The organism is Chelativorans sp. ZYF759 (assembly GCF_012911015.1).
Taxonomy (GTDB): domain Bacteria; phylum Pseudomonadota; class Alphaproteobacteria; order Rhizobiales; family Rhizobiaceae; genus ZYF759.
Genome location: NZ_WVVV01000001.1, coordinates 736,595 through 791,425 on the forward strand (window position 1 = coordinate 736,595; position 54,831 = coordinate 791,425).

Sequence of the window (54,831 nt, forward strand, 5' to 3'; positions counted from 1 at the left end):
GCCCAGCACGAGGATCGTCTTGACCTTGAGGCTGTAGACGGCGAATTCGAGAGCGGCCGAGGTCGCATGATACTGGCCGTCCGGCTCGTAGGGCGGGACGAGGTTGGCGACATTGCGCACGACAAAGAGCTCGCCGGGCGGTGAATCGAAAATGGTTTCGGGCGCTGCCCGCGAATCGCAGCAGGCAATCACCATCGTCTCGGGCCTCTGCCCATCGCGTGCGAGTTCGCGATACCGTTCGCGCTCGCTGGCCAGGCGGCCAACGGTGAAGTTGCGGTAGCCCGCGATCAGATGGTCCGGAAAAGTCGCCATGGCCTGCCCATAAAGCCATGCGACTGTCGTGGCAATCCGCACTTACGCCCAGATGGCGATCGGGATGCCGTGCGCATCGGCATGCGGCGGATCGGGGAAAGGAATCGCGAGGCCTTGCGCATGGCGCGCCGCTATCAAGAGCATCGCGGCTGCGTCCAGGAGGTCATCCTCACCCACGCCCTTCGGCGGCAGGCCCTCGAGAAGGTCGCGAGGGATGCCCTGGCTCTCAAGAAGCGTCTTGCGCTCCTCCATTCCGGCCGGATTCACCTTGCCCTTGATCTTCTTGGGCAGGGACATCGCGCGTTCGCCATTGAGGCGCCAGAAGGCGAGTTCGGGGTGGGCTTCGATGACGCGGGCGTGCAGCTCCGGCCGGTCGATGAGCAGCCGGTCGATCTCGCGTATCTTGGGAAACAGGCAGAAGGCCTGGATCGAAACGGATTTCGCAGGTTCGGATGTCTGTCGGGCGACGGTGCTGGCGCGGGCATGGGCATCGCGCAGCTCGTTTGCATTTTCGAAGAGGCCGCGCTCCGCGTAGACAGCGGCGCGGGAGGGGATCTGGAACACGCTGGACTGGCGCTGGCCGAGAAGCGGACGGATCAGGCTTTCCGGCCCACGGCCGCCTCTGCCGATGCGTTCCGGAAGCCCGATCGGCATGTCGACGGCAATGACGGCATCGTCCGGCAGGGCGTCGACCAGTTGCTCGAAATGAGCGAAGATACGTGCCACCGTCTCTGCGCCGTCCCTCAGGACCGCGATCCAGCCCGTCTTGCAGCCGTCGGCGCCGGCAATCACCCTTTGTCGCCTACCAACGCAACCTCATGGGTCGTTACCCGTGCATCCGGCTCGGCCAGCAAGGCGGCGTCGGTGGCGAGCGCCAGTTCGTCTGCGCCGCGCCTCACCGCCGCGCGCAGAACGGAATAGACGCCCCGGGTGGCACGCTCGACCGCATCGTGGGCCGTCCCGCCCTGGAGCATGCCCGCAAGGATGAGCGCGGCGGTAAGATCGCCCGGCCCATTGGGCGGACGGACCAGTCGCTCGTGCTCGAACAGTGTCGCGCGGCCTTCTTCCACCAGCAGATTGCCGATGCGGTCATCGCGCGTGCCCGGTGTCGAGGTCACGACCACGGTCGGCGGCGGAAGTGCTGCGGCCGCCTGCAGTGCGGCCTCCTGGCTCGAGGTGTCCATGCCTGTCAGCCAGCCCAGTTCGAAGAGGTTGGGCGTGGCGATGTCGGCCAGCGGCAGGAGACGGTCGCGGATCGCGGCCGCCGTGGCTTCGGGGACATAGAGGCCGCCGGCGTCGCCAATGACGGGATCGCAAAGATAGAGCGCAGCGGGGTTCGTGGCGTGTACGGCCTTAACGAGGCGCGCGGCGGCCGCCGCCTGGGAAGGGTGGCCAAGATAGCCGGTCATGACCGCGCCGACCTCGCCGAGCCAGGGCGCGCGCGCCAGATCTTCCAGCAGCGCCTCGAACTGATGCGGCTCCGGGACGATGCGCGTGGCCGGTCCGTGGCCCGGATGCCAGGGCAGGAAGATGGTCGGGACCGCCCACACGGGATGTCCCAGCGTTTCCAGCGCAAAAACGATGGCGCGGTTTCCCACCCCGCCACGCGCGACATGGCTCGAGATGGCGACCACCGCCTTGCGGCGTGGCGGCAGGTTGTCGTTCGTCGTCAAAGGGCTGGTACCACAAAGAAGACCAGCCAGACGACCAGTCCGAGAAAGAACACCACGCCGAGGGCGCGGCCGATCCGGCTGCCCCAGACTTCGACCCAGTCGTCCTCGGGGGCGTCTCGCGCGGCCATGTGGTCGCTGACGCGGCGCCTGGCCTTCTGCACCATGGTTGCCTCGGTCTCGGCGCCGACGCGGTTGATGATGCGACGCGATTCGGCCTCGTCGTGATGCGGTTTTCTGGTCATTCTCATCCTTCCCCGCGACCACAATAGCTTTTCGGCGACTGTCGCGACAGGGGTCGCTTGGCCTGCCGGCTGTGCGAAACCCCGGCTCCATGCACGCCGACTCTTGCCGGGGCTGCCGTTCGGCGGATAGAGTTAACAAATCATGAAGACGCTGTCCGTAGACATACGCAAGGCTGAACCGCGAGATGCGGATGGCATCGCCACCGTCCATCATCAGGCTTGGGCCGGCGCCTATTCAGGCATCATCCCGCACAAATCGCTGATAGGCATGCTTAACCGACGCGGGACCAAATGGTGGGCGAACGCGATCGGCAAGGCGGCTTCGATTCTCGTTGTGGAGATCGGTGGCGACATCGTCGGATACGCCACTCTCGGCCGCAACCGTTCGCGCGACCTCGACCAGGGCGGCGAAATCTACGAACTTTACCTCAAGCCCGAATATCAGGGCGTCGGAATCGGCACCAGGCTGTTCAAGGCGGCGCGCGACAAGCTTTCCGCCCATGGGCTGGACGGGCTCGTTGTCTGGGCGCTCGAGGAAAACACCGGCGCCATGGCGTTTTATGCCGGAGCGGGCGGGCGCGACGTGGCCGAGGGTGTCGAGATATTCGAGCAGAAGGCCCTCAAGAAGGTAGCCTTCGTCTGGCACTGATCGGCTTGGGAGCCGTCCCTTGTGTTTGCATCTCATGCCGCGACGGGCTATCGCCTGCCGGAGATTTTCAACTGCGAGGGTAAGCGCCAAATGCGCATAGACGCGATTTCGATCGGCAACAATCCGCCAGAGGACGTCAACGTCATCATCGAGGTGCCTGTCGGCGGCCAGCCGATCAAGTACGAGATGGACAAGGAGGCGGGTACGCTCGTCGTCGATCGCTTCCTCTACACACCGATGACCTATCCCGGGAATTACGGCTTCGTGCCGCATACGCTCTCGGAGGACGGAGACCCGATCGATGTGCTGGTGTGCAACACGCGCCCGCTCGTCCCCGGTTGCGTCATCAATGTACGGCCGGTCGGCGTGCTCGTGATGGAAGACAATTCGGGCCAGGACGAGAAGATCGTCGCCGTTCCTTCGCCGCACCTGACCCAGCGATATGACACGGTCAAGGACATCAGCGATCTGCCCGCGATCACCCTGAAGCAGATCGAGCATTTCTTCGAGCACTACAAGGATCTGGAGCCCGGCAAATGGGTCAAGATCGGCGATTGGCAGGATGCCTCGGCAGCACGCGCGATGATCACCGCTGCCATCGAGCGGGCCAAGAAGAAAAGTTGAGCTGTTTCACTGACCGAGCGTGAAGTCCGGCAAGGGCACTGAGCCGGACAGGACGGTCGGCTGATCGGCACCGCAGGCAAAATCGCGAGCCTGCTCGTCGGCGAGGCGGCGTGCCTGCTCGTTGGCATCCGCATTGCCCGAGGCCACCACGAAACCGGTCACGCAGCCCTGGCGCTGGTCCAGTTGCGCCACCTTGCGCACGACCAGCACCTCGGTATCGTCGCCCGGGAACTCCGGATCGGACACGAACCAGCGGTGGATGGACGCGAACGGCACGGCCGTTTCGCCGCGCTGGTGCAGGCGCCACTCGATGGTGGGTCCGGCAAAGTTGAAGCCGACGAAACTCATGAAATCGGGAACCCGCTCGAACGCCGGCGGAAAGCCGTAGAAAACCGATTCCCGCAGGTCCGAATAGAAGACCAGCACCGGATAGCCCTTGTAGCCCGGGCAGACGAGGTCGGCCCAATCGCCTTCTCCATCATCGGCGGACCGCACGACCACACAGTCGGTCTCGGTGTCGATCTGAGTGTATTCGCTGGTGATGCCGGAGGCGAAAGCCGGCAAGGTAAGGCCGACAAAAGCGGCCAGCGCGATCGTGAGGCGCAAGCGATCTCTCCTTCCCGTTTCCGGAATGAAGGATAATACCGCGGGCAGGCGCGCGCACGCATTTTGTATTGGCGTATGGCTGGCCATCTGTCAGCGTGCAGCCCGGCTGTTTGCGGGGGCTCTCGTCGTGGTGGGAAGAAAGATGCAGGTGCGCGAACGCATGATGCCCGCGCTGGTCATCGTGGCATCCGCCCTTCTGCTCCATTCGCCAGATCAGGCATTCGCACATGCGGGCGACCGCGCCCACATCATGATCCTGCCCACGGGCTACTATCTCCTGGGCGGTGCCATTGCGGTGGCGCTGAGCTTCGTCGTGCTCGCGCTTGTTCCACCCGGCCCGCTGGAGCGTCGGATAGGGCGGCGTGCGGGCGAATTCTGGCTGCCGGCCTGGCCAAGAGTCCCCGGTTCTCTCTTTTGCCTGATGCTGGTTCTGTTCCTGATCTATGTGGGGATGGCCGGAAGCCGGGACCCCCTGTCAAATCCGCTGCCGCTGATGGTCTGGACCGTCTTCTGGATCGGGCTGACCTTGCTGCAGGGCGTATTCGGAAATTTCTGGTGGTGGATCAATCCGCTCTACGCGCCGTGGCGGGTGGTGGCCGCGCTGCGGGGGTCGCCGGCTCCCATGATCGTTCTGCCGCAGCGTCTTGGCTACTGGCCGGCGATCGTCCTGTTTGCATGTTTCGCCTGGTTCGAACTGATCTATCCCGCCCCAGACGATCCCGAGCGGCTTGCCCTGGTGCTGGCGGTCTATCTCGCGGCCAACATCGTTGCCACCGTGATCTTCGGCTATGAGGAATGGACCCGGCGCGGCGAATGCCTGAGCGTGTTTTTGGGCATGATCGCGCGGATGGGTGTGATCGAGGCCGCCGAGCCCGAGGCCGGAAGGCGGCGCGTGCGGCTGTGCTGGCCCGGAGCGAAAATCGCCGCCGCGGCACCGCTGCCCCTGTCCGGCGCCGCATTCCTGCTGCTGGCGCTTTCCACCGTGTCCTTCGACGGTCTTCTGCTGACCTTCTTCTGGCTGTCGACCATCGGCATCAATCCGCTCGAGTTCCCGGGACGCACGGACGTGATGGTGCCCAACACGGTCGGGCTCGTCGCGAGTTTTGCTTTGCTGTCCGGCGCGTTTTTCGCCAGCGTCTGGATTGGCGAAAGACTCGCGGGACCAAAAGTGCCGTTCGCAGAGGCAGCGGGGCGCCTGGTCTGGTCGATCATCCCGATCTCCCTCGTCTACCATTTCGCGCATTATCTCAGCGCGCTCCTGGTCGAGGGACAATATGCGCTGGCTGCGCTTTCGGACCCCCTCATGAAAGGCTGGGACCTGTTCGGCACCGCAGGGATGCATGTGCAGGCCGGAATCGTGCTGGGCGCACAGGCCACCTGGGTGTTCTGGAACATCCAGGCGGGTGCCATCATCCTGGGTCATCTCGTGGCGATCGCGATGGCGCATGTGATCGCGTTTCAGATCCACGGCGATGCGCGCAAGGCTGCGTTGAGCCAGATCGGGCTCGCCTTGCTGATGGTCTTCTACACCGTCTTCGGCCTTTGGCTGCTCTCCTCTCCCGCGGCCTAACGACAGGCTGCCCTGACGCTGGGTCATCAACTTCTTGCCAGTGCGTCAGATTGGTGATTTAGTTTGTACACAAGCGATTTTCCCGGAGGGGATGGAGGTCCGCGAGGGGAAGAACGAAGAGCGGCACCGCCGATCCAAAAGGGGAACCGAGATGACCAGCAGCACGTCTTCAGGACCGAAGAAATCGTCGATTTCGCGCCGTTCCGCGCTCATTGGAATGGGTGCCACCGCTGCGGGACTCGCGGCTGGCCCGGGCTTCGTCAGATACGCCCAGGCGCAATCTTCCGAACCCATCAAGATCGGTTTCCAGTGCCACCGCACGGGTATCGGCGCCGCCTATGGACGCTGGTACGAGCGCACCACCATGGCCGCTGCGAACCTGATCAACGAGCGCGGTGGCATCAACGGCCGTCCGTTGGAGATCATCACCGAGGATGACGGCACCGACCCGCGTCGCGGCGCCGAGACGGTCGAGAAATTCGTCAACCAGCACAATGTCGATGTCGTCTACGGGACGCTGTTCAGCCACGTGGTGATCGGTTCGGCGCCGACGGCAGCCGAGCTCAAGGTTCCCTATTACGTCGTGTCGGAAGGTTATCACGTTCCTTCGGGCCGCATGAACCGCTGGTGCTTCCAGCCGGGCATTACCGATGTGCGCTCGCAGATGTCGGCGGTGGCGCCCTGGGTGGCCAACAATGTCGGCAAGAAGATCACCATGATCTATCCCGACTATGCGTTCGGGCATGACCACCGCGACTATTTCCCGCCCGTATTCGAGGCGGCGGGCGGCGAGGTGATCGCGCAGATCCCGATTCCGCCGACCGAAACGTCCTTCACGCGCTACTTCCCGCAGATCCCGGCGGAAACCGACGTGATCTACCATGTGATGATCGGGCCCGCGATCCTGACCTTCGTGCGCGAGCTTGGTGAGTTCTTCGGCGGAACGGGGCCAGAACTTTTCGGCTTCATCGATTCGCTGGAAGCCATCGACGTCAACAGCCCCGGACTGGAATTCCTCGAGGGCAGCCACTTCTGGGAGGGCATGCCGCGCTATCTGCAGGAAGATACCCCGGATTACGAGCGCTTCTACCGCGATTCCGTCGGTATCGACGAGAGCGGTGCCTCGGTGAACGATTCCAATGACGTGTCGACGGCGGCGCACATGTTCGGCTGCTGGGAAACCTTGTTCGTCATCAAGGAAGCCATGGAGGCGGCAGGCTATTCCGGGCCCGACGACCGCGCCGCGCTGGTCGAGGCAACCGAGGCGCTGGAGCGTTTCGACGCCGGCGAGGAGCATCCCCAGGGCGACAAGATTTTCGTGCCGGAGATCCACCAATCCTTCGGCCAGCAGAACATCTCGGTCCTGCGCGACGGGCGTCTCGATGTCATCCATCGCACCGCGATTGAAGATTCCATGTACGAGCCGGAAGCCGACTATCGGACTCAGGAACTCTGATACTGCGAACGCATCTGCGGGCCTCGCGGCCGCCATATGGGCGGCTGCCGGTCTGGCGCGTTTCCCCGTCGATGTCCTTCATCAATCAACACTCGGCCCGGTGCTGAATGTCTTTTCCCTTCCTGCTCCTGGCCACCCTTGAAGGACTGGTGACCGCCGCCACGCTGGCCTTGATGGCCATCGGGCTTTCGCTGGTTTTCGGCGTGATGCGGGTCGTGAACGTCGCGCATGGCGAGTTCTTCATGCTTGGTGCGATCCTTGCCTGGGCGGTGACCACGGCTGTCGGCGGCCACCCGGCGATCGGCTTCCTGGCAGCGCTGATCGTGGCGCCGCTGCTGGTGGGGGCCGCCGCGCTGGCATCCGAGCGGCTGGTGTTGCGCAAGCTGCACTACGAGCCGGAGGCGACCATCGTGGCGACGATCGGCCTTCTCTACATCATCCAGCAGGTGGCGCTGACCTTCTATGGCCCGGACGCGAGGCCCGTGGTAGCGCCCTTCACCTACCGGGTGGCGCTGCCCTGGTTCGGCTATTCGGGCTACAAGCTGGCGGTGATCGGCTTTTCGATCATTCTCCTGATCGGCACCTGGCTGGTACTGACGCGCACCCGCGCGGGCCTCATCATGCGCGCCACGCAATATGATCGCGAAACGGCGCAGGCCTTCGGGATCCCGGTCGACAGAGTCTATGCCTGGGTGTTCGCGCTGGGTGCGATGCTGGCGGCGGTGGCGGCGGTTCTCATCGTGCCGATCCAGCAGGCGCACTATTTGATGGGCCATGACCCGCTGCTTCTGTCCTTCATCGTGGTCATCATCGGCGGGCTCGGATCGCTGCGCGGCACGCTGGTGGCGGCCCTGCTCATCGGCCTCAGCGACGGAATCCTGTCGGTGTTCTATTCGCCCACGCTTGCCAAGATCGTCGCGACCTCGCTCGTGGCGCTGGTGCTGGTCTTCCGGCCCCAGGGCCTCTTCGGGAAGACAGCACGATGAGGGGGGCCATATCGGTGCGGATCGTCCTGCTGCATGTGGCGGTGGTGGCTGTCCTGTTCCTTCTGCAGTTCGTGCTGCCGACCTACCATCATGGCGTGATGGCCCGCGTCATGGTGCTGGCCGTCTTCGCCATGGGCTACAATCTGCTGTTCGGCTACACGGGCCTGTTGAGCCTCGGACATGCGATGTTCTTTTGCGCGGGGCTCTATGGCGCGGGGCTGACCGTCTACCATCTCGACTGGGCGGTGGCACCGGCCTTTCTGGCGGGGCTGGCGAGCGGTCTGGCGCTATCGGTCGGGGTGGGCGTGCTGGTGCTCAGGACAACCGGGCCGGCCTTCCTGATCGTCACCTTGATGTTCGGCCAGATCTTCTACCTGCTCACCCTGTATTTCGCCGAATATACGCGCGGCGATGACGGCATCGTCCTGTCACAGGCGATGCGCAGGCTGCAATTCGGCGACACGGTTATCGACCTGACGAACCCCGCCAACCGCTACATGGCGGCGTGGATCCTGTTTTCGGTCGTGCTGTTCATCACGCTGGCGCTGGTGCGTGCGCCCTTCGGCCGCGTGCTGATCGCCATCCGTGAAAACGAAGAGCGGACCCGGATGCTGGGCTACGACACCTTCGTCAGCAAACTGGCGGCGATGGTCGCCTCGGGCGTCATCTGCGCCGCGGCGGGCGCGGCCTACGCGCTTCTCTTCGGCTATGCCGGCGCCTCATTCGCGGAGGTGCATTTCTCCATCCTGCCGCTTTTGTGGGTGCTCGTCGGCGGGGCGGCGACGGTGCTCGGCCCGATCCTCGGCACGCTTCTGATGTTCTATCTGGTCGACTACTCCAACGACATTCTCAACGCCTATTTCCAGGGCTGGAACCTGAGCTATCTCGGCGTGGTGGGCGTGGCGCTGGTGCTTCTCATCCTGTTCTTTCCGAAAGGGCTGCTGGGCTCGGTGCGGGAAAGGTGGGTCAAATGGCTGCCGTGACCCCACTTCTGGTGACGCGCGGCCTGTCGCGCCAGTTCGGCGGGCTGAAGGCCGTCGACGCGGTGGATTTCGAGCTCCAGCAGGGAGAAATCCGCGCCATCATCGGCCCCAACGGGGCGGGCAAGACAACCTTTGTCAGCCTTGTGTGCGGGCGGGTGCTGCCCTCTTCCGGTCGGGTGGAGTTCGATGGCGCCGACATCAGCCGCCTGCCGCCCCACCGGCGCACCCGGCTGGGCATCGCCTACACCTTCCAGATCACCAGCGTGTTCCTCAACCTTTCGGCCTATGACAATGTCGCGCTGGCGGCCCAGCGGCGGCATGGCGCGTCGGGTTCGGCGGGCCTCGACGCGGATGTGCGCGCCGCGCTGGCCCGGGTCGGGCTTTCGGATAGAAGCGAGGAGCTTGCCCGCAACCTCTCCTACGGCCATCAGAGGCTGCTCGAGATCGCCATGGGGCTGGCGCTGAAACCGCGGCTGTTGATCCTCGATGAGCCGACGCAGGGGCTGTCGGACGGGGAGATCGCCAATTTCGTGGCGCTGGTGCGCGAGATCGCGGCGGAGGCGACCGTGCTTCTGATCGAGCACAACATGCATGTCGTGATGGAACTGGCGCAGAAGATCACCGTGATGAATTTCGGGCGCATCCTGGCGGAGGGCACGCCGGCCGACATTCGCGCCAACACGGCCGTCCAGGACGCCTATCTGGGAACGGGCAGCGATGGTTGAGGCCGGCACGAATGCACTCACGGTCGAGAATGTCGACGGCTTCTATGGCCAGGTCCAGGTGCTGCGCGGCCTGTCTTTCGAGTTGCGCGAGGGCGAGGTGCTCTGCCTGCTTGGGCGCAACGGGGCGGGCAAGACGACCGCGCTGAAGGCGATTATGGGGCTCGTGAAGCCGCGCGCCGGCTCGATCCGGCTGGGCGATGTGGAACTGACGGCGCTGAATGCGCACGAGGTCCCCAGGGCCGGCGTGGCCTATGTCCCGCAGGGCAGGCGCCTGTTCGCGGAGCTGACGGTGGCGGAAAACCTGGAGATAGGCCTGATGACTCGGGCCAAGGGCCGCCAGACGCGCGAAGACGTGTTGGAGCTGTTCCCGATCCTTCGCGAGCGGCTCGGCCAGATATCGGGCACGCTGTCGGGGGGCGAGCAGCAGATGCTCGCCATGGCGCGGGCGCTGTGCATCGAGCCGAAAGTGCTGCTGCTGGACGAGCCGACGGAAGGGCTGATGCCGTCGATGATCGCCCGCATCCGCGAGGTGGTGGCCGCCTTGCGGGGCCGCGGCGTGTCGACCGTCCTCGTCGAACAGCGCGTCGATGCGGTCCTGGCCGTGGCGGACCGGGTGTGTTTCATCGAGAACGGCCAGAACCGCGAAACCGTCCCGGTCGAGACGGTGCGGGCCGATCCCGATTTCGTTCACCGCTATGTCGGGGTAAGCTGAACCTTCATGACTGCGTGTCGGACCCTACATGGGTCCGGTCAGCCGAGTCGAAATGAAGGAGCAATCATGTCCCAGCTTTCCGTCTATCTGTCCGGCGAAATCCACTCCGACTGGCGCGAGCGCATCGTATCGGGCGCGAAAGCGGCCGGCCTCGACATCGCTTTCTCCGCACCGGTGACAGACCACGATGCCAGCGACGATTGCGGTGTCGCGATCTTGGGCGCGGAGGCGGACAATTTCTGGAAGGACCACAAGGGCGCCAAGCTCAACGCCATTCGCACCCGCACGCTGATCGAGAAGGCCGACATCGTCGTGGTGCGGTTCGGGGCGCAATACAAGCAATGGAACGCGGCATTCGACGCCGGCTATGCGGCGGCACTCGGCAAGGCCCTCATCATCCAGCACGACCGCTCGCTGATCCACCCGTTGAAGGAGGTGGATGCCGCGGCACTGGCCGTGGCCGAGACGCCGGAGCAGGTGGTCGAACTCCTGCGCTACGTGCAGACAGGCGAGCTCGCCGGGCGGCAGGGAGAAGGGCGTCAGGCGGCCGAGTGATCCTCGCTCGGCGGGGCGACCAGCACGGTCAATGCGCCGGGATGTATCTCGAACTCGGTCACCGTCTCGAGGTCGATCAGCTCGCCATCGATGGTGCATTCGAGCGCGCGACTTACAGGTGCGATCTCCAGCCGCGCCTGCCTTGTTTCCCGCACGTCGATTTCGGGAGCGGACTGCCAGCGGCCCAGCAGCATGTCGGCGGCGAAACGAAACAGGTCCCGCCGTTCCCGAACCCGCGCGATGTAGACCCCAAGCGTGCCGCCGTCGGGGCGGTCGGCGAAAGGCAGATGTCCTTCTCCGAACAAATTGTTGGAGATGCCAAGGCTCGGCGTTCTCAAGTGGAGTTCGTCCGCCTGTAGGGTCAGCTTCGCCGTGAGCGAGGGCGGGTCGAACAGGGTACGGATCGCAGCCACAGTTGATGCGCGCAGCTTGCCGAAACGCGACTGAAATGCCGCCTCGTCGCGCAACTTGACCAGCTTGGGATGCATGCCGAGTGAAAACTGGTGGACGAAGGGGCGGCCGTTTGCCGTCGCGATGTCGACCTTGCGGGCAAAGCCCCTGGCGAACACTTCGGCCGCCTCCTCTATGTCCAGCGGCAGGCCAAGGCTGCGCGCAAAAAGGTTCATCGTGCCGCCTGGAAGAATGCCGAGCAGCTTGTCGGAATTCATCATGGCGCCAGCCGCCGCCGAGACCGTACCGTCACCCCCGCCGACCACGAGAGCGTCGCAATCCGCCCGTTGGGTAAGAGACTTCAACTTCTTGTCAATCTCGCGTCCTTCGACGATGCAGATTTCCAGTTCATGTCCCGCCGCCTGCATGATCTCCTCGAGACGGCTCGAGAAATCGTCCAGATCCGTGGTCTTGAAGCTGCCGCCCTCGCGGTTGATCAGCACGACAAATCGCATCCGCGCACATCTCCTGATGTTCGGGGGGCGTCGAAAGAGCTCCCTTCGCGCTGGTCCCGGCTTTCATGTCCACCAATCTCCGGCAGACACAGCGGTTCCACATGATCGGGGCACGGGGCGGCGAAAACGCGATTCATTTCACGCGGTTGGGAACCAGCAAGATCAAATTGCGTTGATGGTCGTGTGAGAGGCCGCGTCCCTGTTCTTACCGCCAAGCTCGAGCAGGAACGCGACCGTGCAAAGGAACATGCACAAGGAGAAGGTAACATGGTCCGTAATCTTTTGGCGAGTACCGCCATCGCAACTTTGATCGCAACGGGCGCCTATGCCCAGACCACCACCGAACCGGTTCAGGAGCCGGCGGTTGAAATGGAACAGCAGGAGATGCAGGTCGAGCGTGCGCCCGGCCATCTCGCGTCCAACATCATCGGTGAAAGCGTCTACAACAGCGTCGCAGACGATGCCGAGAACATCGGCAACGTGAACGACATCGTTCTCGGTGTCGACGGCGAAGCCGAATATGTCATCATCGGTGTCGGCGGCTTTCTTGGCCTCGGCCAGCGCGATGTCGCAATCCCCTTCGAGGAACTCGAATGGTCCGAGCGCGACGGTCAGGCCTGGCTGGTGGTGAACACCACCCGTGAGTCTCTGGAAGCCCAGCCCGAGTTCGACACCTCCGCCTATGATCCGGCGCTCGGCGTCCCGGCTCGCGACACGGCTGCCGCTCCGGCTGGCGACGCGACGCAGACCACCGACACGGCTGCAGCTCCGGCTGACGACATGGCCGAGACGGACGACGACATGGCCGCGGCTCCGGCCGACGACATGACCGCGACCGACGACGACAGTGTCGCTGCCGCCCCCACCGACGATGTGGATGCCAACGACGATGTCGCGGCTACCGATACCGATCAGATGGAGACCGGTGCGGTCGATCCGACCACGCTTGACGGTGTGGACATGGGTGCCATCAGCACCGACGACCTGATCGGCACCACCGTCTATGGTGCGAACGACGAGAATGTCGGCTCCGTGGGTGACGTCATCCTCAGCCAGGACGGCGACGTCGAAGCCATTCTGGTCGATGTCGGCGGTTTCCTCGGCATGGGTACCAAGGAAGTGGCGCTCGGCATGGACAATCTCGAGTTCATGCGTGACGCCGATGGCAACATGTACCTCTACACGCAGTTCACTGAAGAGCAGCTCGAGGCACAGCCCGAGTATGACGAGGCGACTTTCGCCGAACAGCGTGACGACCAGCTGCTGATCCAGCGCTAAGGTCTTCGAACTTACCTGATAAAGGCCCGGGCAATCGCCCGGGCCTTTTTCTTGTGTTGATCGTTCACTTTTTCAGCACGATCTATCGCGCCGGGCACCCTTTCCATTTGCTGCTGACGGACGACATATGAACCCAGGTTCGACGGGCCGGACATGCTGGCCCGATACAAGGAGACTTCTATGATCGACCAGATCCGCGGCTTGCACCACGTCACCTCGATGGCGCGCGATGCCCGCTTGAACAACATCTTCTTCACGCAGGCGCTGGGCTTGCGTCGGGTCAAGAAGACCGTCAATTTCGACGCGCCCGACGTCTACCATCTCTATTACGCAGACGAGGCGGGCACGCCCGGCACGGTGATGACGTATTTCCCGTTTCCCGGCATGGCCCGCGGGACACCGGGTACTGGCGAAGTCGGCACGACCGCATTCTCGGTGCCGGAGGGCTCGCTGGGATATTGGGAGGAACGCCTCGGCCAGCACGCCGTCGGCGATGTCAAACGCGATACGCTCTTTGGCGAGCCGCGTCTTTCGTTCAAGGGGCCGGATGGCGACGGTTTCGTCCTCGTGGAGACGGCCGGCGACAAGCGCACGCCCTGGACCGGAAACGGTGTCGGTGCGGACGTGGCGATTCGCGGTTTTCACTCGGTGGCCATGCGGCTGCAGGACACGGCCGGCATGAACTATCTGCTCGGTCTCATGGGCTATGAGGAAATCGCCAAGGAAGGCAACGTCCACCGCTACCGGATCAAGGGCGAGGGCAATGGCGCGGACTTCGTGGACATCGAGGTTCTGCCGCTGATGAACCCGGCCCGCCAGGGGGCCGGCTCGGTGCATCACGTGGCCTTCGCCGTCGACGACCGCGCTGCCCAGCTTGCCGTGCGCGAGGAGCTGACTTCGGCCGGCGTCCCCATCACGCCGGTGATCGACCGCGACTATTTCTACGCGATCTATTTCCGCACCCCGGGCGGCGTGCTGTTCGAGATCGCCACCAACGAACCTGGCTTCGACCGGGACGAGGATCGCGCGCATCTGGGCGAAGCGCTCAAGCTGCCGAGCCAGCACGAGCATCTTCGCGCGCATCTCGAGCAGACCCTGCAGCCGATCGAAGCCTGAGGAGTGATCATGGCACAAGACAGCTACATCCACCGGATCGAAGAGGGAGAGGTCGGCGGTCCGCTGCTTTTCGTCTTCCACGGAACCGGTGCGGACGAGAATCAGCTCGTGGGCATCGCACGCCAGCTCATGCCTGCGGCGACCATCGTGTCGCCGCGGGGCGACGTGTCGGAACATGGTGCCGCCCGCTTCTTTAAGCGCACGGGCGAAGGCGTCTACGATATGGAGGACCTTGCCGAACGCACGAAGAAGATGGCAGCCTTCATCCAGGCGCATGTCGCGGCGCGGTCGCCATCGACGGTGCTCGGCATGGGCTATTCCAACGGCGCCAACATCCTCGCTAGCGTCGCATTCGATCAGCCCGCACTGTTTGCCGGAGCGGTGCTCATGCACCCGTTGATCCCGTTCGAGCCGCAGGTTGCGGGTTCGCTGGAGGGACGCAGCCTGCTCATCACGGCGGGCCGACGCGATCCGATCTGTCCGGCACCGATGACCGAGAGCCTCGCCGAGGCACTCAAACGGCACGGGGCGGCCGTCGAGACGGCATGGCACGAGGGCGGGCACGAGGTACGTCCGGAAGAGTTCGAGGCAGCAGGCCGGTTCCTTTCCGGCTGGGCATGAGGAGCAGGACCATGGAGAACGCGGAAGACGGCATCGTTCTCGAGGATAATGGCGGAAAGGCGCGCTATGTGCTCGCCGGGCCCGACGGCGCGGAAGCCGAACTTACCTTCACGCGGGTCGGCGAGAAGCAGATCATCATCGATCACACGGGCGTGCCGGATGTCTTTCGCGGGCAGGGGGCGGGCTTGAAGCTCGTCGAGCGGGCGGTCGAGGACGCGCGCGCGGCGGGCAAGACGGTCATCCCGCTCTGCCCCTTCGCCGCGTCCCAGTTCCGGCGTCATCCGGAATGGGCGGACGTGCTGAAGAAATAGCGCCCTCAGCCCTTCGGTCTGGCGAGGGCGAAGCGGAAAGCGAGCCCGGCCAGGATGGCGCTGGCGACGACGTTCCAGCCGGCGAAGGAAAGCCCGAGGAACCTACCGGCGGCCTGGTCACAGGCCGGCGGCACGAAGGCGTCCAGCGCGTCGAGCGCGCTGCGCCCGCCCGTTTCAGTCGGCGCGACCACGCCGCAATCGGCGGGGCCTGCCCACCAGCCCCATTCCACGCCGGCATGGTGGCCCCCTAGATAAAGCCCCCACAGCATCAGCGCGCCGCCGACGAGCATCAGGCCGCGCGTCAGAAGGGCCGGACCCTTCAGACCTGCGCTCAGCGCGGCCGCCAGCATGACGGGGATGCCGAGATAATAGGGGGTGCGCTGTTCCAGGCAGAGCGCGCAGGGGATGAAGCCGCCGACATGCTCGAAGGCGAGCGCTGCGCCCACGGTCACGGCCATGCCGATGGCGACGAGCGCGGCTTGCGGCAACAGCGGCCGACCGGTTCTTTCAGAGAGCGTGTTCATCATTCACAGCAGATAGGCGAAGGCGACGAAGCCGCCAATGAGGAGCACCATGAATAGGACGAAAAGAAGATTGAGGTGCTTTTCGACGAAATGGCGCACCGGCTCGCCGATGAGGAACAGGAGCCAGGAGACGAGGAAGAAGCGCAGGCCGCGCCCGACGACGGAAACCAGAACGAAGGTGAAGAGGTCGAGCCCGGCGAAACCGGAAAAGATGGTCAGCACCTTGTAGGGGAAGGGGGTTACCGCGGCAAAAAGCACGCCCCATCCGCCCCAGACCTCGTACCATTCCTGCAGCCGGGCAAACGCGTCCTCGGCATGGTAGAAGGCGAGGATGCGTTGCCCGATCGTGTCGTAGAGCATCGCGCCGATGAGGTAACCCACCATCGCGCCGGCCACTGAGGCGATGGTGCAGATGAGCGCGTAGCGAAGCCATTTCGCCCGATCCGACAGGACCATGGGAATCAGGAGCACGTCGGGGGGGATCGGGAAGAAAGAGCTTTCCACGAAGGATACACCGGCCAGCGCGCGTTCGGCATGGCGCGTACGCGCGAGCGACATCGTCCAGTCATATAGCCTGCGAAGCATGCGAAGCCCCCTCTCTGCGGCGGGGCAAGCTCTAGAGCGAAAGGCCGGCCCGCGCAACGATGCAAAGTGCGTATGTAGCCGCGCTTGACGGAACCGGGGACGACCGTATAGTCCGCCTCCATCGGGACCTGCCCGGGTCCCCTTGCCCCTGTGGCGGAATTGGTAGACGCGCTCGACTCAAAAAGAGGTTTGTCTACCAATTCACAGGAAATCACGACGAATTGAAAGCGTCGTAGTTTCAAGGCCCTAATGCGGGGGAGATTGAAAGGATCAGACTGCCGCTCGGGCGCTAGGTGCAGTATAGGTGCAGAGAGCGTAGGCTAGAGTCGGCGGCCATGTGCGGGCGTGGCGGAATTGGTAGACGCAGCGGATTCAAAATCCGCCGTCCTCACGGATATGTCGGTTCGAGTCCGACCGCCCGCACCATCTTCCTTCCCTGGCCGAGGCTGTGGTTCTCCACCCTTCCTCTCCCGTCATCTTGAACGGGCGCCGAACGATGTAAGCCCTTTGGGCTTATACATACCGAGCGCCGTCGCCCATAGCAGCACGGCAAGACCAGCTATGGCGTGAACCAGGATCGATACGCGCAGTTCGCTAGGATCGGCGACGGTGAATGAAGGCTGGCTCGCGACGGTCGCCATGGTGCTGATCTGCCCCGTCTTCATAAGGAGCATGAAGGTCGCGGTAGCTATGATCAATAGCTTGAACAGGACCCAGTAGTGACGAACCAGGCCCCACGGCGTTCCTAGCGACTGAACGATACCCGTCAGCAGAGCCAGGATCGCGAAGGGCACGATCACGGTCCGATTGATCAGGTCCATGCTCACGTAGACTGAACGGGCTACCAGCACATCGTCGCTGACAAGGCCGGCGATGGAGAGAACCACGAAGCCAGAAAGCGCGCCGACCCAACCGATCGACAGTGCGACGTGAACCGTCAGCAGGAGCTTGCGAGTGCTCGCGGTCATGCTCACCGATGGCGATCCATGTGCTGATCGTGGCTCGACGGCGCGAAATTTGTTGATGCGTGGTCGCCGTGCCCGTGCCTTCCCAAAAGGCCCGAGGACATTGCGAACACCGCAAGCATCAACAGCGCGACAAAGACGCCCTGCACCTTCACCTACCGAGGAGTGCGGTCCTTGGGATTGCTCGTGATCGCCATGTTCTCCTCCAACAGTCTTCGGACATGACCGACCTGTCTCTTATCAGACACAACGTCTATAATCTCGCCGAACGGACGGACGAAATCGTCGAAACGTCCAGTTCCGCCGGGAGAAGGTGGCGAGAATGTCAAAGGGTGCGGTCGATCGCCGGATCGGAAAAACCAGGGCAGGATTGCAGCACGCCCTGATCGCCCTGATTCTGGAGAAGGGCTACGACGCGATCACTGTCGATGAGATCTGCGCGCGGGCAAATGTCGGACGGTCGACCTTCTACCTCCACTATGCGAGCAAGGATGCGCTGAAGCGCAGCGGCCTCGACCATCTACGCCAAGAACTGGCAGTTCGTCAGCAGCGCGTCCTGGCTGGGGAAGGTGAGATCGACAGGCTCGGTTTCGGCCTGGCGCTGTTCGAGCATGCTCGGGACCATATCGATCTGTATCGAGCCCTTGTAGGAGGCCAAGGCGGCACGATCGCTATCATGGAGATTCGCGAGATGCTCGCCGGGTTCATCCGAAAGGAGATCATGGCGGAGTCGACCGGCCGAACCGATCGGGCCGTTCCGCCTGACTTGGTGGTCGAATACCTTGTCGGGGCTTACGTCTCGGTGCTGACCTGGTGGCTGGATCGCGGAGCCGAGCCATCGCCTCAAGTCCTGGATGAGATGTTCCGGCAGGTGGCGATGAACGGCCTTCGTCGCCATCTCCGCGAAGCCGACTGATCCACGCACCATCATTTGCGCGACTAAGAATTTCCGTCGAGTCTCGCTCTGATCCGCTCCATCTGCTCAATTTCGGAACGTTGCCCGCCGCTGATGTTCTCGCAGAGGGAGACAAGCTCCGCATCGGTCAACGCCGCCTCGCGGCACATCAGGATCGCGCCGGAATGATGGGGAATCATCGACTCGATGAACTGGCGGTCATCGATCAGGGCCTGCGCTCGCGTGGCCGTGAAAGAACCGAGCGTCAGCGCGATGAATGCCACGTAGAGCGCGATGTTGAGAGTTCGTCGGGGGAACATGCCCGGCATGGTCGCCAGCATGAATATACCCATGGGCGCCCACATGGTCACGGCCATGTAGAGCATGTTCAGATTGTTCCGAAAGTCGCGGACACCGTCGATCATCGAGAACATGACGACATACATGACGACGAGGCCGAGCGCCATGTTGATCCAGAACATGAGGTAGGGACGTCCGCCGTGCTTCCCTTGGTGCGCGTGCCCAGCCTCACCGGAACGATGCGTCATCTCAAATCTCCCGAGATTTGTTATCTGCGGCCAGCCCGATCCTGACGGGCGCCGAACCGTCCATGGCCTTGCGTGCAAAGCGGGCGGAATCGCCACCCGCCCGCTTCGCCTCAGTTGCCACGTTCCGCGAGCCACCGTCGCATCATCTCGATCTCCGCTTCCTGCGCGGAGATGACTTCTTCGGCCAGCGCGCGGACCTCGGGGTCTGTTCCGTGGTCCAGCACCACCCGCGCCATGTCGATTGCGCCCTGATGGTGCGGGATCATGCCGCGCATGAAGTCCACGTCCGCATCGCCGGTATAGTCAATGGCCATATCGGCGTGCATGCGGTCGTTGGCCTCTCTGTAGGCACGAACCGCAGGGTTGTCGGATTCCGCGCCGGCGGCTTCAGGTGGGTGCCCGCCGTGATCCATATGCGCGCCGTGATCGGCGCCTCCGAGCTGCGATTCAGCGACCGCGAGCCCGGCCGCGGCCGCAATCGCTCCTGCGATCAGGATGGGCGTGAGCCTGTTCATTGGCGCATCCCGTCTAGCCGCCAAGCTGGGCGGCCGGGTAGCCCGCCTGTGCAAGAGCGGCTTCGAGAACTTCGCGTGGCCGATCGGACGTGACCTCCACCTTCCGGTTGGTCAGGTCCGGCGTCACGGTCGCAGCCGGATCGACGGACTGCACGGCTTTGGTGACGCTGCGGACGCAGCCGCCGCACGACATATTCTTGATGTGGAACTGCATGAGAACCTCCTGTTCGTCTCTCATGCCTCTCCAGATGGGGCTTCCCACCGTTGGAAGGTCAAGGGACAAACAAAAAGAAAAATGCGTATTGACCTTCCCATCGTTGGAAGCCCCACCTTGATGGGCGAATACCGAAACTCGCCTGCAAGGAACTGTCATGAACGCGCCGCTCAAGGACCACTTTGCCCCGAACGAGGCCATCACCCTCCCGATTGAAGGGATGAGCTGCGCGTCGTGCGTCGGGCGCGTCGAGAAGGCGTTGAGGGCCGTGCCAGGGGTGGCGGAGGCGAGCGTCAATCTCGCGACGGAGAGGGCCGAGATTGCGTTCACCGTGCCGACCGACCGCAGCGCCCTCGTCGCGGCCGTCGAGGATGCAGGCTATTCCGTGCCGTCTGCCACGATCGAGCTTGCCATCGAAGGCATGACTTGCGCGTCATGCGTTGGCAATGTGGAGCGGGCGCTGAAGGCCGTTCCGGGTGTCGCCGACGCCACCGTCAACCTTGCCACCGAGCGCGCCCAGGTGCGCGGCATGGCTGGCGCCGCCGAGTTGATCGGTGCGGTGGAGCGGAGCGGATACGTGGCGCGGGCTCTGGATCGCGCCGCGGCGCACGACGGCGAGGCGGACGCGCGCAAGGACCGCGAGCAGGCGGAACTCAAGCGAGACGTGATCCTGGCGGCTACGCTGACCCTGCCGGTATTCGCGCTGGAGATGGGATCGCACCTCATTCCCGGCGCGCACGATCTCATCATGGTGACCATCGGCATGCAGTGGAATTGGTATCTCCAGTTCGCGCTCACGACCATCGTGCTGTTCGTGCCGGGCGTCCGGTTCTACGAGAAGGGCTTTCCCGCCCTCGTCCGGCTGACACCCGACATGCACTCGCTGGTCGCGGTCGGAACGATGGCCGCCTATGCCTACTCGATGGTCGCGACCTTCGCGCCTTCGCTGCTGCCGGAAGGCACGATCAACGTCTACTACGAAGCCGCAGCCGTCATCGTCACCCTGATCCTGCTCGGCCGCTTCCTCGAAGCGCGGGCAAAGGGCCGCACCTCCGAGGCGATCAAGCGCCTCGTCGGCTTGCAGGCCAAGACCGCGCGCGTGCGTCGCGACGGCAAGGCGGTCGAGATCGCTATCGCCGAGGTCGCGCCCGGCGACGTGGTCGAGGTGAGGCCGGGCGAGCGCGTGCCCGTCGACGGAGAGGTCATGGAGGGCGAAAGCTACGTCGACGAATCCATGATCACCGGCGAGCCGATCCCCGTCGCCAAGGAGACGGGAAGCCAGGTCGTAGGAGGCACGGTCAACCAGAAGGGCGCGTTCGCCTTCACCGCGACGGCGGTAGGCGGTGCGACGGTGCTTTCGCAGATCATCCGCATGGTCGAGCAGGCTCAAGGCTCCAAGCTGCCGATCCAGGCGCTCGTCGACAAGGTGACCATGTATTTCGTGCCGGCCGTGATCGGCGTCGCATTCCTGACCTTCCTTGTCTGGCTTGCTTTTGGCCCGACGCCGGCGCTGACCTTCGCACTGGTCAATGCCGTCGCCGTGCTCATCATCGCCTGCCCTTGCGCCATGGGTCTCGCCACGCCGACCTCGATCATGGTCGGGACCGGCCGTGGCGCGGAGATGGGCGTTCTGTTCCGCAAGGGCGAGGCGCTCCAGCTTCTGAAGGACGCCAGAGTCGTGGCGCTCGACAAGACCGGCACGCTGACCGAGGGCCGGCCGGCGCTGACCGATCTGGAGGTCGCCGAAGGCTTCGAGCGGAGCGACGTGTTGGCGAAGGTCGCTGCCGTGGAGGCGAAGTCGGAGCATCCGATCGCCCGAGCCATCGTCGAGGCGGCCGAGGCCGAAGGGATCGCGCTTCCCGCGATCGCCGGCTTCGAGTCCGTCACTGGCTTCGGCGTGAAGGCCGAGGCCGGTGGCGAGCGCATCGAAGTGGGCGCGGACCGCTACATGATGAAGCTGGGGCTCGACGTGGCGACCTTCGCCGAAACAGCCGCCCGCCTTGGCGACGAGGGCAAGACGCCGCTCTATGCCGCGATCGGCGGCAGGCTCGCCGCCATCGTCGCGGTCGCCGATCCCGTCAAGGAGACCACGCCGCAGGCCATCGCCGCGCTGCACGATCTTGGGCTCAAGGTCGCGATGATCACCGGCGACAACAGGCGCACCGCCGACGCCATCGCCAAACGGCTTGGCATCGATCATGTGATCGCCGAGGTGCTGCCCGAGGGCAAGGTCGAGACCGTGAAGGCTTTGAAAGCCGAGCACGGCAAGCTTGCCTTCGTCGGCGACGGCATCAACGACGCCCCGGCGCTGGCCGAAGCCGATGTCGGCATCGCCATCGGCACGGGCACCGACATCGCCATTGAGGCGGCCGACGTGGTGCTGATGTCCGGCAGCCTCAAGGGTGTGCCCAATGCCATCGCTCTGTCGAAGGGAACGATCCGCAACATCAGGCAGAACCTGTTCTGGGCCTTCGCCTACAACACGGCGCTGATCCCGGTCGCGGCCGGTGTCCTCTACCCGGCCTTCGGCATCCTCCTCTCGCCGGTGCTTGCGGCCGGCGCGATGGCGCTGTCCTCGGTCTTCGTGCTCGGCAACGCATTGCGCCTTCGTGGATGGCAGCCGCCAATGGAAGCCGTGGCCGGCGGAGCCAGCGCGGTCGCGCGGTCTCCGGGTTCGGCCGTGACTGGCGACGAGCTTTCGAGAACGGAAAGGAGCGCGGCATGAATATTGGCGAAGCGGCACGCGCCTCGGGCGTCAGTGCAAAGATGATCCGCTACTACGAGCAGACGGGCCTGATCCCGCCAGCCGATCGCACGGCGTCGGGCTACCGGGACTATTCCGAAACGGACGTGCATATGCTGCGCTTCATTCGGAGATCGCGCGATCTTGGCTTTTCGGTCGCGGAGATCAACGACCTGCTCGGGCTTTGGCGAGACCGCGGCCGGCAAAGCGCAGACGTCAAGCGCATAGCGCTGGCCCGCATCGAGGACCTGCGCCGCAAGATCGACGAGATGGAGCAAATGGCTGCGACGCTGGAGCACCTGGCGTCCTGCTGCGCAGGCGACAATCGGCCGGACTGCCCCATTCTTGCCGACCTCGAAAACCCCACGGACACCGATGAAGAGCCGAAGCGGCCTCGCGGAGCGATAGACACGCGCCTGCAATGACCGGCAGGCACACACCATTTGAATGGAGATCGAAAAATGACAGAGCTGTCCCGTCGAAAAGTGCTTGGTCTTGCCGCGATCGGCCTCGGCGCATCTGTGGCGGTCGGCATTCCCCGGTTTGCGGTCGCTTCCCAACCCACGATTGACGTCGCGCGCTCCCCGAGCTGCGGCTGCTGCGGGGACTGGATCGACCATATGCGCGCGGCCGGCTTTACGGTGAACGACAGGCTGATCGACGATCTCGCGCCTCTCAAGGCGCAGCTCGGTGTGCCCGCCGATCTGCAATCGTGCCACACCGGGATCGTCGAGGGCTATGCTATCGAGGGCCATGTTCCAGCCGAGGATGTGCTTCGCCTCCTGCGCGAGCGACCGTCCGCGACCGGCCTTGCAGTGCCCGGCATGCCGCTCGGCTCTCCCGGCATGGAGGTCGGCGGACAGACGGAACCCTACGAGGTGATCCTTTTCAGCGCGTCGGGCCGGGACGTCTTCGCCCGCCACTGAGCTTGCTGCCTCATGTTGTCCGTCCTCTCCAATCGCACCTATCGGCATCTGTTCGCCGCCCAGGTTCTCTCGTTGATCGGAACGGGGCTGACGACGGTGGCGCTCGGTCTTCTTGCCTATGAGCTTGCCGGCGCCGACGCGGGACAGGTTCTCGGCATCGCGCTCGCCATCAAGATGATCGCCTATGTGGGGGTCTCGCCCTTTGCCGGTGCGCTCGCGGGTCTCTTGCCGCGGCGTGGCCTGCTGGTGGGCCTCGACGTCGTGCGGGCCGGCATGGTGCTGCTTCTGCCGTTCGTCACCGAGGTCTGGCAGATCTATGTGCTGGTCTTTCTTTTCCAGTCCTGCTCGGCAGCCTTCACGCCAACCTTCCAGGCGACGATCCCCGACATCCTGCCGGTCGAGGAGGAGTATACGACGGCGCTGTCGCTCTCGCGGCTTGCCTATGATCTTGAGTCCTTGCTGAGCCCGCTCCTGGCCGCGCTGGCGCTGACGGTCATTGGTTTTCATTGGCTGTTCGTCGGCAACGCCATCGGCTTCCTCGCATCCGGGCTGCTGGTGCTCTCTGTTGGCCTGCCTATGGCGAAATCGGTCCAGCGTCCCTTCATGGAGCGGCTGACGCGTGGAAGCTGGATCTACTTCGCCACGCCGCGCCTGCGCGGTCTTCTGGCGCTGAGTTTCGCTGCCGCGGCTTCGGGCGCGATGGTGATCGTCAACACGGTGGTGATCGTGCGCGCGGGCTTTGGCGGAAGCGAAGGCGACGTCGCATGGTTTTTCGCGGCCTACGGAGCGGGCTCGATGGCCGTCGCGCTCGCCTTGCCGATGTTGCTCCAGGGCGGCTCCCCTCGCGGCGTGATGATCGGCGGGGCGGCCATCCTCCCGGTGCTGCTCTTGGTCGCCGCGATCCATCCGACGTGGTGGACGATCATTTCCGTGTGGGCACTGCTCGGCGCCGGCGCCTCGGCGATCATGACGCCGGCCGGCATCCTGCTTCGCCGCTCCGCCCATCCGGAGGACAGGCCCTCCCTGTTCGCGGCCCAGTTCGCTCTCTCGCATGCCGGCTGGCTGGTCACCTACCCGCTGGCCGGGTGGCTCGGAGGGAATGTCGGGATGACGGCGGCTTTCCTCGTCATGGGTGCAGGAGCCGCGGCGGGCGCGGTTGCAGCGATGATCCTGTGGCCGAGCCACGATCCGGGCATCATCGAGCACACCCATGAGGAGATCGAGCATAGCCACCCTCTGGAGGCTGGTGCCGATCATGCTCCACCGATCGCTGCGCGTAACGGGGTATCGCACCGCCACGCGGCCATCCGCCACGCGCACCCCTTCGTCATCGACGATCACCATCCGGTCTGGCCGCGACCTTGACCGGCAAGAACGAACAAACGACAGGAGGATGAGATGACATCCCTCACGGCCGGAAAGACGGCGACGCTCTATCGCCTTTCGACCCCGGACCATCTGTGCCCCTACGGGCTGAAGACGAAAGCCTTTCTCGAACGGCAAGGGTTTGCTGTCGAGGACCACCTGCTCACCTCGCGGGCCGAGGCCGACCGCTTCATGGCCGAGCATGATGTGAAGACCACACCGCAGGTCTTCGTCGGCGGCGAGCGGATCGGCGGCTACGACGACACCCGCGCGCATTTCGGGAAGCCTCTGCGCGGCAAGGACGAGACGACCTACCAGCCGGTGATCGCGCTGTTCGGCGTGGCCTTCCTGATGGGCCTCGCGGTGAGCTGGGTCGCGTTCGGCACGATCTTCGACTTCCATGCGATCGAGTTCTTCATCGCCATCGCCATGTGCCTGCTTGGAATCCAGAAGCTTCAGGACGTTGAGAGCTTCTCCACCATGTTCCTGAACTACGACCTGCTCGGCCGGCGCTACGTGCCCTACGCGTATTTCTATCCCTTCGGCGAGACGCTGGCGGGCGTGCTGATGCTGGCGGGAGCGCTCCTGTGGATCGCCTCGCCGGTCGCGCTGTTCATCGGCACGGTTGGAGCGGTCTCGGTGTTCAAGGCGGTCTATATCGACGGGCGCAAGCTCAAATGCGCATGCGTCGGCGGCAACAGCAATGTGCCGCTCGGCTTCGTGTCGCTGACCGAAAACCTCATCATGATCGCCATGGCGATCTGGATGCCGCTGCGCATGGGCTGGATGTAGTTGGGAACATACGGCGACGCGCCCGAAATACTCAGTTTTTCGATCTTTAACCTGCATCAACGATCGCTCGTCGCTCCGCGGCAATCCTGTGGGCGTCCCGCAGTGCCCTACAATGGAGCGATGGCAATGTCAGAGACTGAAACTGCACCGACAGGCGAGCTGGTCCACGTCAGAATCGAGCAACGGGCCTACCAGATTTGGGAGGACGAAGGCTGCCCAACCGGCTGCGAACTCGACCATTGGCTGCGTGCCGAGTCGGAGATTGCCGCAGGAGAAGCAGCACCTGAGCTGGAAGCAGTGGAGAGTGCGGGTTCCAAGAAAAAGACCTGAGACGTGCGGCCCACGCCGAGAACTTCGCCGCTTTCAATTCTTCGGCTGAAGGGGAACTTGTTCCCGTCGACGAGTGGCCGGCACACGATGAGGCGTGCGCGGCCGCTCATAAGTCAGCGCGCGAACCAGATCGAATCGGGGATGCCAAGTGAACTTCTTCGAGCGCTCCGTGCGCCGTGCACGGATCGCCTATTTCTCAATGGAGATCGCGCTGCGGCCGGAGGTCCACACCTACAGCGGCGGGCTGGGCGTTCTGGCCGGCGATACCGCCCGAACCGCCGCCGATCTGGACCTGCCGATGGTCTTCGTAACTCTGCTGAGCAAGCAGGGCTATGTCCATCAGGAGATCTCGTCCGACGGCGCGCAGGCAAACCGACCCGATCCTTGGTCGCCTGCGGACTGGGCAGAACCTCTCCCGAACATGGTCGCCGTGCGGATTGCCGGACGGGACGTGTGGATTCGGCCTTGGCTCTATCGTGTTGAATGCCCGCTTGGCCACGCGATCCCGGTCCTGTTGCTCGATACCGACCTGCAAGAAAATGAGCCGGCAGACAGGCGCATCACCGATGTTCTTTACGGCGGTGACGACGCGTATCGCCTGAAGCAAGAGATCGTCCTGGGAATCGGCGGCCAGCTTATCCTCCGGGCGCTGGGTTTCGAGATCGAGAAATTCCACCTTAACGAGGGCCACGCTGCGCTGTTGACTTTGCCGCTCTTGCGGGAGGCAGCACTACGCGACGGCGATCAATCATCGTCTTCGCTGCGATATGATACCGGCGCAGTCCGTCGACGCTGCGTCTTCACGACCCATACGCCCGTCGATGCCGGCTTCGACAGGTTCGACTACGACCTTGTGCGTGACACCCTTGGCGACTACGTCGAACTCGAAACGCTCAAGGCATTGGCCGGCCCGGCGCGTCTGAACATGACTCAACTTGCGCTCAACCTCAGCGGCTATGTGAACGGCGTCGCGCGGCGTCATGCCGAAACCGCGCGCAAGATGTTCCCCGGTTATGAGATCAGCTCGATCACCAATGGGGTGCATGTCCACACATGGACGCACAGAGCTTTCGCCGACCTTCACGCCAGCCGGTATCCCAACTGGGCCCATGAGCCGGAGATGCTGGCCTTTGCCGACCAGATGGACGACGCATCGGTCTGGACCGCTCATCAAAGTGCAAAGGCGGAGCTTATTGCGCACATAGCCGCAGCGAGCGGCACGCACCTTCGCGACGATCGCCCATTAATCGGTTACGCGCGCCGCATGACCGCCTACAAGCGGCCCGAACTGATCTTTTCCGACATCGAACGGTTGATCACGATCGCGGGAGAGCACCCTTTTCAGCTCGTCTTGGCGGGGCTCGCACATCCTGATGACAAGGGCGGCGCTGAGGCGATCGCTGCGTTCCACCGTCACATTCGACGTCTCGATGGTATCATCGAGATGGTCTTCCTTCCGGGTTATGACATGCAGCTCTCTGCCGCCCTCGTCGCGGGCTGCGACATCTGGCTCAATACGCCACTGCCTCCTCTCGAAGCGTCTGGCACGAGCGGCATGAAAGCGGCGTTGAACGGCGTCCTGAACCTCAGCGTGCTCGATGGATGGTGGCTGGAAGGCTGTGTCGACGGGGTGACGGGCTGGTCGATCGAAGGATCACCGCCCGGCACAGGCGATGGTTCGGCACTCTATGCGAAATTGGAGGACGTGGTCCTGCCGCTCTACTACCGCGATCGATCGAGGTGGGTGTGGATGATGAAGCAGGCGATCAGCAAGATTGCTCCCTTGTTCAACAGCCACCGCATGATGAGCCGATACGTCACCGAGGCATATGCCCGCTAGAGGAACCAGGCCATCCAATGCAGGCGAAGGAGCTGATGACGAGGAACCTGACGACGGTGAGCCCGGACCATAGCGTTTGGCATGCGGCCCGCATCATGCTCGCGAAAGGCGTCAGCGGCCTCCCAGTCGTGGACGGCACCGGAGGGTTGGTCGGCATCATCACCGAGGGCGACCTGCTGCGGAGGTCCGAGCTTGGGACGGCGGGCCCGATTGGCGACAGGGCAGAGTGGGCCCAAGATTTGGCGCGCGACTACGTCAGAACCCGGAGCTGGAAAGTGGGTGACGTCATGTCTCCGGAAGTGATCACGATCGAGGAAGGCACTTCTGTCCAACAGATCGCGACGATGCTGCGTGTGCATCGGATCAAGCGACTGCCAGTGTTGCGGAACGGCCGGCTCGTAGGCGTGGTCGGGCGGGCTGACCTGCTCAAGATCGTCTCGGCCGGAAAACCTGACTTAGAAGTCAAGGGGGACGAAGCGGCTCGCCGTGCGATCGTGGCGCGCCTTCAAGACGCCATCGTCTATTTGAGCCGGCAACCTGAGATCGATGTTGCCGCAGGCCGAGTTCGTGTCACCGGCACGGTGCGATCGCCGGCCGAGCGGGATGCCATTCGACTGATCGTTGAGAGCGTCGCTGGACCAGGGTTCGAGGACCATCTGGAGATCGAGAGCGAGGAATGAAGATCGCGGTGTTCGAGGCTGAGGACTGGGAGGAGGCAGCGTGCGCTGGCCTGCGTCCCGCGCACGAGGTGCGTTGCACGCGCCAAGCGCTCACCAGGTCGACGGCAGGCGATTTCGCCGACGCGGAGGTGGTTAGTCCCTTCATCGCGTCGCGGATCGATGCCGATGTGCTCGAGAAGATGCCTGCTCTCAGATTCGTTGCAACCCGATCGACAGGGTATGACCACATCGATCTGGAGGCTTGCGATCGACGAGGGATCGTGGTGGCCAACGTCCCCGACTACGGCGATTCCACGGTCGCGGAGCATGCTTTCGCGTTGCTTCTCGCACTGGCTCGCAACATCGTCGAGAGCGCCGACCATACGCGTAGGGGAGGCTTCTCTATGGCGCGGACGCGAGGCTTCGAGCTTCGTGGCAAGGTCATGGGCGTAATCGGCACGGGCCGAATTGGGCGTCGTGCCATCGAGATCGCAAGTGGCTTCGGCATGACCGTTCTCGCCCATGACCGCCGTGAGGACCGGGAGGCAGCCGCTCGGCTGGCGTTTTCCTACGGCTCGCTGAGTGAGGTGCTGGAGCAGTCTGACGTCATTTCCCTTCACGTGCCGTCGTCGCCCGGAACTGTCGGCCTCATCGGAGATGCGGCCTTCGCTGCGATGAAGGAGGGAGCGATCCTGATCAATACGTCGCGTGGAAATGTCGTCGACACCGAGGCGCTCGTGCGGGCCTTAGTCGAGGGAAAGCTGCGCGCGGCGGGGCTCGATGTCTTGCCGCAGGAGCCTCTGATACGCGAGGAAGCAGAGATATTCCGTCAGCAAAGAACTCTCGACGCCCCAGACCTCAAGGCGCTGGTAGCGAACCATGTGTTGCTGCGGTTTCCGAACGTCCTCGTCACGCCACACAATGCTTACAACACGGACCAGGCGCTTCGCCGGATCATCGACACGACCCTGGCGAACATCACGTCCTTCGCTGCGGGCAACGCCACGAACATCGTGGAGGGCAGGTAGCGTGGCGGCCGGAACCCGTCACCGCAAGGGAGCCGACCGGATGGGACGCCATGTGTCTCTCCGCCACGGTTAGCTACGCCGCCGCTGCGATCCTCGTCCCTTCCGGCACCGTCGCAACGGTTTTGGCGTGGACCGGAGATCGCCGCTATCTGATGCTCGCGATCCTGCCACTTCTGTTCGGGCTGCAACAATGGGCCGAAGGGATGGTCTGGGACGCCGGAGCAGATGGGCATACTGACCATGTCGAGCAATACTCGTTCGTCTATATGTTCTTCGCCTGGATCGTTTGGCCTATCTGGATTCCCATGTCGGCCTACTTCCTGGAGAGCGGCAGCCGAAGCGCCCTCATCCTGTTGTTTGTGATCGCCGGAGCGATGCTGGGCGGCCTTCAATTCGTCCCCTACTTCACACATGAGGGATGGCTGTCGACGTCGTTCCTTGCCTGGGCGGTTCGATATGAAGACATAAACCTACTCGACGCGATCGTGTCGCGAGTGGTGACATACGGGATCTATCTCGCCGTCATCATTGCGCCGTTTCTGGTGGTTCGCGATCGAGCCGTAAAGATATTCGGACTGCTGACAGGCGGCGTCGTGGTGATCACCTACCTGTTCTTTTCCTACGCCTACATCTCCGTCTTCTGCTTTGGCGGCGCGCTGATCTCGACCTATTTGCTGGCGCTGATCTGGTGGAGGCGATCGGGTCGAACGACTGTGCTCAGCGCATAGGCGTTCGGCCAGATGGCGTCAAACAAGGCCGCGACCGATGCCCAACGCGGCGTTGGTGCGGGCGATCGAGTCCGCAGCCTTCGGTGCGGGTGCCGCGAGCGCGCGGATGGCGTCGATCGTGTCTGGAATGACGATCGCCTGATTGTCGACCATATAGGCGTAGAACAGTTCGTCCCCTTGAACCTTGAGCATGTCGTCCCACAGGGCGACCTCGTAGAGGCTGTCATGCGGCCGGCCGAGATCGGCCATGAGTTCCTTGACGGTGTTGAGTGCCGTGAGGCCATCGGAGGTGCGGATCAGGGCGATGCGAGGCGATGTCCGAAACGCGTCGAGCACCTCGTCCTTCGTCGCGGCTCGCGTCAACTGAACGGACCAGTAATGCAGATGCGCGAGCGTCTGGGGCACCTTGACCGCCATGGTGACGACGTCGAGGTCGGGATCGACGCTTTGGGCATCCGGGCCTTGGTGGCTGGGAATGTCCGGTTCGGGGACAAGCGTGTTCATGATGCCGCCCTCATGGCTCTCCCAAGGATCGGTGGCGCGCCGCAGAAGCGTGCCGCGTGCCCGTTTCAGAAGGCCGGCCGTCTTCAGCGCTGTAAGGGTCCGCACGATCGAGGTGGTGTTGCAGGACACCACGCGGGTCGACGAGCGGCCGATCGCGCCGTCGAAGGACACTTCGGCGACGAAGGAGTGGCCCGTCACGTCGTGCTTTTCCCCACCGTGAACGATGAACTTGATCTCGCGGGCTCGATATGTCTCGACATTCTTAGCGGCAACGCGCTTGGGTGTGCAGTCCACGACGACGTCGGCTTGCTTGAGAAGGTCGTCCAGCGTGCCGGTCACCGTCACGCCGGCCTCGGTCATCGACCTAGTGTGTTCCGGCGTAGCGCCATAAAGCGCGATCCCTTTCGGCCCGAGCGGGCGAAGGCGCCAGTCCGTCACGATGTCGGCCACGCCGGCCAGCACCATGTCGTCCTGCGCGAGAACGGCATCGGCTACGCGCTTTCCGATGACACCATAGCCGTTGATGGCGACGCGGATTGGGGTCCTCTGGTTCATGACGGCGACCTTCCTCGGACTGGTATTCGACTGATCCTCGCCGAGTGTCCCAGCGGGCAGGCGTCGCTTCCTTGATCGAGGTTAAGGACGCAAACAGCACCGAGGCCGTTGATGCCCCGTTAGTTCCCCATTCTTCTGGAGACAAACATGCAAACGATACAGAACCGCCTCAGCGGCGGGCTTCTCACAATCCTGGGCGTGCTGGCCTTCGGAACCGGCATCTACTTTCTGGGCATCCGTCCCACACTGCTTCCCGAGGACATACGGTTCACCGGCATCGACGAGGCTACGTTGCCGCAGCCGTTTCTCGACTGGCTCGGGATCGTTTTCCGAACCTGGGGCGGATTCATCACCGGCTTTGCGATCGTCATTACCGGAATCGGCGTGGCGACGTTTTCAGGGGACGCCAAGTGGCTGCGATACGGCACGGCAGCGGGTATCCTTGTGGCCTTCGGACGGTTTGCCTACAGCAATGTGGTGATCAGCGGCGACTATCTGATCTTCATAGCGTCGATGTTCATCGTAGCGCTGATAGCCGCTGGTCTCTTGCTCTGGAAGCCTGGTCCGTAGCGAAAGGGGATCGGGCATCGAGCCGTTCAAAGGACGTTGAGCCGCAAGCATGGGAAATGCTCCAGCACAAGTCCTGGTCATCGCCGGATACGGGCATGTCGGAAAGCTGATCGCTCGGGAGCTGCTCGCAAAGCCTGAACTGGGCGTTTGGCTGGCCGGAAGAAACCGGGAGAAGGTGACGCAGGCGGCCGCGGCACTGGGATGCGATGCAGCGGTCGTCGACATTGCCGCGCGCGACACCTGGGAGCCCGCCGTTGCCGAGGCCAGCGTCGTCGTCATGTGCATCGATGCGCCAGACAACAGCTTTGCCGCCCATGTCCTGTCGAAAGGGGAAGCGATATGTCGACATCTCCGCAAATCAGGCCGTGATTGAGAACGTCGAGTTGCTTGACGGTCTTGCACGGTCCTCGGACGGCAGCGCAATCGTGTCGGTCGGCTTCGCGCCCGGACTGACCAACCTGATGGTCAAGAAAGCTGTCTCGCAGATGGATTACGCCGAGACGGCCAGGATCGGCGTCCTGCTCGGGCTCGGCGATACGCATGGCGAGGCGGCCATTCTCTGGACGCTGAGCAACGCGAGCGATCCGAACATGCCTGATCGAACTCCGGCCTATATCCGCTTTGGCGACGATCGAAAGGCTTCGATCGCCTATCCGTTTCCCTTCTCAGATCAATATGCGGTGCGTCGGACGCTCGGTCTCTCCGAGGCGACAACGTTCCTGTCCTTGGGCAGCGATGTCCTGACGAAGCTCGCATTCCGTGGCGCCCCGCTCCTTCGATGTCGTCACGGCGCGCAAAGGGCTATGGCAGCGATCCTTTCGCGCCTGCGATTCGGCTCCGACAGGGCTGTACTAGCCGTGGAGGTTTCCGGCCGCGTGGGAGGCCGGCCGGGATCGGTTGGGATCATATGCGAGGGCCGCCGGGAGGCCGAGATCACCGCCAGTGTCGCGGCACTTGTCGTCCGCAGGCTAATGGAGATGGAGGCGCAGCCGGGCGTGCATCATATCGACGAGATTATGGATGCCGATGCCGTTTTCGCGGAGCTTGCATCTCGCGGTGTTGCCGTCACCGTTCGATAGCCGGTCCGGGATCAATCGCTTCTTATGAGCCGAGGACTCCGGGGGAACCCGGCCAATCGAAATGGGGCAACGTCAGGAACGCGGCATAGCCGACCCCGCCGGCGAGAAGCGTTGCGACGACGATCGGAAGCCAGAAGCGCACCGGACCTGTCGCGGCCGCGACGACGAGCCGACCAAGTGCGTTCGTGGTGAGCGCGAGAAGAACGGCGTGGCCGACCGCCTCGAGATGTGCGGCGTCCCCGAGCAGGCGCAACGCGCTCAGCACCGCAACGTCAACTTCGAAGATGCCCGAGATCGCTGAGGTCGCCACCATCCCGCTTGTGCTGCCCATGGCCAGAACGGCGCTTATCGTGGAGACGATGGCAAAGAACAGAGCGAAGACCATGAGCGCCGGCAGGTCGAACGGATTGCGAAGCACCTGAGAAGCGTCGCCCTCGAGCCTGCCCCGCATGAGGAAGAAGACACCGCATGCGGCAAAGACGGTGACGGCGGCGAGGATGGCGAGGCCCGCCACGCCGAGCACGGCCGGCGCAACGATGATGACGATGCCGGTGACCCGCAACACGGATACGCCGGCAGCCAGGGTGGCCGCTCCGGCGAGCGGCCAAGGGTTTGCGCCGCCCGCGGCGGTGCGAGCAAGAGCAACGGTCACGGCTGTTGACGAGACGACGGCCCCTGCCATCCCTCCGACAAGAACGCCTCGGGTGGTGCCAAACAGCCGAACCGCGATGTAGCCGAGGAAGGAGATTGCCGCGGTCAGAACCGTGAAGAGCCAAACCTGATAAGGATTGAAGCCGCCCCAGGGATCGATCGCGCGGGCGGGCAGCATCGGCAGGATGATGGCCGTCATCACGGCGAGCACCATTGCCGAGCGCAGCTCAACCCAGGACAATCTTCGCAGAAGGCCGTGGAGCGCGTCCCGGCTGGCGAGAAGCGCCGCCAGCGCCGCCCCGCCCGCGGCCGCCGCCCGTTGGTCTCCGGCAACCGCCAGCGCGCCAAGCATGAACACGGCAAGACCGGCGATGATGCCGGTGACGCTGAACGTCTCGTCACGTAGGGCCTCGCGCGTCTTATACCAGGCAAAGACGGCGGTGAAGGCGAGAAGACCGGCGATCAGCACTGCGGAGGAGTCCAGGCTGATCGCGAGCGCGGCGACGACGCCACCGAGTAGCCCGGAAATCCCGTAGGTCCGGATGCCTGCGGTGCGTCCTCCCTCGTCGGTTTCGCGGTCGCGCCAGCCGCGTTCGAGGCCGACGAGCAGGCCGATCGCGAGCGCAAGTCCGAGACTGAGGATCAAATTGGCCATCAATCGCGCCGTCTGTCGCCGGCATCGAGCGTCCGGGGCTGGATCATCGCACCCCGCCGATCATGCGCCGCAACACGTCATCCCTACGGTAGAAGTGATGCCAGAGAGCGGCCGCGACATGAATCAGGACGATGACGAGGAGCGCCCAACTCAGCAGGCTGTGGATCGGAGCGACGCGGAAGGTCACATACATCGCGACCGTCCCCGTGATCGGCAGGGCGATCAGAAGGCCATAGAGCGTCCAATGCGCTGCGACCGATCCCCACCGCACCAGCGGCGAGCCATCATCGTGAGAAGTCGGACGACCGAAGACAAGTCGTAGGGTGAGTTGTCCCAGCGCGAGCGCCAGGATGAGCCAGCCGCTCCACGCATGGACCTCGTGGAGGAAGAGATCGAACGGCTCCGGCTCAGCGGCTGGATGGGCCAGATGGGTGCGCCGGATCGCCCAGGAGGTCGGCACCTGGATCAGGCAAAGCAGGAGGATAGTCCAGTGCATGGCGCGCTGGTGGACGCTGTATCCGGCGCGAAACCGGGCATGCTGCCGTGCTGCGTCCGGTAGCCATCTCAAGGCTCGACCTCGATCATGTCGCCAGCCTGGGCCGCATAGTCGAGTGCGTAGGCCAACTCGCCGGGTGTCTCGGCGTGAATGTTGAGAAGCGGCTGTCCCCGGTCGATCTCATCTCCAAGCCGGACCTCCATGTGGATGCCGGCGGCCTTGGCATCCGGCGCGCCGGCGAGCTTGGCGAGCCTGGCTAGCTTGCGGTTGTTGACATGAACGACGCGCCCGGCACGGGAAGCGACAAGAGGATGGATGTGGGGGGCGCGCGGCGGCGCGCGCAGCCCGCCCTGTGCCTCGCAGATCGCCTCGAACTTCTTCCAGGCGCGACCGTCGGCCAGCGTGCTCAAGGCGAGCGCCACACCCTCTCCCTTGCCGGCCTTGCCGCCGATCTCCAGCGCGGCGCCGGCCAGCATAGCGGCACGGCGGCGCAGATCGTCCGGAGCGTCTGGTGCATCCTGCAGCACCCCAAGCACGTCGAACGCTTCGAGCGCCGGACCGATGCCGCGGCCCACCGGCTGCGAGCCATCCGTCTGGAGGCAGGTTGCAGCGAGGTCGAAGCGGGATGCCACCGCTGTCATTCGGGCCGCGAGGTGGTGGGCGGTATCCTCGCCTCGGACTTTTGCCGTGGGTCCGACCGGAATATCGATGACGACGTGTGTGGAGCCGGCGGAGATCTTCTTTGAGAGCACCGAAGCGATGAGTTGGCCTTCGGTATCGACATCAAGCTCGCGCTCCACGCGAACGAAGATGTCGTCGGCCGGACTGAGGTGAACGGCGCCACCCCAGGCGATGCAGCCGCCTTCGGCCTCGACCACACGCCGCAGCGTGGCAAGATCGAGATCGACCGGGGCCAACGTCTCCATCGTATCGGCGGTGCCGGCCGGCGAGGTGATGGCGCGCGACGACGTCTTGGGCATGAGCAGGCCGTTTGCCGCGACGATCGCCACGACGATCGGCGTGGTGCGATTGCCCGGCAGGCCGCCCACGCAGTGCTTGTCGACGACGACCGGGGCGCCCCATTGCATCCTGTCGCCGACCGCGATCATGGCGCCGGTCAGATCGGCGGTCTCGTTCTCGTCGAGAGGCAGTGCCGCGCTCGCCGTCAGGAAGGCGGCGAGATGCACGTCGGTGTAGCGGCCAGCCACGACGTCGCCGACGATCGCCGAAAACGCGTGGGCATCGAGGCGATGGCCGTAGATGCGCCGCCGCACGCTGGCAAGCGATTCCAGCGCCGGCGGATGGGTGACGCGGAGGGACTCGCCTTCCGCAACGCCGAGCAGATTCCAGGCAGTTTCGGACAGGCCGACCTCGTCGTGACCGAGCAAGGCGTCGCCATCGACCTGATACAGCGTCGCCTGGACCTGTCCCGTTCCGCTGCTGACGAGAACCTGGGCGCGCGCGGACAAGCCCTCGGCGCGGCAGACGTGACAGTCCGTGCGCATGACGACCACCGGCTGGTGCTGGGTGTGCAGCAAGAGGCGTCGAGCGCGCAGCGTCGGTTGTTCGGGACCGGGAAGGGAAAGGAGTGCGGTCACAGGTCGAACACCTGTTGCTGGCGCGGCACGGTGGCGTTCCAGCCCAGCTCGCGGTCGATGCGGACGCGCAGGGCCTCGGCGGCTTCATCCTCGCCATGGACGATGAAGACGCGGGAAGGCGCATGCTGGAAACCGGAGAGCCAGCGCATCAGCTCGTTACCATCCGCATGGGCAGACAGCATGGATAGGTCGTCGACCTCGGCGCGCACGGGCACCCATTGACCATGAATCTTGATTTCCCGCGCGCCCTGGACCATGGCGCGGCCGCGCGTTCCCGCCGCCTGATAGCCGGAGAAGAGGATGGTGTGCTTCGGATCGGACGCGAAGGATTTGAGGTGATGGAGGACGCGGCCGCCCGTCGCCATGCCGCTGGCGGAAATCACGACCTTGGGCCACGCGCTCGCGGTTATGGCCTTCGAGCCTTCGACGTCGCGGGTGTAGGTCGCGATCTTGCAGATCGCGGCGCATTCGTCGTGGCTGAGGCGATGATCGTCGCTGTGAGCATGCAGGAGGTCGGTGGCGTCGATAGCCATGGGGCTGTCGAGATAGACGGGGATATTCGACAGCCGCCCGGCCGATTTCAGCTTCCAGAGGTGATAAAGGAGCGACTGCGCGCGGCCGACTGCGAAAGCCGGGATGACGACGGTGCCACCGCGCTTGACGGTGCGCTCGACGACTTCTCCCAGAACCTCGGTCGTGTCGGCCGGAGCGTGGATGCGGTTGCCGTAGGTGGACTCGATGACGATCGCATCGGCTTGCGGAATCGGCTTCGGATCGGGAAGCATCGGGTCGTCGTAGCGCCCGAGGTCTCCCGAAAACGCAATGCGGCGGCCGCTCCATTCGATCTCGGCGCTGGCCGCGCCGAGGATGTGGCCTGCGTGGCGGAACGTCAGGGTCGCGCCGCCGGGAAGTTGAACGGGATTGTCGAACGGCACGATCGAGAAGAACTCCATCGCGCGCTCGGCGTCACGGACGCCGTAAAGCGGCAGGGCTGGCTTGTGCTTCGAAAAGCCCTTGCGATTGGCGTAGTCGGCGTCCTTCTCGTTGAGGAAGCCGCTGTCTTTCAGGATCAGCTCGGCCACGTCGCGGGTCGCGGCCGTGGCATAGATGCGGCCTCGGAAGCCGTCGCGGACCAGCTTCGGCAAGTAGCCGGAATGGTCGAGGTGAGCGTGGGTGAGAACCACGGCGTCGATGCTCGACGGAGCGATCGGCAATGGCTCCCAGTTCAGCTCGCGCAGGTTCTTAAGGCCCTGAAACAGGCCGCAATCGATCAGGATGCGGCTGTCGCCGTTGGTCAGGAGGTGTTTAGAGCCGGTGACGGTGCCGGCACCGCCGAGAGAGGTGAGCGTCAGCATGAGGGCCTTCAGAGTGTGAATGCGGCGATGTCGCCTGGATGGCCTCTGCCGTCCACGGCATCTCGCTCGGCCGGTGCGAGAAGATCGTCCCGGCTCCAGCCGGTGAGTGGGACAGCGGCGTCGATAAGATGCGCCCAGGAGCAGCGGTTGGCGAACAGCATGCCGGCCACGTCGAGCGTGCCGCCACGGCTGACATACCCGCGTGCGACCGTTGCATCCGGCCCCGAATCCAGCCGCCGCAACAGGCCGAGGATGGGTTCGGGTCGGGTGTGCGAGACTATCACGCGCGGTATCGCTTTTGGGAACAGCGCGCCCAGCTCGCAGTCGCTCGCCGTGAAGGCGGCTTCGATCGGATCGCGGGGAATGCGGAAGCGGCCCGGTTCGGAGACAGCCGTGACCAGAACGTTGCGGCCATGTGTCTTGAGACGATGAGCGGCCTTCAGCGCTTCCTCAAGTTGATAGGCGCCGATGGCAACGATCTGAAGCTCGGCATTTGCCGCCTCCCCCTCGACATGCGCCGCGCCTTCGGTGACGAACCGGACCGCCGCCTCCGCGTCGAAACGGTGCGGCATGTCGCGCTTGGAGACGATCAGGCATGCGACCTGGCCTCGGCCGTCGTAGACGGAGCGCAGCGTGGCCATCGCGCTGTTGGCGTCGACCGGGAAGAGCACGCGCGCGGTGTCGGACATTTCGCCCAGCAACGCCTCGCCGATCGTGGGGTCCTGATGCGACTGCTCGTTCTTGGAGTTCTCCCAGGTATGCGACGTGACGACGAGGGGCACCGAGATCCAGCGCGGTTCCTGGCCGGTCTCGCGCTGGCGGCGGGAAAAGACGATCTCCTGCCGCAGGCCGCCGAGCATCTTCATGGCGAACGCTTCGTAGCTGACGATCAGGTTGATGCCGCCCTTGTTGGCGAGTGCTGCGGCCGCGACGGCCTCCTCGTTGAGCGCGGTGATGACCGCGCCGTCGATCGCGTCGGAAACGCCCGGCTCTGAGCTGTTGACGCGATGGCGCAGCCTGTCGAGCGTCGCTCCCATATGGTTGGAGCGCAGTTCGTCGGGGTTGCCGACGCGGGGACGCAGGCCGGGGTTCGCGTCCACGACGCGGACGAACCAGCGGTCGAGTGCGTGCATGGCGCAATCGGGCGGATCGCCGGCGGCGGTCCAATCCGGTTCCGGCAATTCCGGAGCCGGCGGGTCTCTGAGGACGAGCGGATGCCGGCTTTCGGGTTCGCGCTTCTGCCGGTCATGGGCGGCGATCTCGGCGACTGCGCGTTCAATCTCGTCGACGGGAACGAACAGCGCCTTGGCCGCATCGTTGAACGCGGTTCGGGCTTGCTCGTCGCGCGCGGGATTGCCGCCGAGCGGAAGATTGTGCGCGGCGTTGGTGCCGGCGCCGGGGAAGCCGAAACCCTTGACCGTCTCGGCGATGACATAGGGGATCGGCGCAGGATAGGTCCGGCCGGGATCGGCCGCGAAGCGCCCGAGGCGGGTTTCGGCCTCTATGATCGCGCAGGCGACGGCGGCGGGATCGCGGCCATCGACGATGAAGGGATCGAAGCCGTTGAGCCTCAGATGATCGGCGAGCCACTCGGCGCCGCCCTGCTGCGCGATCTGGACGCGCTCCTCGATGCGCCGACCGTTGAGGATCATCACGGGAACCGCGAGGCCGGAATCCTCCGCCCGCCACCAGCGCGGCGTCCAGTCCGATCCGCGCTGCTCCTCGAAAGCGCCGTCGCTTAGGAAGGCGACGAGGCTTTCCCCCGGCAGAGGTGCATGGACATACTGCACCTCGGCGAAGCCGAGATAGCCGCCTTCGGAGATCGCGCCCGCCGTGTTCGGTCCGGCGTGGCTGCCCAGCGGCACAGCGGCGCGCCCCTCTGCGTCGATCGCATAGGAATAGAAGTCGGCCGCGAGCTGCGAGAGACCCTTCTCGCTGCGGTCGTAGCGGCCTCGCTGGGCATCCGACACATCGCCGGTGAGCGCATTGACAGCCTCGATCGCGGCCACGCAATGGCCTTGACCCATCATCCAGGCCCGCGTCTTCGCGGTGATCGCGTTCGCCGCGAGATAGCCGACGAAAGCGGGCACCATGTTGAGCGAGCCGCCGGTGTGGCCTTCGGGCGTCGTCTTGAACGCCTCGACCGGCAGCGGCGCGCCGGAGAGATCGACGCGGCGCGCATAGGTCATGTGAACGACGGTCCACATGGCAGCGGATGTCAGGCGGTCGGCGGCCGCGAGGATGCGGTAGAGGTCATAGGGGGCGATGGCCCCGGAGGAAGCAAGGGCAGCGACGCGCTCGCGCGTTTCGTTGCTGTGCTCGATGGGGCCGTAACCCTCTCGCCATGTCTCGAATGCTTCCGTAGCCGTATCGCTCATACCGTCGCCGTTCTCATTCGCTTGATCTGGTCTTCTCGTTGTCAGCTCACGCCGCCTGTCCAGGGCGGAGGGTCGCTGGCGGGAAAGGAGTCGAAGCCCGCCTGCTCCACCTCGTCGAGCGGCTCCGGCGGGCGGCGATGCCGCACGAGGTCGCCGCCGCTGATGTCTGCGGAGACCATTGCCTCCGCGATCGTGAAGGCGAGCCCGACTGCATTGCTCTCGTGAGGCACGGAGTCAGCCGAAACGACGCGATCACAAAGGGACGCGAGGCGCTGGAAGGAATCGTCCGCGAATAGGCCATGCACCACGGCAACCACCGGCCGAGTGAACCCCTGGAGCGGGAGCTGCCGGGCCGCCTCGATCAATGTGTGACCCGAAGCGGCAATGTCGTCGGCGAGCACCGGCGTTCGGCCGCGCCACTCGGACAGGTCCGGCAGGGCGATATCGACATTGCGGTCGCCGTGTCGGATCTTGCGCAGGACCGCGTGCGGCGCGCCAATGCGCTCCGCGATGGCCGAGACCCACTGCTCACTCTCCTCGTCCGGGCCGACCATCAAGGGTTGTTCGACCTCTGCCGCGATCCAATCCGCAAGCAACGGAGCAGCATGCAGCGTATCGGTCGGGATCGTGTAGAGCGCCGTCAGCGCCGGATAGCGATGGAGATGCGGATCGACCGTCACCAGCCGGTCGAAGCTGGACGACACGAGGCGCGCAAAGCTCTTTGAGGTTACCGCCTCGCCCGGCTGAAAGCGGCGGTCCTGCCGCATGTAGGAGAGATACGGCGCGACCAGATTGACCTCCCGCGCGCCGAGATCGCGTGCGGCATCGGCGACAAAGATCAGACGCAGGAAGCCATCGTCGGGTCGGGCCAACGTGCAGACGAGGTCGACCGTCTTGTCTTTCACGTCCGAAAGGATGCGCGCATAGGTCTCGCCGTCCGGAAAGCGTCTTGATTCCAGCGCGCCGAGTTCCCATCCGCCGGCATCGGCGAGGCGGCGCGCGAACCCCTCGTTTCCGGGCAATGGCAGGATCAGCCTGCCTCCCTTTTCCGTTTCGTCTGCCATCGTCAGCCGCGCCGCCTGTAGTTGCGCAGGAACTGGGCGTTGATCGCGACGATCACGGTGCTGGCCGACATGAAGACGGCGGCCACGGCCGGCGTCATCATGAAGCCGGTGCCGAAGGTGATGCCTGCGGCCATCGGAATGGCGACGGCGTTGTAGCCGGTGGCCCAGATCAGGTTCTGCACCATCTTGCGGTAGGTGGCGCGCGAGAGGCCGAGGATCGCGGCCACGTCGCGCGGATCGCTGCGGACAAGCACCACATCGGCCGATTCCACGGCGACGTCGGTGCCTGCGCCGATGGCGATCCCGAGATCGGCCACGACCAGCGCGGGTGCGTCGTTCACTCCGTCGCCGACCATGGCGACGGAGAGCCCGCGCGCTTGCAGTTCCTCGATCTTCTGCGACTTCTGATCGGGCAGCACCTCGGCGAAATACTCGGTGATGCCGAGATCCTCCGACACCGCCTTGGCGACGCCCTCGGCGTCGCCGGTGAGCATGACGGAGTTGATGCCGAGCGACCTGAGTTCGGCGATAGCTTCCCTCGATTCCGGGCGAACGATGTCGGCGAGCGCGAACAGCGCGCGCGGCGCGCCCTCGCGGACAAGCACAACCACCGTCTTGCCCTGTCCCTCCAGCCGCTTGAGGCTGTCGTGGGCGATGGAGTTGCCCTGCCGTGCAAGGTGGCCGGGGCTGACGATGCGCACGTCCTGGCCGTCGACCTTGGCGACGATGCCTTCGCCGGTGATGTTGCTGACCTCGCTCGCTTTGGGAACGGTCAGATCGCGGCCCTTCGCCTCGGCCACGATGCCGTGGGCGATGGGGTGTTCGGACTGGCTCTCGGCCGCTGCCGCATAGGCCAATTCCTCGTTCTCATTGCCATCGCCGAGCAACACGATGTCGCTGACGCCGAAGCGGCCTTCGGTCAGCGTGCCGGTCTTGTCGAAGACGGCGGCGTTGAGATTGCGGGCGCGCTCGAAGGCGGCGCGGTCGCGGATCAGGAGGCCATTGCTGGCCGAGAGCGAGGTGCTGACCGCGACCACGAGCGGCACCGCGAGCCCGAGCGCGTGCGGACAGGCGACCACCATCACCGTCACCATGCGTTCCATCGCGAACGCGACGGGCGCACCCAACACCAGCCACCAGACAAACAGCGTTCCGAAGCCGACTGTAAGGGCGATGTAGGTCAGCCACGAGGCGGCGCGGTTGGCGAGGTCCTGGGTGCGGGAGCGGGTGGCCTGTGCCTTCTTCACGAGGTCGATGACCTGCGCCAGATAGGTGGCGTCGCCGGTGGCGGTCACCTCGATGGTCACGGCATTGGCCCCGTTGATCGCGCCGCCGATGGCGGTCGCGCCGACGCCCTTGGTGACGGGGCGGGACTCTCCGGTCAGCATCGCCTCGTTGAAGCCGGATGAGCCTTCGACGATCTCGCCGTCGACCGGCACCTTGGCGCCGGGCCGCACCAGCACGCGATCACCCGGCTGAAGCGCCGAAATCGCAACCTCATGCGTCGTTCCGTCTGCATCGATTTTCGTCGCGCTGTCGGGCAAGAGCCTCACCAGCTCCTCCAGCGCGCGCGACGCGCCCATGACCGACCGCATCTCGACCCAGTGGCCGAGCAGCATGATGGCGATCAGCGTCACCAGCTCCCAGTAAAACTCCTCGCCGGGAAAGCCGAAGGTGACGGCGGCCGAGAAGAAGTAGGCAGCCGAGATCGCCAGCGCGATGAGCGTCATCATGCCGGGCTGACCCTTGCGCAGCTCCGAGGTGAAGCCGGTCAGGAATGGCCAGCCGCCATAGATGTAAGCGGCGGTCGAGAGCAGGAAGAGGACGTAGCGGTCGCCGGGAAATGAGAGGGCCTCAGCGATGCCGAACCAGTGCTGGATCATCGGCGACAGCAGCAGAACCGGCGGCGTCAGGATCATCGTGACCCAGAAGCGGCGCCGGAAGTCGGCGACCATCGCCGCATGGTCGTGCCCGCCGTGACCGGCGTGCTCGGAATGGCTGGAGCCGGCCGCGGCTACTATCTTCGGGGTGCCGTAGTAGTCGTCGTCGCCGCCGCGATGTCCGGTTGCATGAGTCTGGTGGTTCTGATGGCCGTGGTGGGAATGGGGTGAACTCATCAGGACCTTCCTTGATCTGGCCGCGGCAATGGTGCGAATGCAAATGGCGTGTTGTTCCAGTCAGGAACCTCGCCTCATCCCGGCATCGAATCTTTGATCGAGGTTAAAGTCTCCGGCAGCGAGTTTATTGGCGAGTGGCACCCGTCGCCCGGCTGCCAAATGGCAAGACGCAGATGGTTGAACGACTGCTATCTCACGACGAGCACGGGAATTGGTGACTGGCTCACCACCTCGCTCGTCTGGCTACCCAGCAACAGCCGGCCGAGCCCACGGCGGCCGTGCGACGCCATGACGATCAGCGAGCAGCCTTGCTCCGAGGCAATTTCGAGGATGGCTTCTGCCGGGCGTCGACCGGGAACGTGGCGAATCTCACAGGCAACGCCGAGCTTTTCGGCGTCGGCCCTGATGGGCTCGAGAAGCTCCTTGGCGAATTTGACCTGATCCGCGTCGTAGCGTTCGAACTCCTGGGGTCCAAGAGCCCAGCCTTCGCCAGCATAGATCGGGAACGGCTCGGTCACCGTGACGACTGTGACCTTCGCATCAAGGCTCCTGGCCAGCGACAGTCCATGATCGACGCCCTTGCGGGCAAGTTCCGAGCCGTCCGTGGTGATGAGGATGTGCTTATACATGGTCATGATGTCCGTTCGTTTTCATTGAAGCGAGATTGTCGTGCCTGAGCGCCGTTCGAGGATCGCGCGGGCGTCCTCCAGCCTGCCGATGCCGGCGATCCGCCCGTTCGCGGACGCGAAGGCGACCGCCGCCTCGACCTTGGGACCCATCGAACCGGGCGGGAAGTCTGTGGCGTCGATCTCGTCTGGGTGGACCCGCTCGATACGACGCTGGCGGTCGGTGCCCCACCCCTCGTAAACGCCGTCCACGTCGGTGAGCATGAGGAAGGCGTCGGCGGACAGCTCTTCAGCCAGAAGACCGGCGGCGCGGTCCTTGTCGATCACGGCCTCGACCCCGACGAGGTCGCCTTCGTCGTTGCGGATCACGGGGATGCCGCCGCCGCCGGCGCAAATTGCGGTGACGCCGTTTTCCACCAGCAGGCGGATGGTTTCGATCTGGGTGATGCGTCCGGGCAATGGAGAGGCGACAACGCGCCGCCATTTGCCAGGGCTCTCCTCGACGAGCGGCCAGCCTTCGCGCTCCCCGACCTCTTTCGCTTCCGCCGGTCCGTAGATCGGGCCGATCGGCTTTTCCGGGCGCTGGAAGGCGGGGTCGTTGCGGTCAACCTCAATCTGGGTGAGCAGGGTCGCAATGCGCGTTCCGGCGGGCAACGCATTGGCCAGCTCCTGCTCGACGACATAGCCGATCATGCCGATGCTCTCGGCGCTGATGATGTCGAGCGGGAAAGGCGGAACGTCCTTGTAGGCCGCGGCCTGGAGCGCGAGCAGGCCCACTTGCGGCCCGCTACCGTGGGCGACGACGATCTCGTGATCTCGCGCGAGAACGGCAAGCGCGCGTGCGGCCGTGCGAGCGTTGGCGCGCTGCACTTCCGCCGTCATCGGCTCGCCGCGCTTGAGGAGCGCGTTTCCGCCTAGCGCCACGACGACCCGCATGTATCGCTCCCATCCCTGAAACCATGCCGCCGCGCACCGCACCTGGCGCGAAAGGCGGACCGGACTCGATTGGTCTTCCCACCTTGGGGACCGCCCGGAACTGCATGTTGCTGGACTGAAAGTGTCGATCGCAGCGAGTGCGTATTCTTTAATCCAGATCAAGTCTTGGCACGACGACGGCCGCTAGTTTCTGGAATGGCGTGCTTCTCGCTGAACATTCTGGAGAAGGCGCGCGAAAAAGGAGATGTCGCGATGCAACTCTTTGGACGAATAGCTCTGGTCGCTGGGCTAGCCATCCTCCCGATCGGCGTGTTGGCACAAACCGATCCGCATCACCCGGATGGGAATGGTGAGCATGCCGAGCCCGCTCCCGTTCAGCCATCCATGCCCATGATGCAGATGATGGAAGGCATGATGGCGGAGCGCATGGCGACGATGCCAGAAGCTTCGCGAGCCTATATGGGCGCTATGATGGGCATGCACGCGCCCATGATGGAGGCGATGCAGGAAGAGAACGCCGACGTCGCGTTCGTCAAGGGCATGATCGCGCATCACCAGGCCGCGATCGACATGGCCCGCGCGGCGCTCGAGTTCGGTGAGGACGAGCAAAGCCGCCAATGGGCGCAGGAGATCATCGACGCCCAGCAGGCCGAGATCGACGCAATGCGAGCGTGGCTGTCTGATCGCGGCGAATAGGCTGCCGATCCGGAGGATAGCGAGATGGTCAAGTGCAAACCGTCAACGGTGAGGGGATTGTTCACCGGGCGAACCCTGTCCGCAACCCTCGGCGCGCTTCTCGTGTCGGCAGGCTTGGCTTTGGCCGACGACGGCTACCAATCGGCCGATGGGATTTCGGTCTATCTTGGCATCATGCCGGCTTCGGTCGTTCGCGGCCATCCCTCCGATCATGAGGAAGGCGCGATGCACGGCGGAGCGCCGACTGGGCGGCACCCGCAGCACATCGTGGTCGCCGTCTTCGACAGTCAGACGAGCGACCGGATCGAAAACGCCGAGATCGTGGCGACGGTCTCCTCGCTCGGCCATGTCAGCCATGAGCGGATCGATCTCGAACCGATGGCGATCGCTGGCACGATCACGTATGGCGGCTTCGCGAACTTTCCCGGCCGCAGCCGCTATGAGATCGAACTGTCGATTTCGATCCCGGACCGCGACCGGCCGACCCACCTCACATTCTCCAGCGATCATCAGTAGTCACGTCGATTGCACGGGCAGCGGCCGCGCAACGCAGCGCAGAAGGCCAGAGGTCGCGCAGAGCAAGACCCCGAAAGGGCACTTGGTTATACCGCGCTCGCTCGGTCCTCGGCTTCGGAACCGAAGTTGCGAAGGCGTGCTTCTTCGGCGCCAATGTAATCGCGCCTGAGCGGAACACTCGTCTGCCGCTTCGCAATCTGCATCTGGAAAACCATCATGCCCTGATGGCGAAACGCCATTTCGGAAACCGCAAGGTAGAACTCCCAGAGGCGCGCGAAGCGCTCGTCGTAGAGGTCAACCGCCTCATCGCGCCGCGCAAGGAACCGCTCCCGCCAGTGGCGGAGCGTTTCGGCGTAGTGAAGTCGCAGGATCTCGATGTCCGTGACCACAAGCCCGGAGCTTTCCACGGCCGGAAGGACTTCCGAAAGCGACGGGATATATCCGCCCGGAAAGATGTATTTTGCAATCCACGGATTGGTGAAGCCCGGCCGGTCGCACCGTCCGATCGAATGCAGCAAGAGGACGCCGTCGTCCGTGAGCAGATCATGGCACTTGCGAAAGAACTCTCTGAAGTGGTTCACGCCGACGTGCTCGAACATGCCGACCGACACGATACGATCGAACCTGCCCTCGATCTCGCGGTAGTCGCATAGCTGGAAGTTCACCCGGTCGCCGTGGGGCGCTGCCGAAGCTCGCTGGCGGGCGTATCCATGCTGCTCTTCTGACAGGGTAATGCCGGTCACCTCGGCGCCATAGGTCTCGGCCAGGAAGAGCGCTAGTCCTCCCCAACCGCAGCCGATGTCGAGAACCGACGCGCCAGGTTCCACGAGAAGCTTTGCGGCGATATGCCGTTTCTTGGCCATTTGCGCCTCGTCCAGCGTGAGGTGCGGGTCCTCGAAATAGGCGCAGCTATATTGCCGGTCGCGGTCGAGAAACAGATCGTAGAGGCGCCCGTCGAGGTCGTAGTGGTGCGCGACATTCCGCCTGGACCGCTTTCGCAGATTGTGTTGATGGATGCGACGCAACGCGAGCCGGGTTCCCGATAGCAGTCGTGAGGTGAACCGGCGTTGGAGGGCGTCGCCCTGTGACAGGAGTAGGTCCAGAAGATCGGCGATGCTTCCGTTCTCGATCGAGAGCTGGCCATCGGCGTAAGCTTCGCCGAGCCGGAGTTCGGGGTCCGCAAGCACACGCCGCTGCGCGGCCTTGCAGGCAAAGCGGGCCGTAACGGGCGGACCGCTGCCGTCCCCGAAAACCTTCGTGTTGCCTCGGGCTGTTGTGAGTTGGAGCGAGCCAGTCTTGATCAGACGATCCAGCGCTCCGAACAGAATTGCGTCCACGTGCAGATACCGCGCTTTGGAAGAAACTTCACTTCAAGGCGACAATGGCGCGAGGTCGAATATTCAGACTTTAAAGTGGATCAATGAGTTGAGCGCGTTGATCGTCTGGTGTCGGATGAACGGCTCCGTGGTCGCCGCTCCGGCCGCCCGTTCTATGGATGCGCTTGATGTCAAGCCGGTCTGGCGATCAGGCGGGGGAAGTATCCCGGCACGTCTCGCATGTAGCGCGCATATGCTTCCCCGTGCTCATCAAGCACTTCCTGCTCCTCGCGGCGGGCAAGCCGCGAATACATGATGACGAGGATCGGGAACATCACGGCGGTCAGCAGGGTCGGCCACTGGAGCAGGAAGCCGAACATGACGAGGACGAAGCCCACATATTGGGGATGACGCACCCATGCGTAGACGCCGGTGGTGGCGAGGACGCCTTTCTTCTGAGCGTCGTAGAGGACCTTCCACCCGGACGCGATAAGCATGAACCCGCCACCGATGAAGACGAAGCTGAGAAGATGAAACGGTCCGAAATGCGGGTTCAGCCGCCAGCCAAGCAGCGTCTCCAGAAGATGGCCGGCATCGTGGGATAGCCAGTCGATCTGGGGATAGCGCGTCTGTAGCCAGCCCGAGAGGAGATAGATCGTCAACGGAAACCCATACATCTCGGTGAACAATGCGACGATGAAGGCGCTGTAGGCGCCAAAGGAGCGCCAGTCCCGTGTTGTCGACGGCTTGAAGAAGCTGAACGCGAAGAAGATGAACACGGCCGAGTTGAGGAACACCAGCGACCAGAGGCCGTAAGCTTGAACGTCTTCGTGCATGTCTTCCTGCTTCCCTGGATGCTTAATGTTGGTGGGGAGGATTGTCAGAACGCCTCGAAGACGAGCTTCCACCGTGGTCGTGGCCACCGTGGCTACGGTGCATGAAAATGTGGAGCAGCGGACAGGCCAGGATGATTAGCCATGGCAGCCACCCGAGTAGGTGTGCTCGATGCTCAGCGATCAGGTAGAAGGCGCCGATGGCGAGGAAGCCCCACAGCGCTATGGTTGCAGCGGAGGGCCCCCGAGGAGGATGATCGTCGTTGCCAGGCTGTCTCGCATTAGGTGCCATATCCGTTGTCGACCTTTCTGGACGGAGCAGATCCGTCTGGACGTAGGCGACGCAACGACGCGATAGAGCCAAGATCGATCGCGCCCGCGTCGGTTGTGGGTCGTTCAACATTGGTCGCGCGAGAAGGCAAGAACCTTGATCTCTGTTATAGTTTTGTCTGGGTGGGGCTCGAAGTTGAATCTCTTGTGGGCAAGGCAGGCTCGGACCGCCTCGCTCGTCGCGGTTGCTTCTCGGATGGCCAATGCGCGTCGGCAGTCGCGCGGACTGGACGCCGATGGCGACAGAACTTAACCCAGATCAATCTTTGGCGACGGTCCACTGGCTAGGATTTGGTACGTGAGAGTTCGTGACAGAGAGCCGTTCTTCCCGTCTCGAATTACCTGGCCGATGATTTCGATGGTCGCTTTGCTGAAGTTTGCGGTTGAAGGAAGAGCGTTTGCACCGGACCGAGGAACGAGCGACCAAGGTATCGATTGAAACGCAAGCCAACGGCACATCCGAGCCGCATGCCTTGACTGCGGAAGCAACTCTTAGGTCATTGAAGAGCACGCAGCAGGGCCTCACATCCACCGAAGTTGCTCAGCGGCTGCAGAAGAATGGCCGCAATGAGCTTCCGCCGCCACCTCGCCGCCATCCGGCGACGCGCTTCTTATCCCAGTTCCACAATGCACTGATTTATTTCCTGCTCGCTGCCTCGATGGCTGCCTGGGCACTTGGGCACGTGATCGATGCGGCAGTGATCGTGACTGTCGTTCTCGTCAACGCCGTGGTCGGCTTTGTGCAGGAGGGAAAGGCCGAGCAAGCTCTCGACGCCATCAGGGATATGATCGCGCCACGAGCGGCGGTCTTGCGCGATGGACGCCGCGCATCGGTAGCTGCGGCCGATCTCGTGCCTGGTGACATCGTGCTCCTTGAAAGCGGCGATCAGGTTCCTGCCGATCTGCGTCTCATTCGAACGCGCGCGCTTCTTGTCGACGAGGCGATCTTGACCGGCGAATCCGTCGCGGCCCAAAAGCGGGACGAGCCGGTCGAGGTGGACGCCCAACTCGGCGACCGCACCTCGATGGCCTACTCGGGGACCATGGTGGCGGCGGGTCAGGCGACAGGCGTGGTCGTCGCGACGGGGCTGCATACAGAGATCGGCCGCATCAGTCGGCTCATCGGAGAAGTCGAGGCTCTGACAACGCCGCTGTTGCGGCAGATCAACCAGTTCGGTCGCCGCTTCACCGTCGTGGCGATCGTCACTGCCGCCGCCCTCTACGCCTTCGCAGTTCTTGTGCGGGCTTACGCATGGGACGAGGCGCTGCTTGTGGTGGTCGCGCTTGCCGTTGGCGTTGTGCCGGAAGGGCTTCCCGCCGTGATCACCATCACGCTCGCTATCGGCGTCCAGCGCATGGCCATGCGCAAGGCTATCATCCGCCGATTGCCCGCCGTAGAGACGCTCGGATCGACCTCCGTGATCTGCTCCGACAAAACCGGAACGCTCACCCGGAACGAGATGACCGTGCGGCGCATCGTTACCGGCGATCACGAATTGATGGTTGACGGGGTCGGATACGAGCCGGTCGGCGCGATTCTGCTGAACGGGGAAAAGCAGGCCGAGGCCCCTGCCGCCGCTCGGGATCTGATGCGCTGCGGACTATTGTGCAACGATGCCACGCTCGCGCAAAGGGATGGTGGTTGGCAGGCCGAGGGCGATCCTATGGAAGGCGCTCTGGTATCGCTGGCGATCAAGGCAAGTCTCGACCCGGAGCACTACCGGGGGAGTTGGAAGCGCGTTGACGAGATTCCGTTCGACGCTCAGCACCGCTTCATGGCATCGCTGCACAACCGCCCAGGCACGGAGAACAGCCTTATTTTCGTCAAGGGCGCCCCGGAACGCATCCTGTCCATGTGCGACCGTCAGGCGCGGCAGGAGGACGACGCCCCCGTTGACGAAGCCTACTGGAGCGACCGCATCGCCGAGACCGCATCGCATGGCGAGCGCGTGTTGGGTTTTGCGTGCAAGGAGGTTGCAAACGGCACGCCACTCAGCTTTGAGGAAGTCGAGAGCGGCATGCTGTTTCTCGGCATCGCCGGCTTCATCGATCCGCCTCGCGAGGAGGCCCTCACTGCGGTCGCTGAATGCCGGTCCGCCGGCATCGGCGTTAAGATGATCACCGGCGACCATGCCATAACGGCCGTCGCCATCGCGCAACAACTGGGCCTCGCAGAAACTCCGCAGGTTGTCACAGGTGTGGAGTTGGAGGGCATCTCCGAGCCCGACCTTTTGGAATTAGCCCGGCGCACGACGGTCTTCGCTCGCACCAATCCTGAGCACAAGCTGAGGATCGTTCGTGCGCTTCAGTCGGACGGCGCCATCGTCGCCATGACTGGCGATGGTGTTAACGACGCGCCGGCGCTCAAGCAGGCCGATGTCGGCATCTCGATGGGTCGGAAAGGAACCGAAGCAGCCAAGCAGGCGTCGGAGATGGTCTTGGTGGACGACAATTTCGCCACCATCGTTGCGGCCGTGCACGAGGGACGCACGGTTTTCGACAACATCCGCAAGGTGATCGCCTGGACGATCCCCACGAACGGCGGCGAGGTCATTACCATCATCGTGGCGTTGCTCGCAGGTCTCACGATCCCGATGACGCCAGCCCAAATTCTCTGGATCAACATGGTCCTGACCGTGACGCTCGGGCTGGTGCTCGCGTTTGAACCGGCCGAACCCGATGTGATGCGGCGCCCGCCACGTCCGACTGGTGCAGCGCTGCTTTCGCCCTTCCTCGTGTGGCGCATCGCCTTCGTGTCGCTGCTGTTCGTGCTGGGTTCCTTTGGCATCTTCGCCTGGGCGCTCTGGCGCGGCTTCGACGTGGACACCGCTCGCACCATGGTCGTCAATACGCTGGTGGTGATGGAGATTTTCTACCTCTTCAACGTCCGCTACATGCATATGCGCTCGATAAGCTGGCGTGGCGCGCTCGGGACGCCGATCGTGCTTGCGGCGATCGTAGCGGTAGTCGTTGCCCAACTTGCCTTCACCTACGCGCCGTTCATGCACGCGCTGTTCGCCTCTCGGCCAGTGCCTCTCCTTGATGGGCTGCTGATCGTCGCCATCGGCGTCGCCGTCATGCTGATCCTGGAGGTGGAGAAGACGATCATGCGTCGAACTGGGGCAATGCGGAGATTCGACGTGTAGTGGGAGCGCAATGACGGCAGCATTCGGACGCCTGGACAGAGTGACAGCAAGATGAACAACAAGACACAGTTCAATATCTGGTATTGGTTTGCGGCATTCGCCGGTCTGATGCTCTTTCAATACCTGTTCACGATCGCAAGCCAGGTCGCCGAGATTCCCTACAGCGAGTTCGAAAGCCATCTTCAGGCCGGTCGTATCGCGGAAGTGCAGGTTTCGAATCGCTACGTACAGGGGAGCTTCCGGCAGGCACTCGAAGGTGGACAGACACGTTTCATCACCACTCGCGTCGAACCCGACTTCGCCGAGCAACTGCGCCGAAACGACGTCGTCGTCACCGGGCAGATCGAAAGCACGTTTCTCCGCGATCTCCTGTCATGGATCGTGCCGATGGCGCTGTTCATCGGCGTCTGGGTCTTCCTCATGCGGCGGATGGGAGGTGGAGCCGGTGGCGGCCTGATGCAGATCGGCAAGAGCAAGGCGAAGGTCTATGTCGAGACCGACATCAAGGTGACGTTCGAGGATGTGGCCGGCGTCGACGAGGCCAAGGAAGAATTGCAGGAGATCGTCGATTTCCTGAAGAACCCCGACGAATATGGGCGTTTGGGTGGCCGTATGCCCAAGGGCGTGCTCCTGGTCGGTCCGCCCGGCACGGGCAAGACGCTGATCGCAAGGGCCGTCGCCGGCGAGGCACAGGTGCCCTTCTTCTCCATCTCGGGTTCGGAGTTTGTGGAGATGTTCGTCGGCGTCGGCGCGGCGCGCGTGCGCGACCTCTTCGAACAGGCCCGTGCCAAGGCCCCGGCCATCATCTTCATTGACGAGTTGGATGCACTCGGACGCGCACGCGGCGCCGGTCCGATGATGGGCGGCCATGACGAGAAGGAACAGACGCTGAACCAGCTTCTGGTCGAGTTGGACGGCTTCGACCCGACCATCGGCGTCGTGCTGCTCGCGGCCACGAACCGGCCGGAAATCCTCGACCCGGCGCTTTTGCGCGCCGGCCGCTTTGACCGGCAGGTGCTGGTTGACCGGCCCGATAAGCAGGGCCGTATCCAGATTTTGCGGGTCCACATGAAGAAGGCGAAGCTCGACGTGGACGTCGACGCGGAGAAAGTGGCGGCGTTGACTCCCGGCTTCACGGGGGCGGATCTTGCCAACCTCGTCAACGAGGCGACGCTTCTGGCCACACGCCGCAAGGCCGATGCGGTCACGATGGACGACTTTAACAATGCCGTCGAACGTATCGTGGCGGGGCTCGAAAAGCGCAACCGGCTTCTGAACCCAAGAGAGCGCGAGATCGTTGCCTATCACGAGATGGGCCACGCGCTCGTCGGCATGGCGCTGCCGGGCTCGGATGCCGTCCACAAGGTCTCGATCATCCCGCGCGGCGTCGGTGCGCTGGGCTACACCATCCAGCGGCCGACCGAAGACCGCTTCCTGATGACGCGCGAGGAATTGGAGAACAAGATGGCGGTTCTGCTCGGCGGTCGGGCGGCCGAGAAGATCGTCTTCGGGCACCTCTCGACGGGAGCGGCCGACGACCTCGCCAAGGTGACCGACATCGCTCGTGCCATGGTCATGCGCTATGGCATGTCGGAGAAGCTTGGCCATGTGGCACTCGAAAAGGATCAACGCTCCTTCCTGACGCCGAACCAGATGGCCGCCTATCCACAGCCACGCGACTACGGCGAGGCGACGGCCGACGCGATCGATGGGGAGGTGCGCACGATCGTCGATCAAGCGTTCGATCGAACGATCCACTTGCTCGAGGCGCGCCGAGATCTTCTTGAGCGCATGGCGGCCAAGCTGCTGGAGAAAGAGACACTCGACGAAATGGAGCTTGCCCAATTGAGTGAGATGGACAACGGAGTCGAAGACCCGCTTGTCGCCGGCCGATCGCCTGACTGACGTTGGCAAATGCGACCGCTCAACGGGTGCGCCTCACTCCGGTTCGGTGCTTAATCTGGATTAAAGATCGCGGTTCTGACGGTCCCTTATGCTGTGCTCCTGCAACCGCCTGAAAGGGTGGCAGGCACGGGGAACGGCACCGAGGGAGAAGGAGAACTCGCGATGACGCAATCCGAAGTCGTGCTGTGCGCCGCCGTGCGGACGCCGATCGGAACATACAACGGCGCGCTGAAGGACATGCCGGCCCCTGGCCTCGGCGCCGTCGCGATCAAGGAGAGCCTTTCGCGGGCGGGAGTCGATCCCGGCGCGATAGAGACAGTTGTGCTCGGACAAGTCGTTCAGGCGGGGGCAAAAATGAACCCGGCGCGACAGGCTGGCGTAGCGGCGGGGCTTCCCGACGCGGTGCCGGCGATGACGGTCAACCGGGTGTGCGGCTCTGGCGCGCAGGCGATCGCATCGGCGGCACAGGAAGTTATGCTGGGCGCAGCCCAGGCCGCGGTCGCCGGCGGCATGGAGAACATGGATCAGTCGCCGTATTTGATGCCGAACGGACGCTGGGGCTATCGTATGGGTGACGGCCAGCTCCACGACTCCATGCTGCGGGACGGGCTCAACGATGCATTCTGCGACCGCCATTCCGGTTGGGTCACGGAGGACCTCGTCACAAGGTTTCAGGTCACGCGTGAAGACCAGGATCGATGGGCGCTGAGAAGCCAGCAGCGCTTCGGCGACGCGCAGGTTGCCGGCAAGTTCGACTCCGAGATCGCGCCGGTCGAAGTCCCCGGCAGCAAGGGTCCGGCGGTCTTCGGCAAGGACGAGCACAATCGGCCTGACGCCACCATCGAGACACTGGCGAAACTGCGGCCGGCGTTTCGCAAGGACGGGACGATCACGGCCGGAAATGCTCCCGGCCTCAACAGCGGCGCGGCGGCGATGATCGTGGCGCGGGCGGAATGGGCCGACCGGAATGGCGTGGAGCCCATGGCTCGGCTTGCCGGCTTTGGTGTCGGTGCGGTCGACCCCGGCATGTTTGGGCTCGGCCCCGTGCCGGCTGTGCATCGGGCCCTCGAACGAGCGGGATGGGCGATCGCCGATCTTGAGCGTGTCGAGATCAACGAGGCGTTCGCCGCCATCGCTCTGGTTCTGACGCGCGAACTCGGATTGCCCGAGGACATCGTCAATGTCGAGGGCGGCGCCATCGCGCACGGGCATCCGATCGGGGCGACCGGCGCCGTGCTGACGACGAGGCTGCTGCATGCAATGCGGCGGGACGACATCAGACGGGGCCTTGTGACGCTTTGCATCGGCGGTGGACAGGGCATTGCGCTCGCACTTGAGGCGACGCGTTGACGACGCATCACGATCGCGTCCGGCCGAATTCGCCTCGCGGACAATCGGGAAACAGGAGAACTACCATGGAGACGAAGGACGCCATGATAAAGGGATCGGAAGGTCTGAACGCGATTTTCGCTTGGTGGGGCACGCCCTCGGCGACGCACCCCGACGCGATCTGCGCCTCGATGG

58 protein-coding genes and 1 tRNA gene (2 of these 59 only partly in view) are annotated in these 54,831 nt (G+C 64.1%); 34 read left to right on the plus strand and 25 right to left on the minus strand.

Annotated elements, in window-relative coordinates; all coding sequences use genetic code 11:
• The 4 genes in view from GRZ55_RS03375 to GRZ55_RS03390 are tightly spaced (at most 42 nt apart) and all read right to left on the minus strand, a layout consistent with a single transcriptional unit that may run on beyond the window.
• On the minus strand, nucleotides 1-312 hold the 5' end (the start) of the coding sequence (locus GRZ55_RS03375; RefSeq protein ID WP_169285445.1) for a carbonic anhydrase. Its footprint begins 330 nt before the window's first position; 312 of the gene's 642 nt are visible here — the first part of the coding sequence; the start codon lies at nucleotides 310-312; the stop codon falls past the left edge of the window.
• A gap of 42 nt (nucleotides 313-354) precedes the next feature.
• Complete coding sequence (locus GRZ55_RS03380; RefSeq protein WP_169285446.1) at nucleotides 355-1,104, minus strand: DUF429 domain-containing protein; 750 nt, start codon at nucleotides 1,102-1,104, stop codon at nucleotides 355-357.
• Nucleotides 1,101-1,985, minus strand: coding sequence for a pyridoxal kinase PdxY (gene pdxY, locus GRZ55_RS03385; RefSeq protein ID WP_169285447.1), 885 nt, complete (start codon nucleotides 1,983-1,985; stop codon nucleotides 1,101-1,103). Before pdxY ends, GRZ55_RS03380 begins: the two co-directional genes overlap by 4 nt.
• A complete protein-coding gene (locus GRZ55_RS03390) occupies nucleotides 1,982-2,227 on the minus strand; it encodes a hypothetical protein (RefSeq protein ID WP_169285448.1) in 246 nt (81 codons plus the stop codon). Before GRZ55_RS03390 ends, pdxY begins: the two co-directional genes overlap by 4 nt.
• Before the next feature lie 142 nt (nucleotides 2,228-2,369).
• Here GRZ55_RS03390 and GRZ55_RS03395 point away from each other — a divergent pair, with 142 nt between their 5' ends.
• Together GRZ55_RS03395 and ppa are read left to right on the plus strand one after the other, a co-directional pair.
• Complete coding sequence (locus GRZ55_RS03395; RefSeq protein WP_169285449.1) at nucleotides 2,370-2,876, plus strand: GNAT family N-acetyltransferase; 507 nt, start codon at nucleotides 2,370-2,372, stop codon at nucleotides 2,874-2,876.
• A gap of 90 nt (nucleotides 2,877-2,966) precedes the next feature.
• Nucleotides 2,967-3,500 carry an inorganic diphosphatase gene (ppa, locus tag GRZ55_RS03400; RefSeq protein ID WP_169285450.1) on the plus strand — a complete coding sequence of 178 codons (534 nt, stop codon included), beginning with the start codon at nucleotides 2,967-2,969 and terminating at the stop codon, nucleotides 3,498-3,500.
• A 6-nt stretch (nucleotides 3,501-3,506) separates the two neighbouring features.
• Here the strand turns inward: ppa and GRZ55_RS03405 are convergent, their stop codons facing one another.
• Nucleotides 3,507-4,193 (minus strand): hypothetical protein, encoded by a 687-nt coding sequence (locus GRZ55_RS03405; RefSeq protein WP_246734464.1) that lies wholly within the window; start codon nucleotides 4,191-4,193, stop codon nucleotides 3,507-3,509.
• Between the two features lie 55 nt (nucleotides 4,194-4,248).
• Here GRZ55_RS03405 and GRZ55_RS03410 point away from each other — a divergent pair, with 55 nt between their 5' ends.
• From GRZ55_RS03410 to GRZ55_RS03440, 7 genes are all read left to right on the plus strand, one after another.
• On the plus strand, nucleotides 4,249-5,676 hold the full coding sequence (locus tag GRZ55_RS03410; protein ID WP_169285451.1) for a hypothetical protein: 1,428 nt from the start codon (nucleotides 4,249-4,251) through the stop codon (nucleotides 5,674-5,676).
• Nucleotides 5,677-5,827: 151 nt separating this feature from the next.
• Nucleotides 5,828-7,132 (plus strand): ABC transporter substrate-binding protein, encoded by a 1,305-nt coding sequence (locus tag GRZ55_RS03415; RefSeq protein ID WP_246734465.1) that lies wholly within the window; start codon nucleotides 5,828-5,830, stop codon nucleotides 7,130-7,132.
• 107 nt (nucleotides 7,133-7,239) lie between these two features.
• A complete protein-coding gene (locus GRZ55_RS03420) occupies nucleotides 7,240-8,118 on the plus strand; it encodes a branched-chain amino acid ABC transporter permease (protein WP_169285452.1) in 879 nt (292 codons plus the stop codon).
• Nucleotides 8,115-9,101 (plus strand): branched-chain amino acid ABC transporter permease, encoded by a 987-nt coding sequence (locus GRZ55_RS03425; protein ID WP_169285453.1) that lies wholly within the window; start codon nucleotides 8,115-8,117, stop codon nucleotides 9,099-9,101. The genes GRZ55_RS03420 and GRZ55_RS03425 overlap by 4 nt, the downstream gene beginning before the upstream one ends.
• On the plus strand, nucleotides 9,098-9,826 hold the full coding sequence (locus GRZ55_RS03430; RefSeq protein ID WP_169285587.1) for an ABC transporter ATP-binding protein: 729 nt from the start codon (nucleotides 9,098-9,100) through the stop codon (nucleotides 9,824-9,826). The genes GRZ55_RS03425 and GRZ55_RS03430 overlap by 4 nt, the downstream gene beginning before the upstream one ends.
• Complete coding sequence (locus tag GRZ55_RS03435) at nucleotides 9,819-10,538, plus strand: ABC transporter ATP-binding protein (protein WP_169285454.1); 720 nt, start codon at nucleotides 9,819-9,821, stop codon at nucleotides 10,536-10,538. Before GRZ55_RS03430 ends, GRZ55_RS03435 begins: the two co-directional genes overlap by 8 nt.
• A 66-nt stretch (nucleotides 10,539-10,604) precedes the next feature.
• Entirely contained in the window at nucleotides 10,605-11,093 is a 489-nt protein-coding gene (locus tag GRZ55_RS03440; protein ID WP_169285455.1) for a YtoQ family protein, read from the plus strand.
• Here the strand turns inward: GRZ55_RS03440 and GRZ55_RS03445 are convergent.
• Complete coding sequence (locus GRZ55_RS03445) at nucleotides 11,078-11,998, minus strand: diacylglycerol kinase family protein (RefSeq protein ID WP_169285456.1); 921 nt, start codon at nucleotides 11,996-11,998, stop codon at nucleotides 11,078-11,080. The two genes, GRZ55_RS03440 and GRZ55_RS03445, sit on opposite strands and share 16 nt — an antisense overlap.
• Nucleotides 11,999-12,265: 267 nt before the next feature.
• On the opposite strand from GRZ55_RS03445, the gene GRZ55_RS03450 reads away from it, so the two are divergent.
• From GRZ55_RS03450 to GRZ55_RS03465, 4 genes are all read left to right on the plus strand, one after another.
• Nucleotides 12,266-13,276: a PRC-barrel domain-containing protein gene (locus GRZ55_RS03450; RefSeq protein ID WP_169285457.1), complete on the plus strand. Its 1,011-nt coding sequence runs from the start codon at nucleotides 12,266-12,268 to the stop codon at nucleotides 13,274-13,276.
• Between the two features lie 180 nt (nucleotides 13,277-13,456).
• Entirely contained in the window at nucleotides 13,457-14,392 is a 936-nt protein-coding gene (locus GRZ55_RS03455; protein ID WP_169285458.1) for a VOC family protein, read from the plus strand.
• A gap of 9 nt (nucleotides 14,393-14,401) precedes the next feature.
• Nucleotides 14,402-15,013: an alpha/beta hydrolase gene (locus GRZ55_RS03460; protein ID WP_169285459.1), complete on the plus strand. Its 612-nt coding sequence runs from the start codon at nucleotides 14,402-14,404 to the stop codon at nucleotides 15,011-15,013.
• A gap of 11 nt (nucleotides 15,014-15,024) precedes the next feature.
• Nucleotides 15,025-15,324: a GNAT family N-acetyltransferase gene (locus GRZ55_RS03465; RefSeq protein WP_169285460.1), complete on the plus strand. Its 300-nt coding sequence runs from the start codon at nucleotides 15,025-15,027 to the stop codon at nucleotides 15,322-15,324.
• A gap of 5 nt (nucleotides 15,325-15,329) precedes the next feature.
• On the opposite strand, the gene GRZ55_RS03470 is transcribed toward GRZ55_RS03465, so the two are convergent.
• Together GRZ55_RS03470 and GRZ55_RS03475 are read right to left on the minus strand one after the other, a co-directional pair.
• Nucleotides 15,330-15,851: a disulfide bond formation protein B gene (locus tag GRZ55_RS03470; RefSeq protein ID WP_169285461.1), complete on the minus strand. Its 522-nt coding sequence runs from the start codon at nucleotides 15,849-15,851 to the stop codon at nucleotides 15,330-15,332.
• Nucleotides 15,852-16,433 carry a YqaA family protein gene (locus tag GRZ55_RS03475; RefSeq protein ID WP_169285462.1) on the minus strand — a complete coding sequence of 194 codons (582 nt, stop codon included), beginning with the start codon at nucleotides 16,431-16,433 and terminating at the stop codon, nucleotides 15,852-15,854.
• A gap of 339 nt (nucleotides 16,434-16,772) precedes the next feature.
• Between GRZ55_RS03475 and GRZ55_RS03480 the strand changes: the two genes are divergently transcribed.
• Nucleotides 16,773-16,859 (plus strand) — tRNA-Leu (locus tag GRZ55_RS03480).
• A gap of 47 nt (nucleotides 16,860-16,906) precedes the next feature.
• Here the strand turns inward: GRZ55_RS03480 and GRZ55_RS03485 are convergent.
• Nucleotides 16,907-17,401, minus strand: a complete 495-nt coding sequence (locus GRZ55_RS03485; protein WP_169285588.1) for a hypothetical protein — start codon at nucleotides 17,399-17,401, stop codon at nucleotides 16,907-16,909.
• A 319-nt stretch (nucleotides 17,402-17,720) separates the two neighbouring features.
• Between GRZ55_RS03485 and GRZ55_RS03490 the strand changes: the two genes are divergently transcribed.
• Nucleotides 17,721-18,314, plus strand: coding sequence for a TetR/AcrR family transcriptional regulator (locus GRZ55_RS03490; RefSeq protein WP_169285463.1), 594 nt, complete (start codon nucleotides 17,721-17,723; stop codon nucleotides 18,312-18,314).
• A gap of 23 nt (nucleotides 18,315-18,337) precedes the next feature.
• Here the strand turns inward: GRZ55_RS03490 and GRZ55_RS03495 are convergent, their stop codons facing one another.
• From GRZ55_RS03495 to GRZ55_RS03505, 3 genes are all read right to left on the minus strand, one after another.
• Nucleotides 18,338-18,841 carry a DUF305 domain-containing protein gene (locus GRZ55_RS03495; protein ID WP_169285464.1) on the minus strand — a complete coding sequence of 168 codons (504 nt, stop codon included), beginning with the start codon at nucleotides 18,839-18,841 and terminating at the stop codon, nucleotides 18,338-18,340.
• A gap of 110 nt (nucleotides 18,842-18,951) precedes the next feature.
• A complete protein-coding gene (locus GRZ55_RS03500) occupies nucleotides 18,952-19,356 on the minus strand; it encodes a DUF305 domain-containing protein (protein ID WP_169285465.1) in 405 nt (134 codons plus the stop codon).
• A 13-nt stretch (nucleotides 19,357-19,369) separates the two neighbouring features.
• Nucleotides 19,370-19,594, minus strand: a complete 225-nt coding sequence (locus GRZ55_RS03505; RefSeq protein ID WP_210257188.1) for a heavy-metal-associated domain-containing protein — start codon at nucleotides 19,592-19,594, stop codon at nucleotides 19,370-19,372.
• A gap of 133 nt (nucleotides 19,595-19,727) precedes the next feature.
• Between GRZ55_RS03505 and GRZ55_RS03510 the strand changes: the two genes are divergently transcribed.
• From GRZ55_RS03510 to GRZ55_RS03555, 10 genes are all read left to right on the plus strand, one after another.
• Entirely contained in the window at nucleotides 19,728-22,295 is a 2,568-nt protein-coding gene (locus tag GRZ55_RS03510; protein WP_169285466.1) for a heavy metal translocating P-type ATPase, read from the plus strand.
• Nucleotides 22,292-22,738, plus strand: a complete 447-nt coding sequence (gene cueR / locus GRZ55_RS03515) for a Cu(I)-responsive transcriptional regulator (protein ID WP_169285467.1) — start codon at nucleotides 22,292-22,294, stop codon at nucleotides 22,736-22,738. Before GRZ55_RS03510 ends, cueR begins: the two co-directional genes overlap by 4 nt.
• 36 nt (nucleotides 22,739-22,774) lie before the next feature.
• On the plus strand, nucleotides 22,775-23,239 hold the full coding sequence (locus GRZ55_RS03520; protein WP_169285468.1) for a DUF411 domain-containing protein: 465 nt from the start codon (nucleotides 22,775-22,777) through the stop codon (nucleotides 23,237-23,239).
• A gap of 12 nt (nucleotides 23,240-23,251) precedes the next feature.
• On the plus strand, nucleotides 23,252-24,604 hold the full coding sequence (locus GRZ55_RS03525) for an MFS transporter (RefSeq protein WP_169285469.1): 1,353 nt from the start codon (nucleotides 23,252-23,254) through the stop codon (nucleotides 24,602-24,604).
• A gap of 33 nt (nucleotides 24,605-24,637) precedes the next feature.
• Complete coding sequence (locus tag GRZ55_RS03530) at nucleotides 24,638-25,396, plus strand: glutaredoxin (RefSeq protein WP_169285470.1); 759 nt, start codon at nucleotides 24,638-24,640, stop codon at nucleotides 25,394-25,396.
• A 126-nt stretch (nucleotides 25,397-25,522) separates the two neighbouring features.
• Nucleotides 25,523-25,726 carry a DUF2934 domain-containing protein gene (locus GRZ55_RS03535; protein ID WP_210257189.1) on the plus strand — a complete coding sequence of 68 codons (204 nt, stop codon included), beginning with the start codon at nucleotides 25,523-25,525 and terminating at the stop codon, nucleotides 25,724-25,726.
• A gap of 148 nt (nucleotides 25,727-25,874) precedes the next feature.
• On the plus strand, nucleotides 25,875-27,566 hold the full coding sequence (gene glgP, locus GRZ55_RS03540) for an alpha-glucan family phosphorylase (RefSeq protein ID WP_368856576.1): 1,692 nt from the start codon (nucleotides 25,875-25,877) through the stop codon (nucleotides 27,564-27,566).
• 17 nt (nucleotides 27,567-27,583) lie between these two features.
• Complete coding sequence (locus tag GRZ55_RS03545) at nucleotides 27,584-28,246, plus strand: CBS domain-containing protein (RefSeq protein ID WP_169285472.1); 663 nt, start codon at nucleotides 27,584-27,586, stop codon at nucleotides 28,244-28,246.
• On the plus strand, nucleotides 28,243-29,253 hold the full coding sequence (locus GRZ55_RS03550; RefSeq protein ID WP_169285473.1) for a hydroxyacid dehydrogenase: 1,011 nt from the start codon (nucleotides 28,243-28,245) through the stop codon (nucleotides 29,251-29,253). The genes GRZ55_RS03545 and GRZ55_RS03550 overlap by 4 nt, the downstream gene beginning before the upstream one ends.
• Nucleotides 29,254-29,303: 50 nt before the next feature.
• The gene (locus GRZ55_RS03555) at nucleotides 29,304-29,981 is read left to right on the plus strand and encodes a DUF6629 family protein (RefSeq protein WP_169285474.1); all 678 of its coding nucleotides are present in this window, start codon (nucleotides 29,304-29,306) and stop codon (nucleotides 29,979-29,981) included.
• An 18-nt stretch (nucleotides 29,982-29,999) separates the two neighbouring features.
• On the opposite strand, the gene GRZ55_RS03560 is transcribed toward GRZ55_RS03555, so the two are convergent.
• Nucleotides 30,000-31,040 carry a type II glyceraldehyde-3-phosphate dehydrogenase gene (locus GRZ55_RS03560; RefSeq protein WP_169285475.1) on the minus strand — a complete coding sequence of 347 codons (1,041 nt, stop codon included), beginning with the start codon at nucleotides 31,038-31,040 and terminating at the stop codon, nucleotides 30,000-30,002.
• 147 nt (nucleotides 31,041-31,187) lie between these two features.
• Here GRZ55_RS03560 and GRZ55_RS03565 point away from each other — a divergent pair, with 147 nt between their 5' ends.
• The 3 genes from GRZ55_RS03565 to GRZ55_RS03575 are packed head-to-tail and all read left to right on the plus strand — an operon-like array spanning nucleotide 31,188 to nucleotide 32,689.
• A complete protein-coding gene (locus tag GRZ55_RS03565) occupies nucleotides 31,188-31,610 on the plus strand; it encodes a hypothetical protein (protein ID WP_169285476.1) in 423 nt (140 codons plus the stop codon).
• A 49-nt stretch (nucleotides 31,611-31,659) separates the two neighbouring features.
• Complete coding sequence (locus tag GRZ55_RS03570) at nucleotides 31,660-31,983, plus strand: NAD-binding protein (RefSeq protein WP_169285477.1); 324 nt, start codon at nucleotides 31,660-31,662, stop codon at nucleotides 31,981-31,983.
• On the plus strand, nucleotides 31,976-32,689 hold the full coding sequence (locus GRZ55_RS03575; RefSeq protein WP_169285478.1) for a hypothetical protein: 714 nt from the start codon (nucleotides 31,976-31,978) through the stop codon (nucleotides 32,687-32,689). The genes GRZ55_RS03570 and GRZ55_RS03575 overlap by 8 nt, the downstream gene beginning before the upstream one ends.
• Nucleotides 32,690-32,711: 22 nt before the next feature.
• Here GRZ55_RS03575 and GRZ55_RS03580 read toward each other — a convergent pair whose 3' ends face one another.
• The 9 genes from GRZ55_RS03580 to arcC form a co-directional block, all read right to left on the minus strand.
• Entirely contained in the window at nucleotides 32,712-33,995 is a 1,284-nt protein-coding gene (locus GRZ55_RS03580; protein ID WP_169285479.1) for an MgtC/SapB family protein, read from the minus strand.
• A 43-nt stretch (nucleotides 33,996-34,038) separates the two neighbouring features.
• The gene (locus GRZ55_RS03585; RefSeq protein WP_256379783.1) at nucleotides 34,039-34,563 is read right to left on the minus strand and encodes a cytochrome b; all 525 of its coding nucleotides are present in this window, start codon (nucleotides 34,561-34,563) and stop codon (nucleotides 34,039-34,041) included.
• Nucleotides 34,560-36,089, minus strand: coding sequence for a thymidine phosphorylase family protein (locus tag GRZ55_RS03590; protein ID WP_169285481.1), 1,530 nt, complete (start codon nucleotides 36,087-36,089; stop codon nucleotides 34,560-34,562). The genes GRZ55_RS03585 and GRZ55_RS03590 overlap by 4 nt, the downstream gene beginning before the upstream one ends.
• Complete coding sequence (locus tag GRZ55_RS03595) at nucleotides 36,086-37,444, minus strand: MBL fold metallo-hydrolase RNA specificity domain-containing protein (protein WP_169285482.1); 1,359 nt, start codon at nucleotides 37,442-37,444, stop codon at nucleotides 36,086-36,088. Before GRZ55_RS03595 ends, GRZ55_RS03590 begins: the two co-directional genes overlap by 4 nt.
• Nucleotides 37,445-37,452: 8 nt before the next feature.
• Nucleotides 37,453-39,822, minus strand: a complete 2,370-nt coding sequence (locus tag GRZ55_RS03600) for a xylulose 5-phosphate 3-epimerase (RefSeq protein WP_169285483.1) — start codon at nucleotides 39,820-39,822, stop codon at nucleotides 37,453-37,455.
• A gap of 41 nt (nucleotides 39,823-39,863) precedes the next feature.
• Nucleotides 39,864-40,886: a ribose-phosphate pyrophosphokinase gene (locus GRZ55_RS03605; protein ID WP_169285484.1), complete on the minus strand. Its 1,023-nt coding sequence runs from the start codon at nucleotides 40,884-40,886 to the stop codon at nucleotides 39,864-39,866.
• A 2-nt stretch (nucleotides 40,887-40,888) separates the two neighbouring features.
• Complete coding sequence (locus GRZ55_RS03610; protein ID WP_246734466.1) at nucleotides 40,889-43,003, minus strand: heavy metal translocating P-type ATPase; 2,115 nt, start codon at nucleotides 43,001-43,003, stop codon at nucleotides 40,889-40,891.
• 188 nt (nucleotides 43,004-43,191) lie between these two features.
• Entirely contained in the window at nucleotides 43,192-43,632 is a 441-nt protein-coding gene (locus tag GRZ55_RS03615; RefSeq protein WP_169285485.1) for a universal stress protein, read from the minus strand.
• A 21-nt stretch (nucleotides 43,633-43,653) separates the two neighbouring features.
• Nucleotides 43,654-44,565, minus strand: a complete 912-nt coding sequence (gene arcC / locus GRZ55_RS03620; RefSeq protein ID WP_169285486.1) for a carbamate kinase — start codon at nucleotides 44,563-44,565, stop codon at nucleotides 43,654-43,656.
• A 69-nt stretch (nucleotides 44,566-44,634) separates the two neighbouring features.
• Here arcC and GRZ55_RS03625 point away from each other — a divergent pair, with 69 nt between their 5' ends.
• Nucleotides 44,635-45,261: a DUF305 domain-containing protein gene (locus tag GRZ55_RS03625; protein WP_246734467.1), complete on the plus strand. Its 627-nt coding sequence runs from the start codon at nucleotides 44,635-44,637 to the stop codon at nucleotides 45,259-45,261.
• 24 nt (nucleotides 45,262-45,285) lie between these two features.
• Nucleotides 45,286-45,777 (plus strand): hypothetical protein, encoded by a 492-nt coding sequence (locus GRZ55_RS03630; protein WP_169285487.1) that lies wholly within the window; start codon nucleotides 45,286-45,288, stop codon nucleotides 45,775-45,777.
• An 86-nt stretch (nucleotides 45,778-45,863) separates the two neighbouring features.
• Here GRZ55_RS03630 and GRZ55_RS03635 read toward each other — a convergent pair whose 3' ends face one another.
• From GRZ55_RS03635 to GRZ55_RS03645, 3 genes are all read right to left on the minus strand, one after another.
• Nucleotides 45,864-47,114: a cyclopropane-fatty-acyl-phospholipid synthase family protein gene (locus tag GRZ55_RS03635; protein ID WP_169285488.1), complete on the minus strand. Its 1,251-nt coding sequence runs from the start codon at nucleotides 47,112-47,114 to the stop codon at nucleotides 45,864-45,866.
• A 170-nt stretch (nucleotides 47,115-47,284) separates the two neighbouring features.
• Nucleotides 47,285-47,929, minus strand: a complete 645-nt coding sequence (locus GRZ55_RS03640) for an isoprenylcysteine carboxylmethyltransferase family protein (RefSeq protein WP_169285489.1) — start codon at nucleotides 47,927-47,929, stop codon at nucleotides 47,285-47,287.
• Between the two features lie 22 nt (nucleotides 47,930-47,951).
• A complete protein-coding gene (locus tag GRZ55_RS03645) occupies nucleotides 47,952-48,218 on the minus strand; it encodes a DUF2933 domain-containing protein (RefSeq protein ID WP_169285490.1) in 267 nt (88 codons plus the stop codon).
• 511 nt (nucleotides 48,219-48,729) lie between these two features.
• Here GRZ55_RS03645 and GRZ55_RS03650 point away from each other — a divergent pair.
• The 4 genes from GRZ55_RS03650 to GRZ55_RS03665 form a co-directional block, all read left to right on the plus strand.
• On the plus strand, nucleotides 48,730-51,402 hold the full coding sequence (locus GRZ55_RS03650; RefSeq protein WP_210257217.1) for a cation-transporting P-type ATPase: 2,673 nt from the start codon (nucleotides 48,730-48,732) through the stop codon (nucleotides 51,400-51,402).
• Between the two features lie 51 nt (nucleotides 51,403-51,453).
• Nucleotides 51,454-53,307 (plus strand): ATP-dependent zinc metalloprotease FtsH, encoded by a 1,854-nt coding sequence (ftsH, locus tag GRZ55_RS03655; RefSeq protein ID WP_169285491.1) that lies wholly within the window; start codon nucleotides 51,454-51,456, stop codon nucleotides 53,305-53,307.
• A 162-nt stretch (nucleotides 53,308-53,469) separates the two neighbouring features.
• Nucleotides 53,470-54,657, plus strand: a complete 1,188-nt coding sequence (locus GRZ55_RS03660; RefSeq protein ID WP_169285492.1) for an acetyl-CoA C-acetyltransferase — start codon at nucleotides 53,470-53,472, stop codon at nucleotides 54,655-54,657.
• 65 nt (nucleotides 54,658-54,722) lie between these two features.
• Nucleotides 54,723-54,831, plus strand: partial view of a hypothetical protein gene (locus GRZ55_RS03665; RefSeq protein ID WP_169285493.1) — the 5' portion only. Its footprint extends 92 nt past the window's final position; the window shows 109 of its 201 coding nt (coding positions 1-109); its start codon is at nucleotides 54,723-54,725; its stop codon lies beyond the right edge, outside the window.

What these genes read in the sequence shown, in the direction of transcription:
- GRZ55_RS03435 (WP_169285454.1), top strand. Translation starts at nt 9,819, where the DNA reads ATGGTTGAGGCCGGCACGAATGCACTCACGGTCGAGAATGTCGACGGC.
- GRZ55_RS03640 (WP_169285489.1), bottom strand. Translation starts at nt 47,929, where the DNA reads ATGCACGAAGACGTTCAAGCTTACGGCCTCTGGTCGCTGGTGTTCCTC.
- GRZ55_RS03535 (WP_210257189.1), top strand. Translation starts at nt 25,523, where the DNA reads ATGTCAGAGACTGAAACTGCACCGACAGGCGAGCTGGTCCACGTCAGA.
- GRZ55_RS03555 (WP_169285474.1), top strand. Translation starts at nt 29,304, where the DNA reads ATGTGTCTCTCCGCCACGGTTAGCTACGCCGCCGCTGCGATCCTCGTC.
- GRZ55_RS03415 (WP_246734465.1), top strand. Translation starts at nt 5,828, where the DNA reads ATGACCAGCAGCACGTCTTCAGGACCGAAGAAATCGTCGATTTCGCGC.
- GRZ55_RS03645 (WP_169285490.1), bottom strand. Translation starts at nt 48,218, where the DNA reads ATGGCACCTAATGCGAGACAGCCTGGCAACGACGATCATCCTCCTCGG.
- GRZ55_RS03630 (WP_169285487.1), top strand. Translation starts at nt 45,286, where the DNA reads ATGGTCAAGTGCAAACCGTCAACGGTGAGGGGATTGTTCACCGGGCGA.
- GRZ55_RS03455 (WP_169285458.1), top strand. Translation starts at nt 13,457, where the DNA reads ATGATCGACCAGATCCGCGGCTTGCACCACGTCACCTCGATGGCGCGC.
- GRZ55_RS03570 (WP_169285477.1), top strand. Translation starts at nt 31,660, where the DNA reads ATGGGAAATGCTCCAGCACAAGTCCTGGTCATCGCCGGATACGGGCAT.
- GRZ55_RS03445 (WP_169285456.1), bottom strand. Translation starts at nt 11,998, where the DNA reads ATGCGATTTGTCGTGCTGATCAACCGCGAGGGCGGCAGCTTCAAGACC.
- GRZ55_RS03470 (WP_169285461.1), bottom strand. Translation starts at nt 15,851, where the DNA reads ATGATGAACACGCTCTCTGAAAGAACCGGTCGGCCGCTGTTGCCGCAA.
- GRZ55_RS03510 (WP_169285466.1), top strand. Translation starts at nt 19,728, where the DNA reads ATGAACGCGCCGCTCAAGGACCACTTTGCCCCGAACGAGGCCATCACC.
- GRZ55_RS03600 (WP_169285483.1), bottom strand. Translation starts at nt 39,822, where the DNA reads ATGAGCGATACGGCTACGGAAGCATTCGAGACATGGCGAGAGGGTTAC.
- GRZ55_RS03500 (WP_169285465.1), bottom strand. Translation starts at nt 19,356, where the DNA reads ATGAACAGGCTCACGCCCATCCTGATCGCAGGAGCGATTGCGGCCGCG.
- GRZ55_RS03440 (WP_169285455.1), top strand. Translation starts at nt 10,605, where the DNA reads ATGTCCCAGCTTTCCGTCTATCTGTCCGGCGAAATCCACTCCGACTGG.
- GRZ55_RS03565 (WP_169285476.1), top strand. Translation starts at nt 31,188, where the DNA reads ATGCAAACGATACAGAACCGCCTCAGCGGCGGGCTTCTCACAATCCTG.
- GRZ55_RS03395 (WP_169285449.1), top strand. Translation starts at nt 2,370, where the DNA reads ATGAAGACGCTGTCCGTAGACATACGCAAGGCTGAACCGCGAGATGCG.
- GRZ55_RS03505 (WP_210257188.1), bottom strand. Translation starts at nt 19,594, where the DNA reads ATGAGAGACGAACAGGAGGTTCTCATGCAGTTCCACATCAAGAATATG.
- GRZ55_RS03460 (WP_169285459.1), top strand. Translation starts at nt 14,402, where the DNA reads ATGGCACAAGACAGCTACATCCACCGGATCGAAGAGGGAGAGGTCGGC.
- GRZ55_RS03495 (WP_169285464.1), bottom strand. Translation starts at nt 18,841, where the DNA reads ATGACGCATCGTTCCGGTGAGGCTGGGCACGCGCACCAAGGGAAGCAC.
- GRZ55_RS03420 (WP_169285452.1), top strand. Translation starts at nt 7,240, where the DNA reads ATGTCTTTTCCCTTCCTGCTCCTGGCCACCCTTGAAGGACTGGTGACC.
- GRZ55_RS03550 (WP_169285473.1), top strand. Translation starts at nt 28,243, where the DNA reads ATGAAGATCGCGGTGTTCGAGGCTGAGGACTGGGAGGAGGCAGCGTGC.
- ftsH (WP_169285491.1), top strand. Translation starts at nt 51,454, where the DNA reads ATGAACAACAAGACACAGTTCAATATCTGGTATTGGTTTGCGGCATTC.
- GRZ55_RS03615 (WP_169285485.1), bottom strand. Translation starts at nt 43,632, where the DNA reads ATGTATAAGCACATCCTCATCACCACGGACGGCTCGGAACTTGCCCGC.
- GRZ55_RS03595 (WP_169285482.1), bottom strand. Translation starts at nt 37,444, where the DNA reads ATGCTGACGCTCACCTCTCTCGGCGGTGCCGGCACCGTCACCGGCTCT.
- GRZ55_RS03490 (WP_169285463.1), top strand. Translation starts at nt 17,721, where the DNA reads ATGTCAAAGGGTGCGGTCGATCGCCGGATCGGAAAAACCAGGGCAGGA.
- GRZ55_RS03520 (WP_169285468.1), top strand. Translation starts at nt 22,775, where the DNA reads ATGACAGAGCTGTCCCGTCGAAAAGTGCTTGGTCTTGCCGCGATCGGC.
- GRZ55_RS03390 (WP_169285448.1), bottom strand. Translation starts at nt 2,227, where the DNA reads ATGACCAGAAAACCGCATCACGACGAGGCCGAATCGCGTCGCATCATC.
- GRZ55_RS03525 (WP_169285469.1), top strand. Translation starts at nt 23,252, where the DNA reads ATGTTGTCCGTCCTCTCCAATCGCACCTATCGGCATCTGTTCGCCGCC.
- GRZ55_RS03660 (WP_169285492.1), top strand. Translation starts at nt 53,470, where the DNA reads ATGACGCAATCCGAAGTCGTGCTGTGCGCCGCCGTGCGGACGCCGATC.
- GRZ55_RS03475 (WP_169285462.1), bottom strand. Translation starts at nt 16,433, where the DNA reads ATGCTTCGCAGGCTATATGACTGGACGATGTCGCTCGCGCGTACGCGC.
- GRZ55_RS03530 (WP_169285470.1), top strand. Translation starts at nt 24,638, where the DNA reads ATGACATCCCTCACGGCCGGAAAGACGGCGACGCTCTATCGCCTTTCG.
- GRZ55_RS03580 (WP_169285479.1), bottom strand. Translation starts at nt 33,995, where the DNA reads ATGGCCAATTTGATCCTCAGTCTCGGACTTGCGCTCGCGATCGGCCTG.
- GRZ55_RS03560 (WP_169285475.1), bottom strand. Translation starts at nt 31,040, where the DNA reads ATGAACCAGAGGACCCCAATCCGCGTCGCCATCAACGGCTATGGTGTC.
- GRZ55_RS03450 (WP_169285457.1), top strand. Translation starts at nt 12,266, where the DNA reads ATGGTCCGTAATCTTTTGGCGAGTACCGCCATCGCAACTTTGATCGCA.
- GRZ55_RS03485 (WP_169285588.1), bottom strand. Translation starts at nt 17,401, where the DNA reads ATGACCGCGAGCACTCGCAAGCTCCTGCTGACGGTTCACGTCGCACTG.
- GRZ55_RS03605 (WP_169285484.1), bottom strand. Translation starts at nt 40,886, where the DNA reads ATGGCAGACGAAACGGAAAAGGGAGGCAGGCTGATCCTGCCATTGCCC.
- cueR (WP_169285467.1), top strand. Translation starts at nt 22,292, where the DNA reads ATGAATATTGGCGAAGCGGCACGCGCCTCGGGCGTCAGTGCAAAGATG.
- GRZ55_RS03610 (WP_246734466.1), bottom strand. Translation starts at nt 43,003, where the DNA reads ATGAGTTCACCCCATTCCCACCACGGCCATCAGAACCACCAGACTCAT.
- GRZ55_RS03425 (WP_169285453.1), top strand. Translation starts at nt 8,115, where the DNA reads ATGAGGGGGGCCATATCGGTGCGGATCGTCCTGCTGCATGTGGCGGTG.
- GRZ55_RS03545 (WP_169285472.1), top strand. Translation starts at nt 27,584, where the DNA reads ATGCAGGCGAAGGAGCTGATGACGAGGAACCTGACGACGGTGAGCCCG.
- ppa (WP_169285450.1), top strand. Translation starts at nt 2,967, where the DNA reads ATGCGCATAGACGCGATTTCGATCGGCAACAATCCGCCAGAGGACGTC.
- GRZ55_RS03405 (WP_246734464.1), bottom strand. Translation starts at nt 4,193, where the DNA reads ATGGCCAGCCATACGCCAATACAAAATGCGTGCGCGCGCCTGCCCGCG.
- GRZ55_RS03465 (WP_169285460.1), top strand. Translation starts at nt 15,025, where the DNA reads ATGGAGAACGCGGAAGACGGCATCGTTCTCGAGGATAATGGCGGAAAG.
- arcC (WP_169285486.1), bottom strand. Translation starts at nt 44,565, where the DNA reads ATGCGGGTCGTCGTGGCGCTAGGCGGAAACGCGCTCCTCAAGCGCGGC.
- GRZ55_RS03410 (WP_169285451.1), top strand. Translation starts at nt 4,249, where the DNA reads ATGCAGGTGCGCGAACGCATGATGCCCGCGCTGGTCATCGTGGCATCC.